We start from the raw sequence: 54,097 nt of genomic DNA on the forward strand, positions 1-54,097 counted from the left end.
ACAGACTACGGAAAGGCCGCCCTATGGGCGGCCTTTTTGCTTGTGATTTGGAAACGATTGTTCCGAAATCCGCCACATTCCCTTTTTCCGCCATGTTTTGCCCGCATTTGCCCGTCAGATTGGCGCCATGCCGGGGGGCAATCATGCGCAGACTGCGAAAGGAAGCATGGAAATGGGTTGGGTTTACGAGGTTTGGGCCGCACTTAAGTTTATGTTTTGGGGCTGGGAATCGCGTTTGGCGGTGTTTTTTCTCTGCACCACAATTGTGATGGTGTTTGGTATTTGGCTTTATCGTGGACGCCCTACCAGTTTTGCGACGTTTTTGTTTCCGCGTGAGGTGTACACCCACAAATCCAACATCATCGACATCCAGATTTTTGCCATCAACCTGCTGCTTGGCGTGGCCGGTATCTTTGGCGCGGTGCTGTTCACACCCATTGTGGCAAAAGTGATGTTGTCCAACTTCATTGGATGGCAAGGCACGCCGTTCCAGCCATTGGACGTGACCTGGGGCCGCAGCGCGCTGGCGACGTTGATCATGATCCTGGCGATGGATTTCTGCAAATACTGGGCGCATTACATCCATCACGAAAGCAAGATTCTGTGGCCGTTCCACGCGCTGCATCATTCCGCCGAGGTGATGACGCCACTGACCGCCAACCGCAACCACCCTGTGTTCCTCCTCATTCGCAACCTGATCTACAGTGTGGTGCTGGGCACGGTGCAGGCGCTGGTGCTGTTCCTGTTGATTGGTCAGATTGATCTGGTCACCATTGGCGGTGCAAATGCGGGCTACTTCCTCTTCAACCTGCTGGGCGCCAACTTGCGCCACAGCCATGTGTGGCTGAGCTACGGGCCGGTTCTGGAGCATATCTTCATCTCCCCTGCGCAGCACCATGTGCACCACTCCAGCGCCAAGAAACACTTCAACAAGAACTACGGCGAAGTGTTTGCGATCTGGGATTGGATGTTTGGCACGCTCTATGTGCCCAAAGGCTACGAAAAGCTGCAGTTTGGCGTGGCCGATGGCAAAGGTGAGTTGATTGAACAGCCGCATGCCACTTTGAAAGACGCGCTGATCAAGCCTTTTGTGGAAAGCCTGGAAGAAGCCACCGGCATCGAGATGGTCAAGCGCAAGACCAAGGATGGCGTTGCGCCGGCTGAGGGACACTAAGATGACCAAAGGCGTCTCTATTTGGCTGGATGTCTTGCGGGTGGTGGCCACGATTGTCGTGGTCCTTTCCCATTTAGCCTACCCGCGGTTCACCGGCACAGAGTACGCATTCCTGCGTGATTGGAACGTGGGCAGCGATGCGGTGATTGTGTTTTTTGTCATGTCCGGCTGTGTAATTGCTTTCGCGGCTGATCGGGATGGCTCTGCCGGGCGGTTTGCCTTTAACCGGGTGACACGGTTGTTAACCGTGATGGTGCCTGCGCTGATCCTGACGCTGGTGTTTGATGCACTTGGCACACGGATTGACGCAAGCGCCTATCCCAACGGGTTTTATCAGGCGTTGCCAGTGGGAGAGTTCCTGCTGCGTGGCGTGACCTTTACCAGTGAATGGGCGGCGTTCGAGCGCGTGCGTTTGGGCACCAATGGGCCGTTGTGGTCGCTGAGTTATGAGGCGGCCTACTACGCGCTGTTTGGTGTGGCACTGTTTGCGAAAGGTGTGGCGCGGGTGCTGGGCCTTGTGGCACTGGCGTGGCTGGCGGGGCTGAGTGTGCTTTTGCTGATGCCGGCCTGGTTGCTGGGCGTGGCTTTGTGGCAGTGGCTTAAGGCGGAGCGGGCCGGCGGGTATACTTGGGCCATGGGCTGGGCCTTGGCGCTTGGCGGGCCGGCACTCTATTTGGCTGGGCAATTGGCTGGCATGCCGGAGGTCTTTGCAAGCCTAACCGCAGCGCAGCTTGGCGTGGCGGATGCGCGTATGGTGCTGGCGTTTTCTGACGAGTTTATCTGGAACTTTGTGATTGGTCTTTGCACGGTGATGCACGTGGTTGGCGTGGCGATCCTGAACCCGCAAAAGCTATGGGGCACGCGGGCCATCCGGTGGATGGCGGGGGCGACATTCTCGATCTACGTGACGCATTATCCAGCGCTGCATTTGTTGGATGCGCTGCTGCCGGAGATGGTGGGCCGGGATGCGCTGTTGTTGAGCGGATCCATTGCGGTGGGGTTGCTGTTTGCACGCTATTTCGAGCGGCCAGTGAAGACCTTCCGTGCATGGATATTGCCGGTGATGCAGCGGTTTGAACGCCGTGTGGTACCGGCGTCGTAAGCCGATTATCCAGCCAGGTTGGGGTTCTCGGAAGGCTTCCCTAGGGCGGCGTCGGCGACGTCGGTGATCTCGTCGAGCGACCGTTGCAAGCTGAGACGTAGGGCTTCGGTTTCCTCGTCGGTGGGTTTGCGTGGGACCTCGGCGGTCCACTCCTGACAGGTGATGATCCCGCGTGAGAACGGCAGGGGCAGCATTTGCTTGTCCCAGGTTGGCAGGCGCAGCACGCGTTTTTGGGCAAAGGCCAAGGTGAACACGCGGGCGCCAGTCGAGCGCGCCCAAACCAGCGGCACGGTGGAGGCCACGCGGGCAGGGCCGCGAGGGCCGTCAGGCACGACGCCCAGCGAGCAGCCTTCGCGATAACGTTTCAGCACCTCGCGTGAGAGAGTCACATGGCGTTGATGGCTCGACATCGGAATGGTTTCCCAGCCAAGACGCACAAGGATTTGGCCCGCCAGCCTTCCAGCACGGGCGGCGGACGTGAGTGAGACCACGCGGGTGCCTTTTGGCGCGTTGACCATATAGGGGCCGAGAATCAGCCGTTGGTGCCACACGGTGGTGATCACGGCTTCGCCGCGTGCCAAGCAGGCGTCGAGTTCTTCACAGCCGGTGCGCTCAAACCGGGAGGTCTTGAAGGCGAATCGCACATAGGCCGCAAACATGCCCTCCACCGCGCTGTTCACACGTGGGCTATCGGCGATTTTCTTGCGCAAACGGTTGAGCGATTGCTTCAGCGACATGGGGTCAAAACCTCTTGAGTGCGCACCTCTCATACAGGGGCAATTCAAAGCTGACCAGTCTGGCGATTTTTGCGCGTTTTACCTCTTGCCACCGGCGCGGCGGTGCCTTACGAAACACCCCACGTTAGGGGTATAGCTCAGTTGGTAGAGCGACGGTCTCCAAAACCGTAGGTCCCGGGTTCGAGCCCTGGTGCCCCTGCCATTTCACACAAGATTTGGACACGTCTCAAAGCCCCCTCGGGGGCTTTGTGTGTTGTGGGTCAGCGCGGTGGCATATTAGGCGTCTTTGCCCCAATCGACGTCCTGCATTTCACGCAGGCGGGAGGCGGTGCGTTCAAACTCAAAGATGCCTTCGCCCTCAAGGTAAAGCATTTCCGGCTCGGCGGCGGCGGAGCAGATCAGGCGGACCTTGGCTTCATAAAGCGCGTCGATCAGGGTCACAAAGCGTTTGGCTTCGTTGAAGTTGCTGCGGCTGAGGGTGGGGATGTCTTCAAGGATCAGCACCTTCACTGCATTGGCGATGGCGAGGTAGTCGCCGGGGCCAAGCATTTTCCCGCAGAGGTCAAAGAAGCTCGCGCGGCCAATGCCATTGCGGTAGGCGGGCAGGGTGACTTCGCGGCCCTTCACGGTGAGCACGAGGGGCTCGGCTGCGCCGCCGGTTAGGTCATCCCAGATGGCGCGGATTTGCGCGCGTGCTTCGGAGCCGGCTTGCACAAAATAGACCTGATTTCCGGCGAGGCGATTTTGGCGGTAATCCGTTGGGCTGACCAGCTCCCAACTGCGCATCTTTTCTTTGATCAGGGCAATAAAAGGCAGAAAAAGCTGGCGGTTGAGGCCGTTTTTGTAAAGATCATCCGGCACGCGGTTGGAGGTGGTGACAATCACCACACCGGCGTCAAACAGTTGCTCAAACAGGCGCCCGACAATCATCGCATCGGTGATGTCGGTGATCTGCATCTCGTCAAAGGCCAGCACGCGCACGCTGTCGGCTACAGCCTTGGCGACGGGTTGCACGGTGTCTTCAATGCCTTCCGCACGGGCCTTGTGCATGGCCTCATGGATTTCCTGCATGAAAGCGTGGAAGTGGACGCGACGCACGGGCACGGAGAGGCTGTCGACAAACAGGTCCATCAACATGGATTTGCCGCGACCAACACCGCCCCAAAGGTAGAGGCCACGCACTGGTTCTGGCGTGGCTTTGCGGAACCATTTTTTGGGGACGGGTTTGGACACCTCAGCGCGAATACGTTCCAGTTCCGGCAGCACCGCGACTTGAGCGTCATCGGCGTGCAGGGTTCCGTCAGCCACGCGGGCGGCGTAAATCTCGGGCAAGCTATCCATACATGTCCCTTAGCCAATTGAGAGCGTGAGGAAAAGGGCCGCGCCGGACCCTATGACAGACTGTTATGAGCGGGTGAACAAATGCTGAATTGACCCGCGGTCGTTCATTTGTTCAGAGTCTGCCCTGCGCAAACAGGAGCAAGATGATGAGTGCCAAGACCCCTTTGATGACCCCGGTTTTGATGGTGGGTTGTATCATCATCCTTGTGAGTTTTGCCATTCGGGCCAGCTTTGGTGTGTTTCAGATCCCAATTGCCGAAGAGTTTGGCTGGTTGCGCAGTGAGTTTTCGCTGGCGATTGCGATACAGAACTTGGCGTGGGGTATTGGGCAGCCGATTTTTGGCGCCATTGCTGAGAAGGTTGGCGACCGGAAAGCCATCATTATGGGGGCGTTGACCTATGCGGCGGGGCTGGTCTTGTCGTCCTTCGCAGTGACACCCGAAGCACATCAGATGCTTGAAATCCTTGTGGGATTCGGTGTCGCGGGCACCGGCTTTGGCGTAATCTTGGCCGTGGTTGGCCGAGCGAGTTCGGATGAGAACCGCTCCATGTCGCTGGCGATTGCCACAGCGGCTGGTTCGGCCGGTCAGGTGTTTGGGGCGCCGATGGCGGAATGGATGCTGTCGTTTATGTCTTGGCAGCAGACCTTTGTGGTGTTTGCAGTCGCGATATTGGCGGTTTTGCTGCTTTTGCCAGCGATGCGGGCACCGGCAGCGGCGAGCAAAGAAGAGCTGCAGGAGAGCATGGGGGAGATCCTGACGCGGGCCTTTAAAGATCCGTCTTACACGTTGATCTTCCTTGGGTTCTTCAGCTGTGGTTATCAGCTCGCCTTTGTCACGGCGCACTTCCCGGCGATGATCACCGAGATGTGTGGGCCAATTGCGGCGGGCTCCACTCTGGCAAATATGGGGATCACATCGACTTCCACGCTGGGTGCGGTGGCGATTTCTTTGATTGGTCTGGCCAATATTGGCGGCACCTTGCTGGCTGGTTGGGCAGGCAAGCACTTCCCGAAAAAGTACCTGCTGGCAGGGATTTACACGGGGCGCACATTGGCGGCGGCGATTTTTATACTGATGCCAATCACACCAATGAGCGTGGTTGTGTTCTCGATCGTGATGGGCTCGCTGTGGCTTGCGACCGTGCCGCTGACCTCCGGTCTGGTCGCGCATCTCTATGGGCTGCGCTATATGGGTACGCTTTATGGGATTGTGTTCTTCTCCCACCAGCTTGGCAGTTTCCTTGGCGTGTGGCTGGGTGGTCGGATGTATGACCTTTATGGCGATTATACGATGGTCTGGTGGATCGGTGTTGGAGTGGGCGCGTTCAGTGCAATTGTGCATCTGCTGATCCGGGAGAACCGGACGCCGGAGGCTTTGGCGGCGTAAGAAGCCGTGGGGCTTGAGTGGGGGTCAGCCCCCACACCCCCGGAGTATTTGTGGTCAGAAGAAGCGGGGGCGTTAACCCCCCCCAAACCCACGTCGGTTTTACGTCGGTATCGCGGCTGTTTTGCGGAGGTGGGGACATTTTGAGGCCGTTGCGGGTTAGCGCAGCGGCCTTTGCTTTAGGATCGGCTTAGGACTGGGCCGCCTGCCACTGATCCAGAATGTAACGGCTGGTCATCAGGTCGAGATGCGCGCCGCCGCCGTTTTTGAACAGGGTGATTTGATCGTCTGAGGTGCGGGTGAACCTGTCGAGGCTGTAGTAGTCCGCCAGCACGTCCTCGCGGGTGATCACGCCTTCGGCCAGCGGGATTTTCAACTCGCCAATGTGGTCCAGCGTGGTGTCGTAGCTGTCGACAAACAGGCTGGCGCGGGTGAGGGCGGTGTTGTCGATTTCGCGCATGTCGTGGCGGTAGGCACCGATCAGGTCGATGTGCTGGCCCGGTCGCAGCCAATCGCCGCGCAGGGTTGGCTCGGTGGACATGGTGGCGGAGGTCACGATGTCAGCCTCGCCAACGGCCTGTTCGAGATTAGTGGCGACTTTGAGGCCGTCAATTTCGGAGGCCATTTTTTCGGCGTTTGCCTGGGTGCGGTTCCAAACAGTGAACTCGGCGTCGGGGAAGACGGCGGAGTAGGCGGCGTGCAGGTTGCGGCCCACGGTGCCAGCACCGACGATCAAGATTTTGGAGCTGTCTGGACGGGCGAGGCGGCGGGCGGCCAAGAGGCTGTCGCCAGCTGTTTTCCATTTGGTGACAAGGTGGAAGTCGATCAGCGCAGAGAGGATGCCGTGGGCGTCGTCAAATAGCGTCACCGCGCCGTGGATCATCGGCACGTTCTGGGACGGGTTGTCCGGGAAGACGGTTGCAGATTTCACCGCGATGCCAAGCCCGTCGATCCAGGCCTGACGTTGCAGCAGGGTGTCTTTGCCGCGGTAGAGGAAGCTGTCGGAGATTTCTGCTTTGGGCAGACTGTGGCCTGCGGCGAGCGCGTCCGTCAGGCCGAGCCAGTTGATGTTTTTTTCGCCCTCGTCAAAGGAGATGATTGTGGTCATTTGGCTTCCTCCTCGGTGAGCAGGCCTTCGGATACCAGACGGTCGACCCAGCCTTGTGGGTGTTCAAACAGATGGGTTTGCCAGCCGCGCGCCTTGGCCGCTGCGATGTTTTCGGCGCGGTCGTCGGTGAACAGCAGGCGGTCCGGTGCAATGCCGCAGTCTTCCTCGACATGGGCGTAGATTGCCGGATCGGGTTTGATGAGCTTCAGGCGGCCGGAGACATATTCGCGGTCAAAGCGGTTGAGGAAAGGGTAGACCGCTTGTGACAGTGGGAAGTTGTCGTGGCCAAAGTTGGTCAGGGTGAAGACGGTCACACCTTTGTCGACCAGCGCATCGAGCAGGCGCACGGAATGGGGAATGGCCGGGGCGGCGAGGTCGTTCCAGTTGTCGTTCCACATGCGCAGCTCGGCCTCATATTCGGGATACTGCGGTATAAGGCTGTTGATCATGCCGGGCAGAGAGGCCCCGGCGTCGATCTGTTCATGGTGGTGGTGGATGTTGGTGTCGTCAAAGAAGGCTTTGCGGCGGGCTTCGCCGACGGTGCGGTCGTAGAAGTTTTCCGGCTGCCACTGGATCAGCACGTTGCCAATGTCAAAAATCACGGCGTCAATTTGCGACATAATTTGCCCCTGAAAGAATGGTTTGCGCTGACCTTAGTGGGCGCAGTGTGGGGCGCAAGTGGGGAATGCGTTGGGACGGGCTTAGCGGCGCACGCGGGGGCGGTCCGGCACCGGTGCGTCGCTCACTTTGGCTTCGCGCCAGAACACAAACAGGCCTGCGCCGATGATGAGGGTCATGCCGATCCAGGTCGTAGGTGCCGGCCATTCGCCAAAGATCACGATACCAAAGATCACCCCGACCGGCAGGGCGGCGTACTCCAGTGGGGCAATCAGGCTGGCCTCTGACACGCGGTAGGCTTGGGAGATGAAGAAGCCGCCAAAGGCGATGGAGCAGCCGAGCAGAAACAGGATGGGCCAGTCGGAGGTGGCGGGCCAATGCCAGGCGCGCAAAAGGAAGCTGATCATTTCGCCGCCCGCGTTTTCATAGGCTCCATGGCCCAGCAGCAGGCCGACACAGGCGGAGACCACAATGAAGACGATTTGGATGAACACGGCCATGGTGGCGGCGCTGTCGGTGGTGCCGATCTTGCGGGTCAGCACGTGCAGAAGCGCATAGGCTACGGCGGAGACCAAGGGCAGCAACAGCGCGATGTTGAAGTCCGCGGCGCCGGGGCGGATCATGATCAGCACGCCAATCATGCCGGCGGCGACGGCGGCCTTACGGCGCGGGCCGATGATCTCTCCCAACAAGACGGCGCCAAAGAGCGTGATCAGCAGGGGCGAGATAAAGAACACTGCCATGGCGTCCGCCAATGGGAGCACAGCGAGACCAAGGAAGAAAGTGGTGTTGGCAAAGACCACACAGAGGCCGCGCAGCCCGTGCATCCCGAGGCGTTTGGTGCGTAGGGCTGAGATCCCGCCCTGAAATGGCACAATTACAACCAGCAAAATTGCCAATCCAATCAGCGAGCGGGTCAGCACAATCTGGTGCAGCGCGTAGTCGCCGGAGAGGAATTTGATTGCCGCGTCGTTGATCGAGAAAAAGAAGGTCGCGATCAGGGCGGAGAGCGGGCCAACAGGCAGGGAAGTGCGGGGTTGAGACATGGGCGCAGAAGGGCGGGATTCGCTGGCGAGGTCTAGGTCAAAAACGACCCTCGCGGGAAAAGCTGTTGATTTGATTGCGTTTAAAGATGTTGACGGAGCGGCTTTAATATATAACCATTGAGTTATGAAACGAATTGGTTATGAAAATCCTGAGTTGAACGCTGTCTTTGCGGCTTTGGCTGACCCAACTCGCCGCGCGATTTTGGCGCGGTTGTGCGAGGGCGAAGCCAATGTACGCGACTTGGCAGAACCGTTTGAGATGAGCCAACCGGCGGTGTCCAAACATCTGAAGGTGTTGGAGGCCTCGGGGCTGATTGAACGCGGGCAGGTGGGACAAAGCCGACCGGCCTATTTGAAGGCCGCGCCAATGAAAGAGGCGGTGGATTGGATGGAGCAGTTTAGCCGCTTCTGGTCCGGTAGTTTTGATCAGTTGGACGCACTTCTTGAAACCATGAACTCCAGTGAAAAGGACGATTTGAAAGATGAGTGATTTGCCGACCTATATGTACAAGCGCACGTTTGAAGGCACTTTGGACCAGATCTGGCAGGCGTTTAGCGATCCAAAGCTGCTGTCGGTCTGGTATGGGCCGGGGGTGGAGACGGTGATCCACGAGTTTGACCTGCGTCCCGGCGGGCGATGGCTCAACGAGATGAAATGGGGCGAGAAGTCGGATTACAGCCGCATGGAATTTCAGGAGGTGGCTGAGGGCGACAAGATTGTCTGGCTGCATCACAGCACCGATGAAAACTGGCAGCAGGCGCCAAACCCAATGATGCCGGACTGGCCCCAGAAGCTTTTGACCACGGTGAGTTTCACCGAGGAAAATGGGCGAGGGCAGGTGAAATTGGAACAGGTGCCGGTGGATGCCAGTGACAAAGAGATCGCCTGTTTTGCGCAGATGATGGGCAATATGGACAGCGGCTGGGGCAAAGGCTTCGATATCCTGCAAACGCTTCTGTAACGCGCCAAAATGCTATTTTCTTTGCCAAAAACGCCTGCCTCAGCTTACGCTGGGGCAGGCGTTGCGGTGTTTTGAAGCTGACTTGCGCAAAGGGGATGACATGAGACACACGGTTTTAGCGGCCTGCGTTGCGGGTGTGGTTGGGGGTGTTGGTGGCGCGTTTGCCGAAGATGCCGGGGCGTTTTGGCAGCCTGCGCGCGAGACGTTCAACAAGATGTCCGACGATGCTTGCGACGGGGATAGCAGCGCGTTTCGCGAGTTGATGCAGGCCGCGATTATGGACGAGCATCCGGTGGCGCAGAATGATCTGGCCTGGGTGTTTGGTACGGAGCGGTGCCAGTACTACGCTGACGATATTGAGGCGGTGGCTGATCTGCAAAAAGGGTCCGCAGATGCGGGCTATCCGGTGGCGCAGAGCAATATTGGCGTGAAGTTCATGGAAGGTGATGGGGTGGATCGGAACGCTGATCTTGCCATCGACTATTTTGAGGCGGCGATGCGGGCCGGGTACGGCGAGGCGGCGGCCATGCTGGGTATTTATTTCGCTGAAGGTGAGTTTGTTACGCAAAACATCGCGCGGGCGGATCTGTTGCTGGAAGACGCATATGCACTGGGCGCGGATCAGGACATGATTGATCGGCTTGCGGCGGCGTTGGAGTCCGCTGCGCCAACGCCCAAATATGTCTCCTCGGATCGATGGGAGTATACCGACGGCGAAGCGGGCTATGATTTGGTGCAAGATGGCGAATTGTTGTCACGGGTGTTTCTGGGGCGGGATCAGGAGACCGGGGGCTATTACTATGGCATGTACCGCGTGTCTGAGGATCCGATGATCCATTTCATGGGGGTGTCGGTGAAACATGCCAATGGACGTGACACCGAGTTAGATATGAATGGCTGCGGTGGGCGCAATTGTTTGATCGATTACGGGGACAGCGCACAGGTGCGCATTCCAATTTCTACGCGCAATCAGGCGGCGATGCTGGAGGCGTTTAAGTCCGGTGATACGGTGAAATTCCGTTATCAGACCGAAGCCAGCTATGCGCAGAACAAGTTTAAGAACATGACGCTGGGCCTCAAAGGGTCCCGCAAGGCGATTGAGGCGGTGCAGAGGTATGCGCCTGCGCCCGAGGCCCCGCCGGTGGCCACCTCTGTTGTTAGAGCGCCGCAATCTGATAGCGCTGCTGCGCAAGCGGACCCGCAATACACCGCTGGCACAACTTACTATTATGAAGACACCAAAAACGGCGACAGGTTTTGCCAAGCCGAGGATCAAGCGGAGTTTCCCGCGCATTTCTTCTCCGAGCTGAACGAGTTGCAGATCAAAGGCTGGGTTGAGGAGCCAACTGGCCTGCTGAAACCTGCCAATCTGGACTATCTCAATACCGCAACGACACTGTGGCATGGGGGGCTGCATTCCAGCAGTTCGGGGAATCTGGTGTTCTACAAAAACGGCGCGGTGAAAGAGCTGCAACACACCGCACGGGATGGCGTCTTTGACGTCTATGAGGTGCTTTCTGGCAGTTGGCAGCGCGATCCAGCACGGGGTGTGGTGCTGCGGTTGAAGTCAAAGTGGAGCTACTGGCAGTCAGGCCATGACCACTACGAATGCACCGGCGGCACATTGGCGTCGAACACTTCCTTTGGCTTTCGGGATGGAGAAAATGCCAGTTGGCGCAGTTGTTCCATTGTCTTCAAATGTGAGCGTTGGAGTGACGAGCGGCCTGAGCGTAAGCCCATGCAATATTACGGATCCTTACGGGAATGGGCAGAAGGCGATGTGGCGCCAAAAGAACTGAAGTGGAGCCAGTTGCAGCTGAAAGGGCGAAACTAGCGCGCCCCTTTTCGGTTTCACAGTCTTCAAATATCCCCGCCGGAGGCTTCCGACGGTGCCGCCAGCGCAAAACCTAGCGTTTGGCCGCCCGCAGCTCGCGTTCGAGCGCATCCAGAAACCGGGAGCGGTCGGCTTTGGTGAAGCCTTTGCCGCCGCCTTGGCGGAACGGATCGGCGGCGCGCAGGTCGGCCATGAGGTCGCGGGTCGCCAGCACGTTGCCGATGTTGGCCGCCGTGAGGGCCTCGCCGTTGTGTTTGAGCACACGGGCGCCGCTTTCCACACATTTGGCGGCCAGAGGGATGTCACCGGTGATCACCACGTCGCCTGTTTTGGCGCGATCGGCAATCCACATGTCGGCCACATCGGGGCCTTCGGGCACAATCACGTTTTCCACCAGCGGGTTTTGCGACGGGCGCAATCCGCCGTTGGAGACGACGTAGATTTTCACTTTGTGCCGGGTGCCAACGCGTTCGACCTCGGCTTTCACCGGGCAGGCGTCGGCATCCACGTAGATGGCAGTCATAGGTATTGGTCTTTCTTAATCCGCATAAAGCGCTTCAGCGTGGAAGGCGATGTGCTCTTCCATGAAGGTGGAGACAAAGAAGTAGCTGTGATCATAGCCTTTTTGCAGCCGCAGGGTGGCTTCTTGGCGGCGGGCACTGGCCGCTTGAGCCAGGGCTTCGGGCTGGAGCAGGTCAATGAATTGATCGTTGGTACCGGTGTCGACCAGCACGGGGCCATCAAAGCCGTTTTCTTTCATCAGCAGGGTGGCGTCATGTGCGGCCCAGGTGGATTCGTCGGTGCCCAAATAAGCGGTGAGCTGTTTGCGGCCCCACTCCGACGCGGTTGGGTTGGTGATGGGGGCAAAGGCTGACACAGAGCGGAAGCGGCCGGGTAAGGACATGGCCATGGTCAGCGCGCCGTGGCCGCCCATGGAATGGCCCATGATGGATTGACGCGACAGATCGAGCGGGAACTTTTCCTGCAGTAGCGAGGGCAGGTCTTCGGTGATGTAGTCCCACATGTTGTAATGTGGCGTCCACGGCGCTTGGGTGGCGTTCACGTAGAAGCCTGCGCCTTTGCCAAGGTCATACGACGGGTCGTCAGCGATATTGTCGCCACGGGGCGAGGTGTCGGGGAAGACGAGGGCGATGCCTTGCTCCGCCGCCCATTGTTGGGCCCCGGCTTTGACCATGGCGTTTTCATGGGTGCAGGTCAGGCCGGAGAGATACCAGATCACGGGCACGGGGCCCATTTGGGCTTCTTCTGGCAGGAACAGGCCAAAGGTCATCTCACAACGGGTGCTGTGCGAATTGTGGCTGTACACGCCTTGGGTGCCGCCAAAGGCGCGATTTTCTGAGATGATTTCCATGGGAAGGCCTCCTGCCAAAAGGGTCGGCGTCCACGATGTCAGAGTTGGGAGACCCATGCAATCACAACACTGACCGTGGCGATGGAGATCACGGTGGAGAAGAGGATGGCGGCGGAGGCGCGGTGGGGCGCGACACCGTAATGTTGCGCCAGCATGTAGACGTTTCCGGCCACTGGGAGGGCGGCGGCGGCGATCACCACGGAGGCCGAATACGTGTCGATGGGCAGGAGCCACAACACGGCGATAGCGACACACAGCGGGTGCAGGATCAGCTTGGCAAAGGTGAGCCAGAGTGCGACTTCGACCCGTTCGGCAGATTTTCCTGCCAGTGAGGCTCCGATGGCGAAGAGCGCGCCGGGGGTGGCTGCGCCGCCCAGGATGGCGAGGAATTCGTTTAATGGGTCGGGGATTGGGATTTCCAACGCGGACCAGACAAAGCCGAGCGAGATGGCGACAATCATCGGGTTGCGCAGCAGGCCAAGCGACACGGTTTTGAGCACGCCGAGGTGCATGCGCCCGTCGCGGCTTCCGGTGATCAGAATCACGATCAGGCTGGAGAAGACAATCAGGTCCACTGCCAGCACCATCATGACGGGGCCAATGGCCTCAGCGCCCATCAAGAGCGTCAGCATGGGCACGCCAAGGAAGCCGACGTTGCCGATGGTGGCGCATTGGGCTTCGACGGCAGCAGTGGCGATGTCCTGTTTGCGCAACATGGCGACAAGCGTTGCGAGGCCGTAAACGGCGAGGCAGCCCATGAGGTAGCCGCCAATCAGACGCCAGTTGAGCACTTCGGCGAGGCTGAGATTGGCGGAAAAACGAAACAGCATGGCTGAGAGGGCAAAGTAGAAGACAAACTTAGTGAGATAAGCTGTGGCTTCCGCAGAAAAGAAGCGGGTGCGTCCGGCCCAGTAGCCCAGGCCGATGATTGCGAAAAACGGCAGTGTTTTCAGAAAGATTGCCAACATGCGCCAGCCTTAGCAGGTTTGTGGGGCTTGGCAAATCCTCCTTGTGAACAGGTTAACCACCGCCAATCAAAGCGCCTGCGGCAAAGACCAACGCGCCGCCGAGAACAACCTGGAAGGTGGCGCGGCCAAAGGGGGTTTTCATAAAGCGGTTCTGAATCCAGACGATCGCCCAGAGCTCAACAAACACCACAATGATCGCAATGATCGTGGCGGTCCAGAAATCGGTGATCAGATAGGGCAGCGCGTGGCCCAAGCCACCCAGCGTGGTCATGATGCCGGAGGCAAAGCCGCGTTTTACGGGGGAGCCGCGTCCAGAAAGCTCACCGTCGTCGCTGGCGGCCTCGGTAAAGCCCATGGAGATTCCTGCGCCCACTGAAGCGGCGAGACCCACGAGGAAGGTTGTGTGCGTGTCTTGGGTGGCAAAGGCTGTGGCAAAGATTGGCGCGAGGGTGGAGACAGAACCGTCCATGAGGCCAGCGAGGCCGGGCTGCACCCAGGTCAGGATGAACTGGCGGTTGGCTTTGTCGTTTTCCTCATCCCGTGCGGCGGGGTCGAGGTGCTTTTCCGCCATCTCAACAGCGGTGTTCTGATGGCCAGCCTCGGCAGCGGCCAGATCTCCCAACAGCTTGCGGGTGTCGGCGTTGCTGACCTGCTTCATGGCGTTGAGGTAAAAGCGTTCCGCGTCCTGCTCCATGCCGGCAGCCTGAGCGCGGATGGCCTCAAGCGACAGGTTGGCGGTCAGCCAAAGAGGCGCGCGGGTGTGAAATCCGGCGACGTGTTCGCGGCGGATCAAGGGGATGGTGTCACCAAAGCGGGTACGGTGTTGGCTGATCAAGGCTTGGCGGTGTGTGTCTTCCTCTGCAGCCATATCGTCAAACACGGCAGCGGAGGCCGGGTAATCAGCGCGCAGGTGTTGGGCAAAGCTGCGGTAGATGCGGGCGTCATCTTCTTCAGACGCGATGGCCAGCGCTAGAATGTCCTGTTCGCTGAGATCTTTGAGGCGTTTGCGAGAAGGCAGAAAGCGCATGATCAACTCCAGTTTAGAATAATTCTAAATATGCATACTGTTTTGTGAGGCGCAAGCGCTTGCCGCAACGGAAGTGGGCAGTGTATTGTACCCATCACACTCACCGGGAGGCCGGACAAGCCTATGAGAGATCTATGACGGACACTGTGGCGATCCTGAAAAAGGGGCGCAAGTTTGCACAGGTGGTGGACAGTGCGCGGGCATTGTTCATGTCGCATGGCTTTGAAAGCGTGAGCATGGATGTGATTGCACAGAAGGCCGGGGTCTCCAAGGCGACATTGTACAATTACTTTCCAGACAAACGGATGCTGTTTGCAGAAGTGGCGCGGCGGGAGTGTACGTTGCAGGCTGAGGGGCTTGAGGCGCAAGTGGATCTGGAGCGGCCGGTGCCTGAGGTTTTGGGCATTGTAGGGCGGGGGTTGATGGACATCATCCTGTCGGAATTTGGGCGCAATATGTTTCGGGTCTGTGTGTCCGAAGGTGAGCGATTTCCCGACATTGGGCGGCAGTTTTATGAGACCGGGCCGGGGATTTTGAAAACCCGCCTGATTGAGTTTTTTGTCATGGCCGAAGAACGCGGCGAGCTGGAGGTGGACGATTTTGCCCTGGCGGCGGATCAATTTGCCGAGCTGTGCAAGGCGGGGCTGTTCTTGCGGCAAGTGACCGGCGTGCAGACCGAGTTTGCGCAGGGCGAGATTGACTATGTGGTGGATGGCGCGGTGACGACGTTCATGGCGCGGTACGGGGTGCGCCACTAAGTCAGGTCACAGCGAACTGTCCCATCATGCCGCAATCCTCATGTTCGAGGATGTGGCAGTGGTACATGTATGGCGTGTCTTCCGGCGCCTCATAGTCAAATTTGACAAGCACTTCGGACGCGCCGTTTTCAACATGCACCATGTCTTTCCATCCCGCGGCATACGCAGGGGGCGGGGCGTCGTTTTGCGTTAGGATGCGGAACGAGCAGCCGTGGATGTGGAAGGGGTGCAGTTGGTCGTCCACCGTGATGCGCCAGATTTCTGTGTCGCCCTTGCGCACGGTTTCGTCGATGCGGTCCATGTTCATGGGCTGGCCGTTGATCGCCATCGCGCCGCCGCCACAGACATTGCCCCAGTTGGCGGCCAGTGCGGCGAGGTCGGCGCCGGTGTCCATTTCCAAGGAAAAATCACGAGTGACAGTGGCCTGGTTGCGATCAGGTGGCGACAGATTGGCGAGCTGGCTGGGCAAGGCGCCGTCAAACCCCTTGTCGGCTGTGCGTGTCAGGGTGAGGGCGGTTGCAGTTGAGTTACCGCCACCAAACAACCCGCCGAGGAAATTGAACAGGCCTTCTTCTGGCTCCATGCCAACCAAAAGGCTGTTGCTCTCCGCTGTGCGTAGGTCAACGAGCATCTCATAGCGTTCCCCGGGGGACATGAGGATGCTGTCGGTCTCAATAGTCCGCGCCAGAAATCCGCCGTCCGAGGCGATGACGCGCATGGGGCCGGTTTGCATGGAGAGTGTGAGGAATTGGGCGTTGCAGGCATTGAGAATGCGCAGGCGCACGAGGCCAGTGGGCACGGTTTGTGCAACCGGTGCGATGGAGCCGTTGACCACCAGCGTGTCGCCGATAAAACCGTCCTCAAAGACCGCGCCGCTAACGTCATAGGTGAGCGTGCCATCGGCGGCGAACATCTTGTCCTGTAGCACCAATGTGAAGTCATCCACGCCATAGGTTTTCGGCAGGTCCGCGGAGAGGCTGGCGTCATCTTCGACCAGCATCACACCTGCGAGGCCCTTGTAAGTCTGTTGCGCGGTCTTACCGTGGGTGTGGGAATGAAACCAGTTCATCGAGGCGTGTTGGACAATGGGCACATCCGGAGCCCAAGTGTCGCCCGGCGCGATTTCTTGATGCGGGCCGCCATCTACGTCGCCGGGAATATGCAGGCCGTGCCAGTGCAACGTGGTGACATCGTGCAGTCTGTTTTGCACGTCAAACGGTAGGGTTTGGCCCTGTTTCACGCGCAGGACAGGGCCGAGGTAGCTGTTGTTGATACCGTAGGTTGGGCTTGCCGCCGCGTTGCCAAAATCGTGGGTGGCCGCGGCCAGTGTCAGCGGCAGGCGGCCTTCTATGCCTGCGGTGAGGTCGGTCATGGGGATCAATGGCAGCTGACGCAGCGAGGATTGCGCGAAGCTTGTTCCAGCCCCGGCAAGCAAGGCGGTTGCTCCAGAGGTTTTGAGAAAGTCGCGGCGGTTCATTGAACTCTCCATCAATCATCAACTATGGTTGATAAATGAAAATGGAAAGATCGTTTGTCAATCATGATTGATAAAAAAGATGACCGCTTCCTTGCCGACAATATCAAGGGGCTGATGATGACCGTGCTGGGGCGGTGGAATGCGCAGATGGATCAGGCGCGTGAAACGACGGAGTTTGCCGCCATTCGCGAGTCCGACATGCGGGTGTTCGGGCAGTTGCGGGGGCGGACGTTGAAACTGTCAGCGCTGCATCGCGAGTTGGGCATGTCTCGACAGGCGGCGCAGCAGGCGGTGGCGCGGTTGGTGGAACACGGCGTGTTGCAGGTGACGCTTGCCAAGGACAGCAAGCGGGACAAGGTTGTGTCTGTGACCGAAACCGGTCAGGAACTGCGCAGCTTGGCGGCGCGGCAAATCCGGGACATCGAGGCACAAAGCGTAGAGGCCATCGGGGTGGAAAACACAGCGGTGTTGCGCGATTTGCTTAGGCAGCTTGGGCGGCAGGAAAACGGTAGGTAGGCTACTCTCCTCGTAGCGCTTGGGCGAGATCGGCGTTTTCCAGCACGTAGTTGCCAAAGCTCGGCCGCCAGACAAGGCCGCGATCGCGCAGCACGTCCAGTGCCTTTTGCACGCCGCCCTTGGAGTAGGCTTTTCGGTCCGGACCGGCGAGGGCTTGCCGGGTGGCGTCAGTATAAGGCGAAAACTGGATGCCTTCGGTGGCCATTTTGCGCAGCAATGCTTGTTGCAGCTTGGTGAGCGTGCTGATTTCTGCCAGCAGGGCCTCGCGCATCTGGTGTTTCTTGCGCAATGCGATGGTGCGCAAGGCCTCGTCGCCAGCGGTGGGCTCCAGGATCAAGTCGCGCAGGCAATCGGTGAGGATTTCCGGACGGCGGCCGAGGTCGTCAAACACCGCGTCCACGGTGGCGGCGGTGAGTTGCGCGTCTGGTGCGAGGCGAGTGTTGATGCGATGCGTGAGCGCGGTGCTGTAGCTGCTGCCCAATGTTGGGAAGTCGCGCACGCGGGCGCCAAAGAACGGAGCTTGCTGGTCGTGGATCAGCGCGGCGAGCTTGTCACGGTGGGAGCCGGTCATCACCAGATAGAGCCGGTTGGGCAGGCCGGATTGGTTCACCGCGTCGCGGGCGGCTTTGAGGGCAAACATGGCGTTTTTGCCCGCCTCGGCGGCGAGGCTTTGCTGGGCTTCGTCGATGATCAGGACCACGTCTTTTTGCGTGGCCTCACACAGCAAGAGCAGAGCATCGGGAATGGTGCCTTCCCACTGGCCAGCGGATTTTAGGTTCACGCTAAAGCCCAGCGCGCCGACGGAGGTGAAGGGCACGTTGCGGTGTAATTTGGCGATCAGGCTGTCGTTGTCCTTGAGCGCATTGGCGAGGCAGGCGGTGATCAGTTTGGCCGGATCAGAGCTGCGGTCGGCCCAGAGGTCCACGTAGAGCACGCATTTGCCTTGCTGCTCCAGAAGCGGGGCGAGGTCGCGGCGCAAGAAGGTGCTTTTGCCGGTGCGCCGTGGGGCGGCAAGGAACAGCCCAGCGCTTTCGCCCACCAAAGGATCGGGGTTTAGCAGGCTGGCGACTTGCTCCGCCTCAAACGGGCGCGGGATGTGGTGGTCGGTGGTCATGGGTGTCCTGCGGTAATTGACTTGGCGGTAGGGTAATCTGATGTGGAGTACTTTGGAATACCCTTTGTGTTGAGGGTGTCAATGACGGAAATGTGACCGCGCTAGAGGGAATAGAGTTTGGTTGCGTTGCAGCGTACGCTAGGGGGCCGGAGATTGGGGTTACTCATTCAGGCCATCAAAAGTCCGTGTTGGGCTAAGTCAGAAAAAATCGCCGCGCATAACCCACCCCTTGGGCGTTTGAAAAAGATAGAGTGATCCGGAATCTAAGTAGTTAAATTTTCCTTTGTCAGAAGAGTAGATTTGAAAAGCGAACGTGGCTTCGTCCGGCCAATCGGGGCTTTGTATCCAATCTGGCCACCCTCCGATCTTGATCGGAAGGGTTGTGCGTGCGTGTTCATAGGCAGGCGACAGGTGCGGACTTTTGCAGAACCAGTCGTCGTCCTTCGCGCAGGCAATGTCATAAGATACGTGGTCTACCATGTCCTCCCATGTTGGCTGCTCTGCCAAGGGTGATTGCCAGAAAACTGGAAAGGTTGGAAAGGGTGAAGCTGAACCCGAAGCGGCGGAAATTGGGCACAGACCTTCCAGCGAATTGTAGGTTCGCAGACAAAAGCCTGTTCCGTTTTTAGCGTCGAACAGGCCGTCCGCGTTAGGATCGATCCAAAGTGTGACCAACGCGGTGTCCTTTAGCGCCGTTGGCACGTGGGGTAAGCTGTTCGTCCTGATTTGCAGAAAGGGCACCATTTGGGTGCCGCTCTCGGCGCATACCGGCAGGGTTTCGTCGGGCAAGGACCAGAGATTTCCGCCCCACCAGTTGTCGGGAGCGTTATTTGGTGGCGGACGCTGGCCACCGAGTTGGCCAAAAACGGCAGGTCTGATTGCTTTGTCGAGTTGTTCTCTTGCGACCTGGAAATCTTTGGCTGTTGGTGTACGTTTTGCCGTCTGGTCCCCGGAACGGAACAGGCGTTTTGTAAGCTTTGAAAACATAAGGCAACGAAAGTAACTTTTGGCCAAGAGTTAGAAAAAAGGCGCGCCACGGAGGCGCGCCTTTTCTGATTTAAACACTGTGGTCGATCAAAATTCAACCACTGCGCGAATGGACTTGCCTTCGTGCATCAGATCAAAGCCGTGGTTGATCTCATCAAGGCTGAGCTTGTGGGTGATCATGGAATCGATCTCGATTTTGCCGTCCATGTACCAATCGACAAATTTGGGCACGTCGGTGCGGCCTTTGGCGCCGCCGAAGGCTGTGCCTTTCCAGACGCGGCCGGTCACAAGCTGGAACGGGCGGGTGGAGATTTCGGCACCGGCAGGCGCCACGCCGATGATCACAGACACGCCCCAACCGCGGTGGGAGCATTCCAGCGCGTCGCGCATGACGTTGACGTTGCCGGTGGCGTCAAAGGAGTAATCCACGCCGCCAAACTGGTCTTTCTCGGTTTTGGTGATCTCGACAATCGCATCCACAACGGATTGGTCGCCCAGTTTTGAGGGGTTCACAAAGTGGGTCATGCCAAATTTCTTGGCCATCTCAGCTTTGTCGTCATTGAGATCCACACCGATGATGGTGTCGGCACCGGCCATGCGCAGTCCTTGGATCACGTTGAGGCCAATGCCGCCGAGGCCAAAGACAGCGGCAGACGAACCGATCTCCACGCCAGCGGTGTTGATCACCGCGCCAATGCCGGTGGTGACGCCGCAGCCGATGTAGCAGATTTTGTCAAAGGGGGCGTCTTCGCGCACCTTCGCCAGCGCAATTTCCGGCATCACGGTGTGGTTGGCGAAGGTGGAGCAGCCCATGTAGTGGTAGATGGGCGTGCCATCGAGCATGGAGAAGCGCGTGGTGCCGTCTGGCAGCAGACCCTGACCTTGGGTGCCACGGATGGCGGTGCAGAGGTTGGTTTTGCCCGACAGGCAGGAATGACATTCGCGGCATTCCGGGGTGTAGAGCGGGATCACGTGATCGCCGGGCTTCAGCGTGGTGACGCCTTCGCCGCATTCCACCACCACACCGGCGCCTTCATGGCCCAAAATGGACGGGAACAGACCCTCCGGGTCGGCGCCGGAGCGGGTGAATTCATCGGTGTGACATAGGCCGGTGGCCTTGATTTCAATGAGAACTTCGCCTGCCTTGGGGCCTTCGAGGTTCACATCCATGATTTCCAGTGGCTTGCCGGCTTCCAAAGCGACGGCGGCTTTCGTGCGCATCATTTTGCCTATCCTCCCAGTTTGTTTTGGAGCGTGGTTGAAACGCTCTATCATTGCAACCTTATTGGGAACATAGCGAAAGCCCCTCGTGGTTGGCACGGCGGGGACGAAGCAAATTTGTATATTTGCGACAAGGAGTAAGATTATGCGGTTTGTGGTTTTGGCAGCGGCGGGCTTTGTAGGGCTGGCGGCTTTGACAGCGTGTAAAGGGGAAGATGTGGCGGAAGCAAAAGGCAGCACCACCTGTGATCCGGCGACGTTTGAGTTCCTCGTGGGGCAGGACAAAAGCGCGCTTGAGGGCGTGACTGTGCCGGAGATGGTGCGCGTGATGGCGGAAAATTCGCCAGCGACCATGGATTTCCACGAGAACCGTCTGAACGTGGTGCATGATGCGGACGGCAAGATTTTGCAGGTGACCTGCGGCTGATACTGCGAACTGATGGCCCTCCGATGAGGAGGGCCGTCATGCGCCTTAGTCTTTTTTCAGGCGGTAGTTTTTGTGGCAGGCTTTGCAAGCGCCACCAACCCCGCCCAGTGTGCTGGCCAATGCTGCGCGGTCTTTGAAATCCAGCGCTTTTGCAGCGGCGGTGAGTTTGTCGGATTTTGCGGAGAAGTCTGCCCAGTTCTCCCAAATGGCAGGCAGGGCCTCTGATTTTGGATCGGTGGCCGGATTCTCAAACAGCGCGTTGATTTTACCGGATTGCATCACAATGGTGTCTCGGGCCATGCGGGCTTTGGCTTGATGCAGGGGGATGTCCTGCTTTGCCATGCTGACCAGGGTTTTGAAGGCGGCGCCAATTTTCTCCATCGCCATCATGCGGGCCATGACCTCGGGGTCTTTCACACCGTTGTGGGCGTGGGCTGAAGTGGTGATCAACAAAGCGGCGGCGATCAGGATGGGACGGCGCATTTTGGCTCCTTTGGTTGGCTGCCCCTATGCAGCCCATGGCGTGGCTGGGAATCAAGTGAAAAATGTGAGAACATAAAGGGAACAAACATCACGATTCTGTTCCGTGTGCTGCTTATGCCAAACCGTCGCATTCTTTCCCTGTGGTTCCCGCGTTTGGGGGCCGAGCGCCTGATCCGTATGGAGCGGGGCACCTTTGATGCGCCTTTGGCGGTGCTGCGGGACACGGGGCAGATGCAGGTGATTTGCTCGCTGTCCGAGCAGGCGGAGCGGGAAGGGCTGGCGTTGGGGCAACCGCTCAGAGATGCGCAGGCGATGTGTCCACATCTGATCACCCGGCTGCGGAATGTGCATGCAGAACAGGGCTTTATGAAGGTGCTGACGCGCTGGGCGGGGAAGTATTCACCCTGGGTGGCGGCGACAGAAGAGGATGCGCTGGTGCTGGATGTGACCGGCAGTACACATTTGTTTGGCGGCGAAGAGGGCGTGCTGGACCGGGTGGCGGAGGACTGTGTCGATTTGCAGCTGACGGTGCGGGCCGGGCTGGCGGATACGCTGGGTGCGGCCTGGGCTTTGGCGCGGTTTGGGACGCAGCCGGGGCCGCAGTTTGACACTGTGGCGCATCGCAGCGGCGATGACATTGATCAGGAGGCCCCGGCGACGCGATCGCGGGCGGTGAAACGGCGGCATTGGACCCGGGGCGGGGCGGCCCCGCCAGCGGCAGGCGGTAAGGTGGACGTGGGGCGGATTGCGCCACCGGGACAGACGCGCGGGGCGCTGGCGGCGCTGCCGGTGGCGGCGTTGCGACTGGATGGGAGCACGCAGGCGGAGCTGGCGCGGTTGGGATTGCGGCGGATTGGCGATTTGACGGGACAGCCGCGGGCGGGGCTGGCGCGGCGGTTTGGCAAAGGGCTGGTGCTGCGTCTGGATCAGGCGCTGGGCGCGGTGCCGGAGCCGGTAAACCCGGCGCCGCCGGAGACGTTTTATGCGGTGCGCATGAGCCTGCCGGACCCGATTGGGCTGGAAGAGGATGTGGCGGCGGCGGTGGACAAGGTGCTGGGGCCGCTGTGTGAACGGCTGAAGAAAAAGTCTAAAGGCCTCCGCGTGGTGCGCTTGCAGGTGTTTCGCACCGATCAGACCATGCAAAGCGTGGAGGTGGGGCTGGCGCGGGCCACCAATGATCCGGAGCGGGTGCGGCCCTTGTTGCGTATGAAGCTGACCGACATCGATGCGGGGTTTGGCATTGATATGCTGCGGCTGGAGGCGGTGCGGGTGGAGACGCTGCATATGCGCCACACGGCGGGACACCTAGAGGCGCGGCAGGCGGCGGACAGGCGGCTCAATCAGGGCCAGGCGCTGGAGGATCTGATTGGCCGGATTGGCGCGCGGGTGGGGCTGGAACAGATCACCCGGCGGCATCCGGCGTCGAGCCATATTCCGGAGAAAACCGCGCAGGTGTTGCACGCCGCCTGGTCAGATCCCTGGGAGCAGGCCTGGCCGGAGAGCGTGTTGAAGCGGCCCTTGTTGTTGTGGCGGCCAGAGCCGGTGCATGCGCCGGAGGTGCCGCGCTTGCCTGAGGTGTTTCGCTGGCGCGGGCGGGATATGGCGGTGGCGGATGCGCGCGGGCCGGAGCGGATTGCGCCGGAGTGGTGGCTGGATGAGCCGGAGTGGCGCAGCGGGGTGCGCGATTACTGGCGGGTGACCTGCAAGAATGGCGAGCGGCTGTGGCTGTATTTTGCGCATGGCGGGCAGATGTCAGCGGGCTGGTTCTGTCAGGGCAGCTTTGCGTGAGTTCTATGTATCCCACAAAAGAAAACCGCCCCAGAAGGGGCGGCTCTAGCGGGTATTTTGAAAAGTGCCCCTCGGCGGCGCAGACTGGGTGGGGGCAATAGTGCCGCGCCGCCGAAGGTAGCGTTTCGTTTTCGCTATGAGGGTAAGATGCAGGCCAGATGCGGCGACAAAAGGAAGGCACCGCGACCTTTTGCAGAAAATTCTGTGACCAAAAAGGGGCATGGTTAACGGCAAGGCGGGATGTGTGGGGCTTGATTTTGACGTCAATTGGCGCGAGGCTGAGGCTATGAATGCCCAACCTCCCAGCAGATTGCACCCGCCCCAGAAGCCGCCTGAGCAGGTGGCGTTCCATCGCACCGAACTGTCGGTCATTTTGGGGCTTTATGGGCGCATGGTGGCGGCTGGAGAGTGGCGCGACTACGGGATTTCAGCTTTGCGCGAAGTGGCGGTGTTTTCGGTGTTCCGGCGGGCAGCGGAAAACCCGCTGTACCGGATCGAGAAGCGCCCCAAGCTGCGCAACAAGCAGGGGCTTTATGCGGTGATTGGCATGGACGGGCAGGTGCTTAAGCGCGGGCATGATTTAAAAACCGTGTTGCGGGTGCTGGAGCGTAAGTTGATCCGCGCGGTGGAGTGAGCGGGCAGGCATGTGCCAGAATACAGAATTTCGCACGGCGACGTTGGAGGAGATGTCCATCATTCTGAAGTGGGCTGCCGAGGAAGGCTGGAACCCTGGGCTAGAAGATGCGGCAGCGTTTTGGCAGGCGGACCCAGAGGGGTTCTTTGTGGCCGCTGTGGATGGGGAACTGGCGGCGGCGATTTCAGTTGTAAACCACACCGCGAATTTTGCCTTTCTTGGGTTGTATATCGCGCGTCCTGCGTTTCGCGGGCAGGGCATTGGCTTTGGGCTGTGGCACCATGCGCTTAGACATGCTGGTGCGCGGGTGGTCGGTTTGGACGGTGTGCCGGATCAGCAGGACAATTATGCGACTTCAGGGTTTGAGCTATTCAGCGCCACAACCCGGTTTACGGGCGAGGTGGCCGCGCGGAAGAGTGACCGCGTCCGAAAGGCGGCGCCGGAAGATGTCGCCGCATTGATTGACCTAGAAGCGGCGGCGTCGGGTGTGCGCAAGCCAGCGTATCTTGCTGAGTGGTTTGCACCAGTGGAGAGCCGTCAGTCTTGGGTCATGCAGCGCACGGATGGAATTGCAGGGTTTTGCACGGCGCGGCGCTGTCGTGAGGGTGTCAAGATTGGCCCGCTTTGGGCGCAGAGGGAAGAGGACGCACAGGCGTTGATGGCGCATGTGGCGGCGCAGGTGGGTGGTCCGGTGACATTGGATGTACCGGACACATCAGCGCCGTTGAAGGCGCTGTGTCAGGCGTTGGACCTGACGCCCGGGTTTGCCACAGCGCGGATGTATCGCGGCACGCCGGTGCCGGTTGGCGACGCGTCAGGCGGGTATTTTGCTGTTAGCACATTGGAGCTGGGCTGACGCCGCGCTTAGGAAGGGGCCAGCCCCTTCTTGGCATTGCCAATTCATCCCCGGGATATTTGGGGACTGAGAATGCGGTTTTAGGTAGCCGAGATGTGGTTGGCCATCACGCAGAGCAATTCAAACATCACCGAGACGCCAAGAAAGGCGGTGCCGCCGGAGCTGTCAAACGGCGGGGAGACCTCGACCACGTCGGCGCCGATGATGTTGAGTCCGTCCAGGTGGCGCACCACTTCCAGGGCTTGGAAGCTGTTGGGGCCGCCCACTTCGGGCGTGCCGGTGCCCGGCGCAAAGGTGGGGTCCACAAAGTCGATGTCATAGCTGACATAGGTTGGCGCAGTGCCGACGATTTCACGGGCCTCGGCCATGACGTCTTCAAGTCCTCTCGCGAAAAACTCTTCGATGCGGATCACGCGGATGCCGACGGATTTGGCAAAATCCGTGTCCTCGTCATCGTAGGTGCTGCCGCGGATGCCAATTTGAACGACACGTTTGGGGTCAAGCAGGCTTTCTTCGACCGCGCGGCGAAAGGGGGTGCCGTGGGTGTACATCGTGCCACCAAAATAGCTGTGGTAGAGGTCTGTGTGGCTGTCAAAATGAACCATGCCCACTGGGCTGTCTTTCGCGAGGGAGCGCAGGATCGGCAAAGATGTGAGATGGTCGCCGCCTGCAGTGAGGGGCGTGATGCCTTGGGCGCATACGTCGTCATAGAAGGCGGTGATGCGTTCCATGCTGTCGTGGATGTCAGCGGGGTTGGGGCCGACGTCGCCAAGGTCGGCGCAGTTGATCAGATCAAAGGGGCGCACGCCGGTGGCGCCGTTTTGGGCGCGGATCATGGTGGAGGCGTCGCGCAGCTGTCGCGGGCCGTGGCGCGGGCCGGGGCGGTTGGTGGTGCCGCTGTCCCAAGGCACGCCGATCAGGCCGACATCCACATCGGCGATGCGGTCATGGTCCAGATCCATAACAGGCAGGCGCATGAAAGAGGGCACGCCGGCAAAGCGGGGCAAGTCCATGCCAGAAACAGGTTGGAAGAAACCGCTGCTCATGTGGAGGCTCCTAAGATGGGGCGTTTGTGTGAGGTGACCGACCCGTCGCCTTGGGCCTGAATGCGGGCGATGGCTGCATCAATAGGCTCATACGCCACGGCCATGTGGTGGGCATTGGCGTGGATCATCGTATTGGCATCGGTGACCATGGCGACATGGCCTTTCCAAAACAGCAGGTCGCCGCGTTGATAAGGGCCGGTTGCCTCGGGAAAGGCGGCCTCCTGCAGGTCGCTGTCGCCGGGGCAGGGGGTGTTACAGGCGAGGAGGGCCGCTTGCACAAGGCCGGAGCAGTCGATGCCAAAGGAGGAGTTGCCGCCCCAGAGGTAAGGCGATCCGATCAGGCGTTCGGCCACTGTGGCGGCGTCGCTTTCTGTGTGATCGATGGGCGCGAGATGCTGGCTGGGCACATAGAGATCGCGGGTGATCTGGCCGCCGTCCCAGGCGATGCGGGCCCAGTTGTCCTCTTCCGAGAGCACCACAAGGCGGGTGCCAAAGGAGAGCGGGGTCACATGGCCTATGGTTTTCAGGCCCGGTGTGGTTTTGGCGTAGCTGCGGGCGGCGGCAATGCTGTGGGTGGGCGTCTGTTTCGGGTGGCTGAGCAGGTCGCCAATGTCGACCCAGCCGACGTAGCCGTCTTTCTCTGTATATCCAAAGGCCATGCCGTTTTCTGTGTGCACCACGTTCACAACTTCGCCGCGCAGGAGCTGCCGTTCGCGACTGCCTTGCGGGCCGGACAGCAGGTCAGTGACCACCATGGCAACGCGGTAGGGTGTGGGCTCAACAAAACGATCAGCGGTGACCTGGCCGCGTAGGAAGGCGGCGGCGACTTTGCCGGTGCTGGGGGTCAGGCGCTTATCCATCAGAGTGAAAGCACCTCCGGCAGGGCGGCGAGGATGGCGCGGGCGCCCATGCCAACGCCGCCTTTAGGGCGGGCGGGCGAGGGGGTTGGGTTCCAGCCGTAGATGTCAAAATGGGCGTAGCGTTGGTCTTTGGCAAAGCGGCGCAGGAAAAGCGCGGCGGTGATGGAGCCTGCAAAGCCGCCGGATGGGGCGTTGTCCAGATCGGCAATGCCGGGTTCGATCATCTTCTCATAGGGTTCCCAGAACGGCATGCGCCAGACCGGGTCAGCGACGGAAGTAGCGGCAGATTCGAGGGCGGAGACAAAGCCTGCATCATCGGTGTAGTAGGGCGACAGGTCGGGGCCGACGGCGACACGGGCGGCGCCGGTGAGGGTCGCCATGGAGAGGATCATGTCGGGGTTGTCTTCTGAGCCCAGGGCCAATGCGTCGGCGAGAACCAGGCGGCCCTCGGCGTCGGTGTTGTTGATTTCCACGGTGAGGCCATTGCGGGCGGTGAGGATGTCGCCGGGGCGGAAACTGTCACCAGACACGGCGTTTTCGACAGCCGGGATCAGGACACGCAGTTGCAGGGGCAGATTGAGCGCCATGATCATTTGGGCGAGGCCCAGCACAGTGGCGGAGCCGCCCATGTCTTTCTTCATCAGCGCCATGGAGCCGCCGGGTTTGAGGTTCAACCCGCCGGTGTCAAAGCAGACGCCTTTGCCAACCAGTGTCAGCGAGGGGCCTTCGCTGCCCCAACGCATGTCGATCAGGCGCGGCGCGCGGTGCTCTGCTGCGGCACGGCCCACCGCGTGGATCATCGGGAAGTTTTGTTCCAACAGCGCGGCGCCTTTGGTCACGGTGCAGATCGCGCCGTAGTTCAAGGCCAAGGCACGGGTGGCGTCTTCGAGCTCTTGCGGGCCCATGTCCGAAGCTGGCGTGTTGATCAGATCGCGGGTGAGCGCCTCACCTGCGGCAATGGCCTCGACTTTGGTGGCATCCACGCCGAGTGGGCAGATCAGTTGCGCGGTGGCACCAGAGGATTTGGCATAGCGGTCAAAGGTATATTGCGCGAGCAGCCAGCCGAGGGCCTCGGTTTCCAGATCACCCGCGGGCAGGGTGCCAACCAGCGCGTAGGTGCCTGCGGGGAGCGTCGCGGCGGCGGCGGCCAGAGCAAAGCGGCCACGGGCGCGGGTTTGCGGCGTGCCAAAGCCTGCGACAGCCATAACGGGCGTGCCGGAGGCATCCGGGATCAGGATGGATTTGCCAATTGCGGGCTTGAACCCAGTGGCGGTCAGGAAGGTGCGGGCGGATTGGTTTTGCGCGTCGCGCCAGGCCTCATAGCTGTCGCTGTCCACCACATGTAGAGGGATGGACGGGTCGCCTTCGGCGGAAGCAAATGTGAGGGACATGGCGCACCTTTCTGACCGGTCATAAGCTGTTTGACCTCCAGCCTAACGGTTGGTGCGCCCCCTGCAAGCGGATTGGCGCACCGATCAGATGTAGGTGCGCTTTAGATCCCAGATTTCACGTAGTGCGCCCTCGCCAACGCGGATCAGGCGGGCATGGGTGGCCGACAGGGCCACGCGATCCCCGCGATCGCAGCAGGACACCACATCGCCGGCAACCTGCGACAGCGCAGTCATGCAGAGGCGACCTGCGATCAGCTCAACCAGAGACATGGTGTCCGCCAGTTCCGCCAGATTGTCAGCGTTCAGATGATGCTCACCCATCGCCAGATGATCGGTCAGAGATTTGACCAATCCCAGAAAGGTCTCTTCGGCCTCATCCGGATTCATTCGTATAAAGACGCGGGCCAATTCGTCCTGATCGACGACGGCCTGTTCGCTCATTATTAGCTTTGCCACTTGTGACATGTCTCACCCTAAGTTTTGTCCGTTTCACCCAAACGGTTGTTCACATCATTGGCGGGCAAACCTTCTCAAATGGTTTCCGGGGCGGCCCAAAATCCTTAGAATTACAGCTAAATAGCGTTCAATTGCGGATGGTTAAAGTGGTCCGGGGCACGCGAGGTCCAAAGTGTTCCAAGTGACGGTTGTGCCAAGCAGGCGTTGTTTTGAAGGGGTTTTGTCGGAAGTCGCGCCCGAGCGCGCGTGCCTTGAAAGCAAAAACGCCGCAGCGGTGAGAACGCTGCGACGCATTGGTTTGCAGTTTAAGAAATTCCGGTGGTTTCTTAATTTGTTAGCGCAGGATCATTTCTGAAGGCCATTGGATTTTGTGCGACAACTCAACCTCAAAGCGCTTACCTGCTGGCAGGGTGTGTTCCCACATCAGAATGCCACGCTGGTCCTCAAAGTTGGTTTCTGTGGGCGATGGAGAAGCCTGGTGGGAGATCACCAAGTCTTCCTGTTCGCTATATGGCACGCGGCCCAGCAGGCGCAGGTCCCAAGCTTTGTTGGTCAGGTTCTCGGCGGTCAAGACGCGGGTTTCGCTTTGCTCGTTGCGGCTGGTGAGCACACCTTTGTCACCGGTGATTTTGTTGGTGATTGTGTCGGTGAGACGCAGACCGTTGATCGGACCAAAGGAGAAGTCGATGTCGTCGCCTTCGGCAATCAAGGGCATCTCCTGTTGGCCAATGTAGGTGCCGTTGAGGTAGAAGTTGGCCTGCGGGCTGGGCAAGATCAACTCGCCAGCATCGTTGGTGGCCTTGGCCATCAGGAAGGCGGTTTCATCGCGCATGGGGTTGGCAAAGGCGTAAGTGTCCGGTGACAAGTCGAGTGTGCCCAGCGCGAGGTGCAGAGCGTCAGACGCGGAGGAAACCGAAACCGGTGTTGGATAGACATAGGTGGCGTTGATGCCGTCGCCAAAGCTGTAGGCCGCTGCATCTTCGACAACGGCGAGCTCCATTTGCGGGGCTGCCGCGCTCATGTCCAATTCGGCAAAACGCCCGGACGCGGGCTTTTGCATCAGCTGTTGTTTTTCCTCGATGTGGCGGCGCCACGGGTACAGTCCGCTTGGATCAGATTGCGCATCAGGGCGGCTGGTGGACAGTGTGAGGGCAACATCGGTCCAATCCTCATCAGTGAACTGGCTCACAAACGCCCCACGTTCAATGCTCAGTTGCGGCGTGTCGCTGGTGTTGAGGTGCACATCATAGGCCGGAACCCAGCGGGCGAACTGTGTGAGATGGGTGAGCGTGAGGGTGCCTTCGGTGGCGGCGTCTGCGGAAATTGAGATCGCCAGCATGGCGTTGTCGCTTTCTGTCGGGGTCAGCGCCTCGACCAATTGGCGGGCGTCCTCCAGCGGTTGGCGAAGCTCTTCGAGTTGCTTTTCATACTGGCGCGCGTCACGCTCCGCCGTGGCAATGTCGCGATGCGCAGCGAGGGTCTCGCGCCCAACCAGAGCCATGGTTTCTTTGAGCACATCAGGAGGGGCAGCGGTTTCTGTGGGACCTTGCAAGGTGGACAGATAGGCGAGGCGGGCGCGGGCGACCTCTGCGGTCATCATCACGTCGGCGTGGCTGTCGCTGGCCGCTTGCCAGTCGTTTTCGACGAGTTCGAGTTCGGATTTTGCCGCGGCAAGTTCGGGGCTGTCGTCCTGTTGATGCGGGTACACCCGCTCGTGGCGCACAGTCACGGCGCCAAGTTTGGCGCCGTCCAAAGCCACGCGGACCGACATCGGGTCGAGGCTTTCCGGCAGGTTGGTGATCAGCAGATCGTGGCGGCCTGCCGAGGCGGAAAATGGCACGGCGCGGGTGAGGGTGGCGCCTTCGGAATAGAGCGTGGCCGCGGTGACCGGGGCGTTGAGGCGGATGTCATCGGCCCAAAGCGGTGTGGCCAATGGAAAAAGAGCTGTGGCAAAAATCGCGTGTTTCATCAATCACCTGTGTGTTGTTTGTGGCGAGACGATCACGGACGGGCGAAGGTGGCAAGTCAGCTTTGCGTTTGCCGGTCTGATCGGCGGGAGCGCACCTATGGGACGGGTTTAAGCCAGGGGATCAATTAGCACCAGGTCATCAGCTGTGAATGCGACATCGCTTCGAATGGTCATGGTGGCGGAGGCTGGCAACGATGTGTCCGTTTCCGAAAGCTGGAAAGTCAGAGTGGTGACAAAGGTGCCGTCAATCTCTTCCTGCTCAAAGGACATATCGATGGATTGACCCTCCGGCGCTGCGGATCTGTCCAGTTCGATGGCCAGAGTGTCTTCCGCTGGGTCAAAGTCCCGCACCGTCAAGAGACCCGTTTCCAGGACATCGGCTCCGAAAGCGGAGCCGGGGGTGCCCTCCGCATGCAGCGTGATGTGGAAGCAGTCTGCCCCTTCGCCGCCAAAAAGCGAGGCACTGCCAAACGCGGGATAGCTATGGCCAATCACGGCGTTCGCTACGATGGTGTCGTTGCCTTCGCCGCCGTCATAGACCGCCGTGTCACTGCCCCAATAGGCAGAACGATCGGAGACATAGTCAGCTGTGATGTGGTCGTCGCCTACTTCGCCGTAGAGGTAGAAAGAATCGTCGCCATAAAGCGTGTCGTTGCCTTCGCCGCCCAGAACCGTTGTGAACCCGTCCCAGTCCGCATAGGCGATGTCGTCGCCACCGCGCAAATCGATCAACATGGGGCTTTCTTCGGCGGGTTGACCTGCGGGCAGGGTGTCGTCGCCCTCGGTGCCGAGCAGAGTGCCGGTTCCGTTAAAGAGCAGCTCTGCGCCGGGGGCACAGCGCGCAGAGGGCTCCGTCACGGTGGCGGTTTCAGGCTCGGCATCGGGTAGCGGATCACCCGCTGGTGCAGGGGCGGGCGCAGGGTCTGCAACGGACGTGGGTTCGGTCCCCGACGTCGGATTCGTTTCAGGCGTGGAAACGGTGTCCGCAGTCGGGTCCACTTCAGGCGCGGATGTGTCTTCTTCGGTGGGAGCAGGGGGGGCTGGCGCGGTGTCCGTGGTGGTGTCGGGATCAGAAGCGAGATCGGCGCCAAGGGTTTGGTCCGCTTCCGGGGGCAGATCCGCCTCCGGGGTCGGTGTGGTGTCAGCTGTGTCATCGCCATCCACAACTGACATTACGGCGGCGCCTCCCAAAGCGCCCAACAAAAGCAAAGCCAACATCGATACATCCCAATACAATTAATAGAAAATAGTGGGGAAAGGGTAACGGTTGTGCGTATTGGCGTCTAGTCCGCATAGGTTGTGTTGAGCTGTCATTGTTCGACCGCACAAAAGAAAAGCGCTCCGAAAAATTCGGAGCGCTTTGAGTATTTCAATCTCGGGAGGGCTTAGCCCTTCTTGAGCACTTCGCGGCCCAGGGTCTCGGCAATCTGTACTGCGTTCAGCGCCGCGCCTTTGCGCAGGTTGTCAGACACGCACCAGAGGTTCAGACCGTTGTCCAATGTGCTGTCTTGACGGATGCGCGAGATAAAGGTGGCGAAGTCGCCCACGCATTCTTTTGGTGTCACGTAGCCGCCGTCTTCGCGCTTGTCGATCACCATGATGCCAGGGCTTTCGCGCAGGATGTCACGGGCTTCGTCTTCGTCGAGGAACTCTTCGAATTCGATGTTGATCGACTCGGAGTGGCCCACAAACACAGGCACGCGCACGCAGGTGGCGGTGACTTTGATTTTGGCGTCGATGATCTTTTTGGTTTCCGCGACCATCTTCCACTCTTCTTTGGTGGAGCCGTCTTCCATGAACACGTCGATGTGCGGGATCACGTTGAAGGCGATCTCTTTGGTGTAGACTTTTGGTGGCACATCAGAGGTTGGGTTGTAGACCGCTTTGGTCTGATCCCAGAGCTCATCCATGGCGTCTTTGCCGGAACCGGACACGGACTGGTAGGTCGACACAACAACGCGCTTGATTGTGGCGCGGTCATGCAGCGGCTTCAGCGCCACAACCATCTGCGCCGTAGAGCAGTTTGGGTTGGCGATGATGTTTTTCTTGGAATAGCCATGGATCGCGTCGGCGTTGCACTCTGGCACGATCAGCGGCACATCCGGATCGTAGCGGTAGAGCGAGCTGTTGTCGATTACGACACAGTTGGCTGCTGCTGCGATAGGGGCATATTTCTTTGTCGCGTCAGAGCCGATGGCAAACAGCGCCATGTCCCAGCCTGCAAAGTCAAACTGATCAATGTCCTGAATCTTCAGGGTTTTGTCGGCGAAGGTGACCTCGGTGCCCTGGCTGCGGCGGCTTGCCAATACAGCAATCTCATCCACTGGGAACTGACGTTCCTCCAGAATGTTCAGCATTTCGCGGCCCACGTTGCCCGTGGCGCCAGCGACGACGATGCGATAACCCATCTGAGGTCTCCATTTCTAACGACGCGCTCTCTTAGCCTTGTTTCCTTCAAGAAAAAAGGGGTGGCTGGCCGGAAATTGCTTAAGTGGGTCATTCCGGTTTGCGATGAATGCGCGGTGTGCACGGATTTTGATCAATCCATGCGGTCTTGGGAGAAGCAGTAGATCAACGCTCCGAGGAACACACAGGCCGCCATCACGCCAAACAATGTTTGGTACGCCAACAGCGGGCTGGTTGGGGCAATGGCGTTGTGCAATTTGCCGGAACTAAACTGCATGACACCGACACCGCCAATGCCAAACAAGTTCATCAGCGTCACGCCACGCCCCGTCAGATGTTCCGGAAAGAAGCTGCGGGCGTGGGCGATGAGCACCGGGAAAGCGGCGCCGCAGAAGCCAACCACCGACATAAAGAGGACCGAGCGGATGGCGCTCACGTCGGTGAAAATCGCAAGGGCGGTGAGGGCTGTGGCGCCAGTGACGCTGCCCGCGATGATGACCCATTTGCGGGTGCCAAAGATGCGATCGGCAGGGCCATAACAAAAGGTGCCACAGATCATGGCAAGGCCCATGACAAGGGTGGCTTGGCCAATCTCGCTGGTTGTCAGCGTGAAGACATCGGATAAATAGGGGCCAATCCAGAGACCGCGAATGCCTGCGGCGGGCATGTAGTTCACAAACATCAGTGGGAAGAGCAGCCAAAGTGCTGGGATTTTGAGCAGGTCCAGCACCGAGCCTTTTTCGGTGCCGTTGGCTTTGGGTGGGTCTTGTACCAAAGCCCAGAGGCCAATCGCGATGCTGGAGCTTATTGCGGCGAGTACCCACAGCGTGGCGCGCCAGCCGATGGTCTCGGCGGCCCAAGCCGTGGGGTAGGCGGCGATCAGGTTGCCGACCGATCCGACACCCAGCATGAGCGCGGCTAGTGTGGCAAAGCGGGCCGGTGGGTACATACGGGCAAAGATGAAGTAGCTCGCCATCAGCACAGGCGCACAGCCGACGCCAATCATCCCCATGGCAATGGCGACATGCAGCGGTGTGGTGGCCATGGCAAAGAGCGCTGCGCCGCCTCCGCCACCTATCAAAAGCAGGGTTGCTGCTGTGCGGCGTGGGCCAATGCTGTCCAAGGCGGCCCCAACCGGGATTTGCATCGCGGCAAACACAATGAACCAGAGGCCGGAGGCAAAGGCGAGATCTGCGGGTGAGGCGCCGATGTCGGTTTCCAGCACCTGTGTGAGAACAGCAAGGAAGGCACGGAAGAACTGGCTCAGCACATAGGCCAGGCACAACAGAATCAAATCAATGCGCATGTTAACTATCTTCCCATTTCCAAACGTGACAGGACAGTATGTCATCAGCGAAGGCAAGAGGTGATTTTTGCGGGCAATTGAACACCGTTCCCCACAACTCTGTGAGGTGCATGAAACATCCTGATCTTTTGGGATTGGCGCACGTATATCAGTTATTCCGCCACCGGTTTTGGACCGTTTAGCCATGAGCCTTCATTATTTGCCCAATGTCATTCCTTCCCACACAGACCTGATGTCTGGTCCCGCGTTCTACGAGAACATAGCGCGCATCACCGAGTTTGATCGCTTGGCGGAACCTATGCGCTATGTGCGTTTGCCGGATGAGTGGATTGTTGGGGTGGCCGATATCGTTGGTTCCACTGAGCAGATCGCAAGGGGGCGCTACAAGGCCGTAAACTTGGTGGGGGCAGCGGTGATCTCGGCGCAGCTTAATGCGGCGCAGATGCAGGCGTTGCCTTATGTGTTTGGCGGAGACGGGGCGCAGTTTGCCGTTTGGCCAGAACAGCGCGCAGCTGCTGAGCCCGCGCTGGATGCAGTGCGGCGCTGGGCGCAGGCGGAGTATGGTTTGCAGCTGCGCGTGGCGACAGCAACGGTGGCCGAAGTGCGTGCGGCGGGGCACGATGTGCGCGTGGCCCGGTATGCGCCTTCAGATGGCGTCGATTACGCCAGTTTCTCCGGTGGTGGGATGGCTTGGCTTGAGGCGCGTATGAAGGCGGGTGAGGCGTCCTTGCCTGTCAGCACAGAGGCTGAGGCGCCGGATTTGACTGGGTTAAGCTGCCGCTGGGCCAATATTGAGGCTGCACAAGGGGCGATCTTGTCATTGGTGATGGTGCCAAACGCGGACACGAGTGACGCAGCGTTTGCAGAGGTGGCGCGGGACGTGATTGTCGTGGTGGACCAAGCCAAACGCCAAGGGCATCCGGTGCCGCCTTTGGGACCCACGGCGCTGTTTCCACCGCCAGGCCTGGATTTGGAGGCGCGGATTGAGCCCAAAGGAGCCATGTGGTGGCGCAAAGCCAAGCTGCTTTTGGGCAGTGCATTTGCCTGGTTGTTGTTGCGCTCAGAAATCCGGCTGGGGCGGTTTGATCCGGTGGACTACAAGGTTGATGTGGCGCGCAACACGGACTACCAGAAATTCGATGACGGCTTAAAAATGACGCTGGATTGTGGGGCGGATACGCAGGTGCAGATCGAGGCGATCTTGCAGAAAGCCCATGCGCGCGGTGTGATCCGTTATGGGGTGCATGTGCAGGATGCCGCGATGATGACTTGCATCGTGCCCTCGCCCGTAGAGCGGTCACATATGCATTTTGTCGATGGGGCGTCTGGTGGGTATGCGTTGGCGGCCCGCAACTTACGCGCACAGGCCGCCTGATGGGTTACTTCCCGCGCAGGCGGCCGACGATGCCAGTTGGGAAGAAGTAGACCGACAGGATGAAGAGCACACCGAGCCAAAGCAGCCAGCGGTCTGCGTTTAGCAGGTCCGGCAGGAGCGGTAGGCTGGAGACGCGTTCTCCGGCGAGGCTGAGCACGTTTTGCAGGTAGTTTTGCGCCAGAACAAACAGGGTTGCGCCTATGACGGCCCCGTACATGGTGCCCATGCCGCCGATCACCACCATCAAGAGAATGTCGATCATGATCTCCATAGAGAGCGTGGTGTCCGGGCCGACGTAGCGCAGCCAGACCGCATAGAGTGCGCCTGCGAGGGCGGCAATGGCAGCGGAGAGGCAGGTGGCCGCCACGCGGTAGTGCACGACGCGGTAGCCAATAGCCTCAGCGCGGAAGTCGTTTTCGCGGATGGCTTGCAGGACACGGCCAAAGGGAGAGTTCACCACACGCAGCATCAGCAGGAAGAGCACGAAGCAGGAGATGAAGACGAGGTAGTATTTCAGCAGTTTACCGTTGGCCTTCACGCCGAAGAGTTCGCCGTCCATGAACTTGAACGCAGGTCCAAGCGCGCGGGGGATTTTGAAGGACAAGCCGTCTTCTCCGCCGGTTAGAGTGGAGAGTTGGCTGACCAATACGGCCACGGCAGAGGCCACAGCAAGCGTGATCATCGCAAAGAAGATGGCGCGGACACGTAGGGAAAACAGCCCGATCACCAGCGCAAGGAGCGCAGCCAATCCGGCGCCTGCGACAGAGCCAACCAGCAGCGCGTCAAAACCGCGACCCATGTGGGTGGAGGCAAGTGCGACGCCGTAAGCGCCGAGGCCAAAAAACATGGTGTGGGCGAAGCTGACGATGCCGCCGTAGCCCAGCAGCAGGTCATAGGATGCCACCAGCACAATGAAGATGCAGATGCGGGCAGCTGTGTCGACCGAGCGCACACCGGGGAACAGGAAGGGCGCAAAGGCGAGGCAGATCAGGATCACAATCAGGATCGCGAGAAGGATGGGCGAGCGTGGGGTGTCGCCGGAAACAAGGGTTTTCAGCATGTCTATTTCGCCTTTACCACAGGGATCATGCCCATCGGGCGCCACATCAGGATCGCCACCATCAGGGCGATGTTGGAAATCAGGGCCGCTTTTGGTTCCAGGAAAGCTACGTAGTTTTGCAACAGGCCCACCATAAGCGCGCCGATGAAGCAGCCTTCGACAGAGCCAAGGCCGCCGATGATCACCACGATAAACACAAGGATCATGGTTTGGTTGCCCATGTGAGCGGTGATGACTTCCTGATAGAGCCCCCAGAGCACGCCGCCGAGACCCGCGAGGGCGGAGCCTGCGACAAAGACGCCAATGAAGACCATGCGGAGGTTGTAGCCCAAAGCCTGCACCATCTCGCCGTTTTCGACACCCGCGCGCACGATTAAGCCAATTTTGGTGCGGCGCAAAGTGTAACGCATGGCGAGGAAGACTACGAGGCCAATGCCCACTGCGACGAGGCGATATTTTTCAAGCGCGGCACCGGCGAAGGTGATCGCGCCTTTCAGGGCTTCGGGGCGGGTGATGTAAATCTCTTCCGGCCCCCAAAGCACGATGATCAACTGCTCGACCACAATCAGGCCGCCCATGGTGACCAGGATTTGTTTGAGGTGGTGGCCGTAGACCGGCTTCACGATGACCCGCTCAAAGGCGTAGCCCATGAGGCCGGTGGCGGCCATGGCGCCGACAATCGCCACCATGAGCGCGGTGAGGTTCCACAGCAGGTTCGGTGCGCCGGTCATGTGTTCCAGCAGGAGCAGGAAAGAGACGCCAACAAAGGCCCCGACTGAAACAAAGGCGCCGTGGCCAAAGTTGATCACATCCATGAGGCCAAAGACCAGTGTCAGGCCTGAGGCCATGATGAAGATCATCATGCCCATAGCGAGGCCGGACACGGTCAAGGTGAGCCAACTTGAGGTGGCTGGGATGGCGACAAAACCAGCAATCACAAGGCCAATGACCAAAAGGACTGGCGCATAAGGCGCAAGCCGCTCGGCCAGCGACATTTGCGCCATGGTCGGGGCATGTTTGGGGGCGGCGCTCATGGGCGAACCTCCAGTTTAAGTGTGTTCATTAGCATCAGTGAGCCTCCATGCTGAGGCCCATCAGCCGCTCTTGCAGCTCGGCATCTTGGGTCAACTCAGACATCTGGCCGGACCAGGCCATGCGGCCGTCGTCCATCACATTGGCGCTGTCCCCCAGGGCTTTGGCTACGGCGAAGTTTTGCTCTACCAAGAGGATGGATGCGCCTTGGTCTTTCAGTTCCTTGATGGCGCGGGCCATGGTGGTGATGATGGCGGGCGCAAGGCCTTTGGTCGGCTCGTCGATGAGATACAGCGCGCGCTCCTCGATCATGGCGCGGGCGATTGACAGCATTTGTTTTTGTCCGCCGGACAATGTGCCTGCGTCTTTTTTCCAGAAGGTCTCCAGTGCGGGAAACACGGTGAAGAGCCATTGCAGGCGGGCCTCATCAATTGCGCCGGAGACAGCGGCGAGGATCATGTTTTCCTCCACCGTCAGGTCGGCAAAGATGCCCATGTCTTCGGGCACAAAGCCGATGCCCGCACGGGCAATGGCTGGTGTGGGCAGCTTGGTGATGTCCTGACCGTCAAAGGTTACGCTGCCCTGATGGGCGCGCCAATGGCCGATGATGGTGCGCAGCGTGGTGGTTTTGCCCACGCCGTTGCGGCCCAATAGCATGGTGACTTCGCCGCGAGGTACGGTCAGCTCTACACCTTGCAGAATGTGATACTGCGCGATGTTGGTGAACACGCCCTCAAGTTTCAGGATGGGATCAGACATTGGCGAGCGCCTCCTCTAGATCGCGGCCCATGTAGGCTTCTTGCACCACGTCGGACGCCATGACCTCGCCAGGGTCGCCGTCTGCAGCCAGCGCACCATTGTGCAGCACGATGATGCGGTCCGCCAATGTTCGAATCACGTCCATCTTGTGCTCCACCAGCAGAATGGCGCGGTCTTTGCGGGTTTTGAGTTCGGCAATCAGATCCAGCACCACAGGCGCTTCGTCGACGCTCATGCCGGCGGTGGGTTCGTCAAACATATAGACCAGCGGGTCGAGCGCGATCAGTAGCGCGACCTCGAGTTTGCGTTGGTCGCCATGAGAGAGTTCAGACACAACCTGATCCGCTTGATCGGTCATGCGGATGCGCTCGAGAATTTCGTAAGCTGGACCGGTGAGTTCCGCGTGGCTGTCCGCCATCGACAGGATGTTGAAGCCGCGGCCAGCCTTGGACTGCACCACAAGACGCACGTTTTCCAGCACCGAGAGGTTCGGGAACAGGTTGGTGAGCTGAAAGGCGCGGCCGATGCCGCGATGGGTGCGCTGGGCAACGGACATGCGGGTGATGTCCGTGCCATTGAGTTTCACGCGGCCTTCGGAGACGGGAATCTGACCGGAGATCAGATTGAAATACGTGGTTTTTCCTGCGCCGTTAGGGCCAACAATGGCGGTCAGTTCGCCGGGATTGAAATTGCAGGTGATGTGGTCGACCGCCACGTGACCGCCAAAGCGCACGGTCAGGTCGGTGGTTTCCAGAATGGGGTGGGGCATTTTTTGCGGTCCCTGAGAGGGAAAGGAGGTTGGCCCCGGCACAAGATCCGGAACCAGCCATGGAGGTAAAGGGGCGGTCTTAGTTGCGGACCGGGATGGGCAGGTCTTCGAGCTTCAGCTCACGCACCAGTTCAGGAATGGCCCATTCGACGTTGTCATCCACTTTGATCTTGAAGTGGTACATGGTCTGCATCGCCTGGTGATCGTCTGCGCGGAATTTCATGGTGCCTTTGGGGGTCTCCCACTCCATGCCTTCCATCGCGGTGATCAGCTCTTCGGTGTCGGTGCTGCCGGCCTTTTTGATGGCTTCCACCACGGCGATGCCTGCGGACATGCCGCCTGCGGTGAAGAAATCAGGTGGGGTGCCAAAACGGTCCTGGTGGGTTTTCACCAGCCAGTCGTTCACGTCGTTCTTCGGGATTTCGTAGTAGTAGTAGGTGGCGCCTTCGAGGCCCGGGAAATCCTTATAGGCTTTCATCGCCGCCAGGATGTTGCCGCCTGTGGCAATTTCAACGCCAAAGCGGGAGGGGTCCATGGCCTGAATTTTGCCCATTGGGTTGCCGCCACCGGCCCAGATGATGAAGAGCTTTTTGTCACCTTCGAGGTCTTTCATCGCGGTGAAGATGCGCTCTGCCGCTGCGGTGAAATCGGTGGTGTCGGTTGGCACGTATTCCTCATGCGCGATGCCTTGGCCCTGGCCTTCGAGTGCTTCGCGGAAAGCGGCGATGCCGTCACGGCCAAAGGCGTAGTCTTGTGCCAGCGTGGCAATGTGCACGTCTTCGCCGGCCAGCGCGATGGCGTTGGCCACGGCGTCTTGCGAGCTGTTGCGGCCGGTGCGGAAGATGTAGCGGTTGTAGTTGGCGCCGGTGATGCTGTCGGCTACCGCGGGTTCAACGATCAGCAGCTTTTCGTATTCTTCGGCCACTGGCAGCATGGCAAGTGCGACGCCGGAGCTAACGGGGCCAACGGCGAGGTCGACTTCGTCATCGCCATAGGCTTCTTCCAGCAGGGCTTTGCCGTTGTCTGGCTTCAGCTGGGTGTCTTTTTCGATCACAACGATTTTCTCGCCGTTGATCTCCATGGTGCCGCCGGTGGCATACTCCAGACCGAGCATCAGGCCGTCGTGGGATTGCTTGGCGTAGGCCTCAAAAGGGCCGGTTTTGCCGTAAACGTGGGCGATCTTGATGTCTGCGGATGCGGCGCTGGTCAGTGCCAAAGCAGAAATCGCGCTCGAGATGAGCCATTTCTTCATGAGTTGTCCTCCCTGAACTCAACCGCAAATGGGATTGCGGCGATTGTGGTCATGGTAGGTGGCGGGGGCAAAAAGGGTCAATTCGGGGAAATTACGTAGGTGAGCCGGTGGGGAAAAGTCAGACCAATCCGGCGGTTCATGTCAGAGGCGGAGGACCGCCGCTTTGCACTGTAACGTAGGGTTTGGTGCGGCAAACAAATTGCCTTTTGAAACATTCCGGTGCATGTATGTATCATGACAGGCAAGACCAATATTCCCGATACATCTCAATCGCTTCCCATCGCGCTGCTGCGCGCCAGAGAGAAGGTAATGAAACCGGCGCGATTATTGCTTGCCAATGCGGGGGTGACCGAACAGCAGTGGCGCGTGGTGCGTGTGTTGGTCGAAGAAGGCCCGATGGATCCAACCACCATTGCGGATCGTGCGGTGTTGCTGCTGCCCAGTTTGACGCGGATTTTGCAGAAGCTTGAGGAAAAAGGCTACATCACGCGGGCGCGGGATGAGCAGGACGGGCGTCGGCAAGTGATCAAAGCCACCTCTGAGGGCTGTCGGTTGATTGCGGACAATATCCCTGCCGCCAAAAGCTATGCTGAAAAGCTGCGCGATCACCTTGGCACGGACCGCTATGAGCAGCTTTTGGAACTGCTCAACGATTTGAACGAGATTGATCTCTAAAACCTAACCTGGACGGACCTGATCCGGATGCGCAGCAGCAAAGGCTGGGTGTGTGGCACAGGCTGTTTCGATCGCTTGAAGGCGGGGCAAGTCGGAGAGGTCGACCTCCCACCGGTGCGCATTGTAGAGCTGCGGCATCAGGCAAAGATCGGCGATCGACGGCCTGTCTCCGCAGCAATAAGGGGCCTGTTCGAACCCTTCCAGAAGCGTGTCAAAGGCCATCAGTCCGGGGCGGATGAAATGCTGCATCCAGGCGCGGGTGGCAATGGGTTTGTCCTCGGCATCAGCGGTGACGTGGCGCACGACGGAGAGGTTGCACACAGGATGTACGTCCACAGCAATACTCTGCGCCAAGGCGCGGATTTTTGCGCGTTGAATCGGATCTTCCGGCAAAAGGTCAAGCGCGCGGGTGTCGTTGAGGTATTCCAGAATGGCCAGTGATTGAGTGAGCTGCGTACCGTCAATGACTAAGACGGGCACCAGCCCCTGCGGGTTGCGCGCCAGATGTTCCGGCGCGCGGTGTGTGCCTGCAAGCAGATCCACAGGAACACTGTCAAATGGTTCACCTGCGAGGTGCAGGGCAATCCGGACGCGGTAGCTGGCAGAGGAGCGCCAGTAGTCGTAAAGCACAGTGTTCATGAGGGGGTTCTCACCTCTGGTGGCCGCTGTTTTGCGCCGCTTTCAAGGCTTGGTCCAACACTTCGTTGTCGCCAATGTGGTTGGCCAGCAGGAAGATAAGACGGGCGTTGAGCGCGTCGCTACTGGATTTCTCAAGGCCGTCGTGGGCGCGGGCGAGGGCGTCAAAGAAACCATCAGCGGTGTCCAGATTGGGGCTCAGGATCAATTTGTCAGACATCAGATCACTCCTTGCCAGTGGCGCGGCGTAGGGCGGCGCGGAAATGCGGCTCATCAAAGGCTTCACGGCGGGCGGCGACATGTTGGTCCGGGCGGATCAGGTAGACACCAGAGGGGGCATCGCCGAGGTATTGCCGCTTAAGCGTGAGCGTGGGGTCATCCCGGACGGAGAGCGCAAGCCGGGTGACGGTGACCCCGTCTTCCTCAAAGCTGTCAGGCGCATCGGCGTCGATGGTCAGCAGGATGAACTTGTTGCCCAGTTTGCCCAACAGATGGTCGTCGCCTAGGGGCGCATCGGGGCAGGGGCTGCCGGGGCGGGTGAAATCCGGCGCAGCCAATGCATCAGCTGAATTTAGCATGCTGCCATCATAAGTGCAGGGCACCGATAAACGGCCCGAGTTCACCAATGGTTGCGCAAATGCGTGATGGGCGGAGAGGTCTAGCACCGCGTCGCGCAGGATGCGGCTCATCTCGGATTTTGGCGTGATAAACTCGGTGGAGCGGGTGGAGTTGAGGATGTTTTCGTCCGCACCATAGGCCCGCTCAGTGTTGTAGCTGTCCATCAGGGTTTCGGGGGCTTTGCCATCAAGCACCAGTTTGAGCTTCCAAGCGATGTTGTCGGCGTCTTGCAGGCCGGAGTTGGCACCGCGGGCACCAAACGGGGAGACCTGATGCGCGGAATCGCCAGCAAACAGGGTGCGACCGTGGCGGAAACGCTCCATGCGGCAGCATTGGAACGTGTAGATGGAGACCCATTCGAGGTCGAATTCTGCGTCGTCGCCCAGCATGGCTTTGAGGCGTGGCACCACGTTTTCCGGGCGCTTTTCACGCTCTTTGTCGATGTCGCGGCCCAGCTGCAGGTCGATGCGCCACACGTTGTCCGGTTGTTTGTGCAGCAAAGCGGATTGGCCACGGTTGAACGGTGGATCAAACCAGAACCAGCGCTCTGACGGGAAATCGGCTTTCATCACCACGTCGGCGATCAGGAAGTTGTCCTCAAACACCTGCCCGTCAAAATCCAACCCCAGCATACGGCGGGTGGGAGAGTTGGCGCCGTCACAGGCCACCAGCCAGTCTGCCTCAATTGTGTAGCTGCCTTCGGGGGTCTCCACTTCGAGTTTGACGTGATCGTCGTGTTGACCAATGGCCTCGACTTTGTTGCGGCCACGAATTTCGATGGGGGCACCCTCGGCCTGCATTTCGCGGATACGTTCCACCAAGACTTGCTCAAAGGTGTATTGCTGTAGGTTGATGAAGGCGGGATTTTTGTGGCCTTCTTCTTCGGTCAGGCTGAACTCATAGACCTGGCGGGTGTCAAAGAAGACCTTGCCGGTGTCCCATTGCACACCGCGTTCGACCAAGCGTTCACCACAGCCAAGACGATCCATGATCTCCAGCGGACGTTTGGCAAAACAGATGGCGCGGGAGCCAAAGGACACGCGGTCATTGTCATCCAGAATGACGGTTTTGATGCCTTGCTGTGCCAGATCAATCGCGGTGGCGAGGCCAACAGGGCCGGCGCCGATGATCACCACCGGATGGCGGACAGGCATGCCTTCGTCCTGATCCGGACTGCGCGTGTAGGCGTAGAGCGGGACGTCAAAAATCTTGCTCATAGGGCTCCTCCTCCCAAAGACAGGCGCGTTTGTTGGGGGCAGCGTGGCGCGCCAAGGGGCAGCGCGCCACGACATAGATCAAGGACGTGGGGTTTTGTGTTATGAGGGGACTGTCGGGTTTGTTCATCTCGATGGCTTCTCAGGACCGTTGTGTTCGGACGATGGGCCGAAAATCTGAGAGGGCCGGTCCGTTGATTTCGCGATTGCGAAATCAACACCCACTGTGACTGCGATGCAGATCAAGCAAATGGTAAACGTTGCGGTGAACCGGTTGGTCCACCGACCTGTTCGGGAATTGTTTTCCAGTTCCGTCATATTGGCCAGCAAATCGTTGGACTGCTTGAGGCTCTCAGCACTGTAGGGTTTGACGAAGGGGGTGAAGCTTTCCGTTTTGTCCGACGCATTGAGCATCAGCAGGGCGATGCCGAAGAACATCAAAACCCCGCTGCAAAACATGCCCGTGAAGAAGACAACAAAGAGCAACTCCAAGATCTGCATTACCCCTGCAATGCCTCCCACATTTCCAGATCGCGCTGGGCGGTCCAGATGCGGGGTGTGTCGATGCCGCGGGCTTCGTCGTAGGCGCGGGCGACGTTGAAGGGCAGGCAGTGCTCGTAAATCGCGTAATCGGCGAACTTCGGATCACATTCTGCGCGCACCGCGTCCCAGGCCTCTTTCAGGGTGCCGCCGCGGGCCGCAACCTTGGCGGCAGGACGGTAGGTGCTTTCGACAAAGTCGCGGGTGTTTTCGATGGCAGCGTGGACCATATCTTTGCCCACCAGCGCGTCGCCGCGGCCCGGGGCAATGGCGTCCACGTCGAAGGACGCGATGTTGTCGAGCGTGTCGCCCCAGTCGGAGAAATGTCCGTCGCCGCAGTAGCAGGCGGAGTGGTATTCGACGATGTCGCCGGTGAACATGACGTTCTGGTCGGGCACATGGATGACGATGTCGCCGGCGGTGTGGGCGCGGCCGAGGTGCATGAGGTCAATGCGGCGGTTGCCGAGGTAGACGGTCATGTCGTCACTGAATGTAGTGGTGGGGTAGGTCAGGCCGGGAATGCTTTCGTGGCCCTCAAACAAGCGGGGGAAGCGTTGGAATTCGCTGTCCCAGTCTTCTTGTCCGCGTTCCACAACCATTGCGCGGGCGGCGTCGCCCATGATGATCTGATCCGCGCCATAGGCAGACGCGCCCAGCACGCGCACGGCGTGGTAGTGGGTCAGTACCACGTGGGAGATCGGCTTGTCAGTCACCGAGCGCACGCATTCGATGACCTTGTTGGCCAAACGGGGCGTGGCTTGGGCTTCGACAATCATCACGCTGTCATCGCCGATGATCACGCCGGAGTTCGGGTCGCCTTCGGCGGTGAAGGCATAAAGGCCCTCCCCAACTTCAGTGAAAGAGATGTTTTTCTCGGTCATATCCCCTTGGGAAGCGAAGGCTTTGGCCATGGTCAGCGGTCCTTTTTCAGAAGTTGGTCAACCGCCCAGTCAAGACGGATGGGCGTGTAATTGTGGGCTTCTACGCCGACATTGCCGCGGCGCGGGGCGCTGTGGAATGCGGCGTTGTGGGTGTGGCAATGGAAGTGCAGAGTGCCGCGCCACCAGCCGTTCCATTCCTCAATCGGGTAGTGAAACAGCACAATTTCGCGGTCGTTGCGTTTGAGCGTGATCAGGTCACGGCCCCAATCGGCTTCGTCGCGGTTGCCATTGAGGCAGATGATTTTGCCATTGAGCTGCGCGAGATACGGTTCCCGGGGGCGGTCTCTTGGCCAGGCGAAGTCTCCCAGGTGATAGACGGTGTCGTCTTTGCCAACCACAGCGTTCCAGTTGGCGATCAGCGTTGCGTCCATCTCTTCGACGGAGGCAAACGGCCGGTTGGCTTTCTTCAGGATTTGCCCATGTCCGAAATGGGTGCAGCCGGTGAGGAATTCCGCCATGGATCAATACTCGGAGCTCATAATTTCAAGCAGTTGCGGCGTGATGCGGCCCTGCATCTCTTGCATATCCGGCGCGAGCGCGCCCATGACTTGCTGCATCATCGGACCCATTTTGCCCATAATGGCGGCGCCGTGTTCGGAGCTGTAGAAGGTTATCAGCGCGTCGATTTCTTCGATGGTGAAGATCTCGGCGGTGGTGGCTTCCATCAACTCTTCGAGTTTTGGCCGCAGGGTTGCCATTTCACCGGACATCAATTCGCCAATGGCGGCCTGTTGTGCCTCTGACAGGGTAACGCCCGGGGGCATGGAGGCCACAACCTGTGCCGCCATGCTTTGAGGAGAGAACATATCCGTCATCATCTGCTGCACTTCGGACATATTGACGTAGGTCTTGGCCAGTTCCGCGGCGGTTTGGGCCTGCGCAGAGGATAGGCTGAGAGAGATCAGAGCGGCATGGGCGATGCGTTTCAAAAGGGTCTGTCCTGTTGGTTTAATTGAATAAGACCTGCTTAGGCGGCAGCCGCCCTTGTGCCAAGTGGGGTTTAAGTGGCCTCAGCTGGTGAGCCTGCGATGTCGTAGTCCAGTTGCAGGATGCCGCCGGGTTTTTGGCTCGACTTTTTGAGGGTCAGGTTTTGCTGCGCGCCTTTGGCAAAACAGGGCAGGCCGTCGCCTAGGATCGTGGGCATGACAAAGATCGAAATCTCGTCAAACATGCCCACATCCAGCGCGGCGCGTTGGGTTTCACCGCCGCCCATAATCCAGACCTTTTGGTGGCCATTGGCCTCAATTGCCGCGCGTAGGCCGTCGATGGGGCCAGCGGCGGTGATGTGATCGCCTTTGTAGTCGTGGCGGTGGGTCAGCACATAGCCGGCACGGTCGCCATAGGGCCAGCCCCAGCCCATCACCTGCCGATAGGTGGCACGGCCCATCAGAACCGCGTCCACTTCTTCGATAAAGGCATTGTAGCCGCCTGTGTCTTCGCAGCTGCATTCCGCGAGCGCCGCATTGAAGGGATCGAGCCAACCCACCCCGCCATCCGGCGTGGCGATATAGCCGTCCAGACTTTGTGCGATATATCCGACATAACGAGGGTGAGCGGGCATTGGGGTTACCTTTCGAAAGGGTCCGAAAGCGCAGGCAAAAGTGTGCCGGTACAGTCACCAAATCCGATTGTGTACCCGTCTCCTTTGGCGGCGCCATGGAGGGTGAGCGTGTCTCCATCTTCAATGAAGGTACGGGTCTCACCACTATCAAGGGTCAGTGGCTCTTTTCCGCCCCAGCTGAGCTCCAAAAGACTGCCACGTTCCGGTTTTGTCGGGCCTGAGATGGTGCCAGAGCCCAGCAGGTCACCTGCGTTCATTGGGCAGCCAGAGGTGCTGTGATGGGCCAGTTGCTGCGCGGCCGAATAGTACATCTGATTGTAGTTGGTGCGGGCGATCTCGGTGGCGTCTTTGCCTTCAGGCGCCAGAGTCACCGACAGGTCGATGTCATAAAGCATCGGGCCGACGTCTTTGAGGTGATCGAGCAGCTCAAATTCACGCGTGGGTGTATTGGTGCGGAACGGTTCCAGCGCTGGTTTGGTCACGATCCACGGGGAAATCGAGGTGGCGGTGGCTTTGGCCTGGAACGGGCCAAGCGGTTGGTATTCCCAAGCCTGAATGTCACGCGCAGACCAGTCATTGAGCAACACGTAGCCAAAGATCATGTCGTCCGCTTCTTGCACGGTCACAGGGTGGTCGGAGAACTGGCCCACAATCGCGCCCATCTCCAGCTCGATGTCAAATCGGCGGCAGGGCAGGAAGGCTGGTGTGTCGTGATCTGGGGATTTCAGCTGTCCCCAAGGGCGGCGGACATCGGTGCCAGACACCACCACAGAAGACGCGCGGCCGTTGTAGCCAATGGGGATGTGCAGCCAGTTGGGTGGCAGCGCGTTTTCTGCGCCGCGGAACATGGTGCCCACATTGGTGGCGTGGTGGCGACCGGCGTAAAAATCGGTGTATTCGCTGACAGCCATCGGCATGTGCAGTGTGGCGTCGGCCAAGGGGAGTGAGAAATAAGTCAGGGCTTCTTGGACATCTTCAGGGGCGTCCGCGGAGAGCATCTTCTGAAGCTTGGCACGGTAAGCGGACCAAGCTTCTGGACCCAACTCCATGAAGTCGTTCCAATAAGGTGCGTCCAGAACATCCGCATCCGGGTCCGCGCGCAGTGTGCTGATCTCTTCCAGGCCCGTAAGGTCGATGATGCGGTCGCCAATGGCGGTGCCACAGCGCATCTCGCCATCGCCCACAGAAAAGACGCCGTAAGGCAGGTTGTTGAGCGGGAAGGGGCAAGCTGCGTTATTAGAGCTTGTGACCCAGGATTTTAACAAAGACATGCGCGTTTCCTTTTTGAATGCGGTCAATCGAGCGGGAGGGACATCCCGTCGGTACCGATGAAGAGAGGGCCGGACCAGGTGCGGGAGGTTTCTTCCTGCCAATGGGTCTCGGTGAAGTTTGGATCGTCACAGGGGACGAGGTGGTTGAGGGCAAGCTGTTTGACACCGGCTTCGGTGGCGATGCGGCCTGCTTCAGCGGCGGGGGTGTGGCTGCGCTCCAGATGGATGCGCAGACGGTCGTCGCCGTTGCCCACACGGGCGCAGAGCGCGTCGATGCCGGCCGACAACATCGCCTCATGCACCAAAAGGTCAGCCCCTTTGGTAAGCTCGACCATTTCGGCAATTGGTGCGGTGTCGCCGGAGAGCACGACGCTGTGTTTTGCGCCATCAAAGCGCAGGGCATAGCTGTCGGTGATGGGCGGGTGTGCGTTGCGGATGGAGGTGACGTTCAGGGGGCCGAGGTCCATTTGGCCGGGTTCCAATACGTGGATCTGCGCCAGTGGTTCCAGCGCAGGACGGCCTTCGTCGCGCAGGCGCAGTTCCACGTCAAAAGACATGGCGTTGAGGAACCCCGCCCAGTAGTGATCCAGCCCTTCGGGACCGTAGATCGGGATGGGTTTGTTCAAGCCTGCGGTCCAGGCGGTGTGCAGCAAGGGGCCAAGCTCTAGATAGTGGTCGGAGTGCAGATGAGTGATCAGGATCGCGTCCAGATCGGTCAGGGCGACCCCAGCATCACAAAGCCCGCGACTGACGCCAAGGCCCGCGTCCACAAGGATGGTCAGCCCATCCATTTCCACCAGAATTGAGGTGGGCATGCGGGTGCCGGGCCGGATGGCCGGGCCGCCTTTGGTGCCCAGAAGAGTGACTTTGTTCGCGCGCATTGGTCTTCCTGATTTTCGTGTGACGCCCCTAAGCTTTTCACAGTCTCAAAATATCCTGGGGGAGTCACAGTGTGCTGTGACGGGGGCAAAGCCCCCATTCACGTAAGCTTACTTCTTGCCCGGGGTGCCGTCGAATTTCTTTTCGATGTCGGTCCAACAATCGATGTAATCGTCCTGCACCGGTGCTTCGTTGGCTGCAAATTTGGTGATGTGCTGCGGGAAACGGGTCTCAAACATAAAAGACATCGTGTTGTCGAGCTTGTCCGGGCCGAGATTGGCGTTGGAGGCGCCCTCAAAGGCGTTTTTGTCTGGGCCGTGGGGCATCATCATATTGTGCAGGCTCATGCCGCCGGGGACAAAACCCTCCGGTTTGGCGTCATACTGGCCGTAGATGTTGCCCATCAGCTCGGACATGATGTTCTTGTGGTACCACGGCGGGCGGAAGGTGTTCTCGGCCACCATCCAGCGCTCGCGGAACAGGACAAAGTCGATGTTGGCCGTGCCCGGCACGCCAGACGGCGCGGTCAGCACGGTGAAGATTGAGGGGTCCGGGTGATCAAACAGGATCGCGCCAACCGGGCAATAGGTGCGCAGGTCGTATTTCACCGGCGCGTAGTTGCCGTGCCATGCCACCACATCGAGTGGCGATTGATCGATGTTGGCACGGTGGAATTGGCCACACCACTTTACGGTTACAGTGGAGGGCACTTCGCGTTCTTCATAGGCCGCCACGGGCGCTTTGAAGTCACGTGGATTGGCCATGCAGTTGGCGCCAATCGGGCCGCGACCGGGCAGTTCAAACTTTTGGCCATAGTTTTCACAAACAAAACCGCGCGCCGGGCCTTCGAGCACTTCCACACGATACACTAGCCCGCGGGGCAGAATGGCTATCTCTTTGGGTTCCACGTCGATGATGCCGAGCTCGGTGGAAAAGCGCAGCACACCTTCTTGTGGCACCACCAGCAGTTCGGAATCTGCAGAGAAGAAATAGTCATCTTCCATCGAGGTGTTGACCAGGTAGATGTGTGTGGCCATGCCAACCTGTGTGTTCACGTCTCCGGCGGATGTCATGGTGCGCATGCCGGTGATCCAGGTCAGTGCCTCTTCGGTGTGGGGCACGGGGTTCCAGCGGTACTGGCCCAAGCTGCCCAGATCGGGATCGACATTGGGGGCGGATTGCCAATAGGGCACGTCGATTTTTTCATAGCGGTTATTGTGTTTCACCGAGGGGCGGATGCGGTAACACCATGTGCGTTCGACATTTTCGGCGGTGAAGGCGGTGCCCGAAAGTTGCTCGCCATAGAGCCCGTAGTTGCACTTTTGCGGGCTGTTCATGCCTTGCGGCAGAGCATCTGGCAGGGCCTCGGTTTCATAGTCGTTGCCAAAACCGGGCATGTAGCCCTCATGCGGGCCCGCCATCGAAGGGGCCTTCTGCATGCGTGTCGGAACAGTGTGCTTGGTCATCGGGTCGCTCCTGAGTTCGAATTTGGTTGCGGTGGTAATAGTTGTTTTTGTAACTAACAAGCGGGAGGACGCGCAGACTATGACAAAACCTGATGACTTCGATTTACAGGCGTTTTTGCCTTACTTGCTGAACCAAGCCGCTGAGGAAGCCAGTTTGGGGTTTCAGAAGGTTTATAAGGACCGCTATGGGCTGCTGCGCAGCGAGTGGCGGGTGCTGTTCCATCTGGGGATATTTGGACGGCTGACAGCAACGGAAATTGGGGCCAAAGGCAAGGTGCATAAGACCAAGGTCAGCCGTGCGGTGCAGCGGTTGGCAGATCGACGGTTGGTCAAGCGCGCCCGCAGCGAGAAAGACCGGCGGGTGGAGTGGTTGGAGCTCACGCCTGCAGGGGAGAAAGTGTACCGCGACCTACGCGACGTGGCGCAGCAGTACGAAGGCAGCTTGCAGGCGCGGTTGAGTGCGGATGAGGTGCGGGCTCTAAAGGCCATGCTGTCCAAACTGGCGGGGCGCCGGTGAAGCTGCGAATCGCGCTCTGATGATTCGTATGTTTGGCAAGTGCGGCGACAGTTTTTGAGCTTGCGCGTCATTGTTTTGAGGCTGTGAACAATGGCGCTATGATTTGACGAAATACCGTGCAATTGCAGCAAATTGCTTGAGTTGGATCCTGCGGCTGTGGCACCTTGACCCAACACCTATGGATAGGTCCGGGAGTATTCTTATGGGTCTTAAGAACAAAATGAATGCCGCAATTCTCGCGGCGACCACACTATCCCTGAGCGCGCCCGCGGCGTTTGCACAGGATGCCGGCGGCTGGCGCGGCTGGTGGTGGCGTCGCTGGGGTGGCGGAAACACGGGCGGTGGCAACACCGGTGGCGGATCCAATGCGGTTCCGGAAATTGATGCGGGTGCGGGCCTTTTGGCCATGGCAGCCGTGCTTGCTACATTGGCGCTGGTCTGGGAACTGCGTCGCCGTCGTCAAAAACAAAGCTAAGCCAGTCTCAACAGGCTGAGAAGAAGCAAATGGGCGCTCAGATGAGCGCCCATTTTGCTGTCAGCAGGGCGGCAAGCGCGATACTGGCGTTGGCCACGATGTGCGCAACAATGGCGTCCGATGTCTCCGACCGGCGCAGATAAAGCAGGCCAAAGGCCACACCTGCGAGCGTGCCTGCCAGTACGCGATCGTGCATCAGTCCAAAGAGCAGGCTGGACACAGCCACGGCGACAAGGCTCCAGAGCAGCGTGTTCTGGTGCAGGCGGCGTAAAAGGTAGCCTCGGAAAAACAGCTCTTCGATGACGGGCACCAGGAGGATGGTGCCGACCAAACGGGTGGCGATCCAAAACAGGCTGGGGGTGTTTGTTGCTGGCAGATCCTGAGATGGGGCGGTGACAATCCAGAGCCCACCAATGATGAGGCCCACGGCAACGGCCTCCAGCGATGGTGTGCGCCAGAGGGCGTGCAGCGCCGGCAAGAAGAACAGCAATGGAAGTGCCATTAAGGCAGCACGCACCGGATAGCCCATTTCCGGATCTGGCCAGAAGGCAGACACAAACACACCAGACAGCATCATCACGATGAAGGGGACAATCTTGGCCGCGAGCGCGTCGTGACGGATGGCAGCGGTTGGGTGTTTGGGCAGCGGAGTGCGGTGCAACCATTGGGCGCGATGTGCGACCAGCACAATCAACAAGGCCAAGGCTGTGAACATCAGCCACCCTGCGTAGGAATGAAAGCCGTTGAGCGCGTGTTCTGGTGAGACCCGCGCGCCAATCACAATCAGAATGGCAATACGCAGGATGTTGAAAAGCCAACTGGCCAGGACCGCCAGTGGGAACAGGATCAGCCAGAAGCGTTTCTGGCGCAGGTCCGGGCGCATCAGGGCGGCGTAGAACCCCATGAAGATTGTGATGAGCGCAATGCCCTCGACACCGGAACATTGGCTGGCGATTTGCACCCAAAACCCTTCGACGCCGATCTCATAAGTGGGCGGGTGCACGCCCACGTCAAAGCCGGAGAGCGACAAGACCACAAACACCAGAAAGAAGGTCAGGCTGCTGAGCGTGCTCCATTCCCACAAGGGGCGCATGAGGTCGGCGAGGTCGGGAACAAGGAATCCGATCAGCAAGGCAAGAGGCAGCAAGTAGCTGTCATTGCGCATCCAGTCGCGCCAGGCCGACAGGGGAGTGACCCAGAAGACGGCGCCGAAAGCAGTGAGAAGCCCGCCCAATGATAGCAAAATAAGGGTCGGTGCGAAGGCGCGAGAGATCTCTGCAGCGCCAAAAAGCGGCAGCGGCAGGAAGATGAACGTTAGGCCAATCAAATGCGCAAACATCCACGAACGATGGCCTGGTTGTGCAGTGGTGCGGTCCGCCAAGGCGCGGTAAGCCGCAGATCGCAGCCAGAAATACAGCGCCATCACAGTGATGACAGCCAACCCCCGTGCGGTCATCGACCGCAAGGCGCGACAGGCGGCTTCGATTTCGGTTTGGCGGCACTCGATGGAGGCCATGACCTGATAGGTGAGGATCACCAAGAGCAGTTCTGCCACCACCAGGGCGGCCATGGTCATCAGACGCGTCGGGCGCGCGGGAGGGTGGGCTGATTGGCCGGGCGCGCGCATGATCTTAGAAGTCGGCCGACACCCCGGGCAGGTTCAGCGCTTTAATCAGCTCACGCAATTCCTGACGGGCGGCCACGTTGGAGATGTTGAGTTGTTTGACGCCGGTGTCGCGCAGGTCCAGCAGCGTGAGGCCGCGTGGAAACAGCTCACGGAACACAACCCGCTCGTTGAAACCGGGGGCGACGCGGAAGCCGATGCGTTTGGCCAATCGGTCGAGCGCTTTGCCCATTTTCTCTTTGTTGACCATCTGTTGCGCGCCCATCCGGTTGCGCATGACAATCCAGTCAATCGGTTTGAGGCCAGCCTGCGCCCGCAGTTGGCGGGCGTTCCATACCATTTCGGAATAGACCGACGGGCCAATGATCTTTTCGCCGTCTGCATCGATTTTTGCGAGCAGGTCGAAATCGACAAAACTGTCGTTGAGCGGCGTGACCAGCGTGTCCGCCAAGGAGTGCGCCACCTGGCTCAAACGGGTGTGGGAGCCGGGGCAGTCGATCAGGATAAAGTCGTTGTTTGGCTCCAGCATCGAGACTGCAGCGGACAGGCGATGGTCGTAGACATTTTCGCCGGGTTGCAGCGCGGCTTGGTCGACTTCTGGCAAGTCGTGATAGTCCGGGCTGGGTAGGTCGAGGCCGGCTTTTTGTAGGAATTTCCGACGGTTGGCGACATAGCTGCCGAAGCTTTTCTGCCGCAGGTCGAGGTCAATGCCGCCCACTTTGTGGCCCATGCGCGCAAGCGCTGTTGCGATGTGCATCGACAGGGTGGATTTGCCTGCGCCGCCCTTCTCGTTTCCGACCACAATGATATGTGCCATGCCCGTTGTCCCTGCTCGTGTTTCAGTCCCGCGGCACTTACGGCGCGGGTTTGTTGCTGTCTACTATATGTTGTGATTATCCACAGGAAAAGTGATTGATGCGCTAGGCGTCCCGCCAAGTGCCACTTTCCAATCCGTCCAAGCGCCAGTCACCAATCTGCGCCCGAATAAGTCGCAAGGTGGGGTGGCCAACGGCGGCGGTCATGCGGCGCACCTGTCGGTTGCGGCCTTCACGGATCGTGAGAGA

At 59.4% G+C, this 54,097-nt stretch carries 57 protein-coding genes and 1 tRNA gene (1 of these 58 cut by a window edge); 17 read left to right on the top strand and 41 right to left on the bottom strand.

The annotated features are described in order from the left end of the window. Positions 1–172 precede the first annotated feature (172 nt). Entirely contained in the window at positions 173–1,174 is a 1,002-nt protein-coding gene (locus JXR15_RS16465; protein ID WP_422054296.1) for a sterol desaturase family protein, read from the top strand. 1 nt (position 1,175) lies between these two features. Then, positions 1,176–2,276 (top strand): acyltransferase family protein, encoded by a 1,101-nt coding sequence (locus tag JXR15_RS16470; RefSeq protein WP_422054297.1) that lies wholly within the window; start codon positions 1,176–1,178, stop codon positions 2,274–2,276. Between the two features lie 5 nt (positions 2,277–2,281). Here the strand turns inward: JXR15_RS16470 and JXR15_RS16475 are convergent, their stop codons facing one another. Beyond that, the gene (locus tag JXR15_RS16475; protein ID WP_422054298.1) at positions 2,282–3,013 is read right to left on the bottom strand and encodes a lysophospholipid acyltransferase family protein; all 732 of its coding nucleotides are present in this window, start codon (positions 3,011–3,013) and stop codon (positions 2,282–2,284) included. A gap of 126 nt (positions 3,014–3,139) precedes the next feature. Between JXR15_RS16475 and JXR15_RS16480 the strand changes: the two genes are divergently transcribed. Further along, positions 3,140–3,215, top strand: a tRNA-Trp gene (locus tag JXR15_RS16480). Positions 3,216–3,289: 74 nt separating this feature from the next. Here the strand turns inward: JXR15_RS16480 and zapE are convergent. Then, positions 3,290–4,354, bottom strand: coding sequence for a cell division protein ZapE (zapE, locus tag JXR15_RS16485; protein WP_422054299.1), 1,065 nt, complete (start codon positions 4,352–4,354; stop codon positions 3,290–3,292). 146 nt (positions 4,355–4,500) lie between these two features. Here zapE and JXR15_RS16490 point away from each other — a divergent pair, with 146 nt between their 5' ends. Continuing rightward, on the top strand, positions 4,501–5,742 hold the full coding sequence (locus tag JXR15_RS16490) for an MFS transporter (RefSeq protein WP_422054300.1): 1,242 nt from the start codon (positions 4,501–4,503) through the stop codon (positions 5,740–5,742). A 187-nt stretch (positions 5,743–5,929) separates the two neighbouring features. Here the strand turns inward: JXR15_RS16490 and JXR15_RS16495 are convergent, their stop codons facing one another. From JXR15_RS16495 to JXR15_RS16505, 3 genes are all read right to left on the bottom strand, one after another. Continuing rightward, complete coding sequence (locus JXR15_RS16495; RefSeq protein ID WP_422054301.1) at positions 5,930–6,847, bottom strand: ornithine cyclodeaminase family protein; 918 nt, start codon at positions 6,845–6,847, stop codon at positions 5,930–5,932. Continuing rightward, complete coding sequence (locus tag JXR15_RS16500) at positions 6,844–7,467, bottom strand: HAD family hydrolase (protein ID WP_422054302.1); 624 nt, start codon at positions 7,465–7,467, stop codon at positions 6,844–6,846. Before JXR15_RS16500 ends, JXR15_RS16495 begins: the two co-directional genes overlap by 4 nt. Before the next feature lie 81 nt (positions 7,468–7,548). Further along, positions 7,549–8,511 (bottom strand): DMT family transporter, encoded by a 963-nt coding sequence (locus JXR15_RS16505; protein WP_422054303.1) that lies wholly within the window; start codon positions 8,509–8,511, stop codon positions 7,549–7,551. Positions 8,512–8,635: 124 nt separating this feature from the next. Here JXR15_RS16505 and JXR15_RS16510 point away from each other — a divergent pair, with 124 nt between their 5' ends. From JXR15_RS16510 to JXR15_RS16520, 3 genes are all read left to right on the top strand, one after another. After that, complete coding sequence (locus tag JXR15_RS16510) at positions 8,636–9,001, top strand: ArsR/SmtB family transcription factor (protein WP_422054304.1); 366 nt, start codon at positions 8,636–8,638, stop codon at positions 8,999–9,001. Then, positions 8,994–9,473 carry an SRPBCC family protein gene (locus JXR15_RS16515; RefSeq protein WP_422054305.1) on the top strand — a complete coding sequence of 160 codons (480 nt, stop codon included), beginning with the start codon at positions 8,994–8,996 and terminating at the stop codon, positions 9,471–9,473. The genes JXR15_RS16510 and JXR15_RS16515 overlap by 8 nt, the downstream gene beginning before the upstream one ends. 100 nt (positions 9,474–9,573) lie before the next feature. After that, positions 9,574–11,307, top strand: coding sequence for a tetratricopeptide repeat protein (locus tag JXR15_RS16520; RefSeq protein ID WP_422054306.1), 1,734 nt, complete (start codon positions 9,574–9,576; stop codon positions 11,305–11,307). A 73-nt stretch (positions 11,308–11,380) separates the two neighbouring features. Here the strand turns inward: JXR15_RS16520 and JXR15_RS16525 are convergent, their stop codons facing one another. Genes JXR15_RS16525 through mbfA form a run of 4 tightly spaced genes read right to left on the bottom strand, consistent with a single transcriptional unit; the run spans position 11,381 to position 14,674 of the window. Continuing rightward, the gene (locus JXR15_RS16525) at positions 11,381–11,830 is read right to left on the bottom strand and encodes a YaiI/YqxD family protein (RefSeq protein ID WP_294112692.1); all 450 of its coding nucleotides are present in this window, start codon (positions 11,828–11,830) and stop codon (positions 11,381–11,383) included. Positions 11,831–11,845: 15 nt separating this feature from the next. Further along, positions 11,846–12,679: an S-formylglutathione hydrolase gene (gene fghA, locus JXR15_RS16530; RefSeq protein ID WP_422054307.1), complete on the bottom strand. Its 834-nt coding sequence runs from the start codon at positions 12,677–12,679 to the stop codon at positions 11,846–11,848. A gap of 38 nt (positions 12,680–12,717) precedes the next feature. Beyond that, positions 12,718–13,647 (bottom strand): AEC family transporter, encoded by a 930-nt coding sequence (locus tag JXR15_RS16535; protein ID WP_422054308.1) that lies wholly within the window; start codon positions 13,645–13,647, stop codon positions 12,718–12,720. A gap of 52 nt (positions 13,648–13,699) precedes the next feature. Next, complete coding sequence (mbfA, locus tag JXR15_RS16540; RefSeq protein WP_422054309.1) at positions 13,700–14,674, bottom strand: iron exporter MbfA; 975 nt, start codon at positions 14,672–14,674, stop codon at positions 13,700–13,702. Positions 14,675–14,808: 134 nt separating this feature from the next. Here mbfA and JXR15_RS16545 point away from each other — a divergent pair, with 134 nt between their 5' ends. Continuing rightward, positions 14,809–15,432, top strand: coding sequence for a TetR/AcrR family transcriptional regulator (locus JXR15_RS16545; RefSeq protein ID WP_422054310.1), 624 nt, complete (start codon positions 14,809–14,811; stop codon positions 15,430–15,432). Between the two features lies 1 nt (position 15,433). Here JXR15_RS16545 and JXR15_RS16550 read toward each other — a convergent pair whose 3' ends face one another. Continuing rightward, on the bottom strand, positions 15,434–16,909 hold the full coding sequence (locus JXR15_RS16550; protein WP_422054311.1) for a multicopper oxidase domain-containing protein: 1,476 nt from the start codon (positions 16,907–16,909) through the stop codon (positions 15,434–15,436). A gap of 63 nt (positions 16,910–16,972) precedes the next feature. Between JXR15_RS16550 and JXR15_RS16555 the strand changes: the two genes are divergently transcribed. Continuing rightward, on the top strand, positions 16,973–17,425 hold the full coding sequence (locus JXR15_RS16555) for a hypothetical protein (RefSeq protein ID WP_422054312.1): 453 nt from the start codon (positions 16,973–16,975) through the stop codon (positions 17,423–17,425). A gap of 1 nt (position 17,426) precedes the next feature. On the opposite strand, the gene JXR15_RS16560 is transcribed toward JXR15_RS16555, so the two are convergent. The 3 genes from JXR15_RS16560 to JXR15_RS16570 all read right to left on the bottom strand — a co-directional run bounded on the left by JXR15_RS16560 (position 17,427) and on the right by JXR15_RS16570 (position 20,747). Beyond that, a complete protein-coding gene (locus JXR15_RS16560) occupies positions 17,427–18,539 on the bottom strand; it encodes a hypothetical protein (RefSeq protein WP_422054313.1) in 1,113 nt (370 codons plus the stop codon). A 198-nt stretch (positions 18,540–18,737) separates the two neighbouring features. After that, positions 18,738–19,526, bottom strand: coding sequence for a hypothetical protein (locus JXR15_RS16565; RefSeq protein ID WP_422054314.1), 789 nt, complete (start codon positions 19,524–19,526; stop codon positions 18,738–18,740). A gap of 87 nt (positions 19,527–19,613) precedes the next feature. Beyond that, positions 19,614–20,747, bottom strand: coding sequence for an S-(hydroxymethyl)glutathione dehydrogenase/class III alcohol dehydrogenase (locus JXR15_RS16570; RefSeq protein ID WP_422054713.1), 1,134 nt, complete (start codon positions 20,745–20,747; stop codon positions 19,614–19,616). A 145-nt stretch (positions 20,748–20,892) separates the two neighbouring features. Here JXR15_RS16570 and JXR15_RS16575 point away from each other — a divergent pair, with 145 nt between their 5' ends. Next, positions 20,893–21,174 carry an I78 family peptidase inhibitor gene (locus JXR15_RS16575; protein WP_422054315.1) on the top strand — a complete coding sequence of 94 codons (282 nt, stop codon included), beginning with the start codon at positions 20,893–20,895 and terminating at the stop codon, positions 21,172–21,174. Positions 21,175–21,219: 45 nt separating this feature from the next. Here the strand turns inward: JXR15_RS16575 and JXR15_RS16580 are convergent, their stop codons facing one another. Next, positions 21,220–21,657, bottom strand: coding sequence for a c-type cytochrome (locus JXR15_RS16580; RefSeq protein ID WP_422054316.1), 438 nt, complete (start codon positions 21,655–21,657; stop codon positions 21,220–21,222). 114 nt (positions 21,658–21,771) lie between these two features. On the opposite strand from JXR15_RS16580, the gene JXR15_RS16585 reads away from it, so the two are divergent. The 3 genes from JXR15_RS16585 to JXR15_RS16595 all read left to right on the top strand — a co-directional run bounded on the left by JXR15_RS16585 (position 21,772) and on the right by JXR15_RS16595 (position 24,935). After that, entirely contained in the window at positions 21,772–23,445 is a 1,674-nt protein-coding gene (locus tag JXR15_RS16585; protein ID WP_422054317.1) for a DUF6504 family protein, read from the top strand. A gap of 286 nt (positions 23,446–23,731) precedes the next feature. Continuing rightward, positions 23,732–24,079: a DUF2794 domain-containing protein gene (locus JXR15_RS16590; RefSeq protein WP_422054714.1), complete on the top strand. Its 348-nt coding sequence runs from the start codon at positions 23,732–23,734 to the stop codon at positions 24,077–24,079. 10 nt (positions 24,080–24,089) lie between these two features. After that, positions 24,090–24,935 (top strand): GNAT family N-acetyltransferase, encoded by an 846-nt coding sequence (locus tag JXR15_RS16595; RefSeq protein WP_422054318.1) that lies wholly within the window; start codon positions 24,090–24,092, stop codon positions 24,933–24,935. An 80-nt stretch (positions 24,936–25,015) separates the two neighbouring features. Here JXR15_RS16595 and speB read toward each other — a convergent pair whose 3' ends face one another. From speB to JXR15_RS16635, 8 genes are all read right to left on the bottom strand, one after another. After that, positions 25,016–25,981 carry an agmatinase gene (speB, locus tag JXR15_RS16600; protein ID WP_422054319.1) on the bottom strand — a complete coding sequence of 322 codons (966 nt, stop codon included), beginning with the start codon at positions 25,979–25,981 and terminating at the stop codon, positions 25,016–25,018. After that, complete coding sequence (locus tag JXR15_RS16605; RefSeq protein WP_422054320.1) at positions 25,978–26,841, bottom strand: NlpC/P60 family protein; 864 nt, start codon at positions 26,839–26,841, stop codon at positions 25,978–25,980. Before JXR15_RS16605 ends, speB begins: the two co-directional genes overlap by 4 nt. Next, complete coding sequence (locus JXR15_RS16610) at positions 26,841–28,232, bottom strand: leucyl aminopeptidase family protein (RefSeq protein WP_422054321.1); 1,392 nt, start codon at positions 28,230–28,232, stop codon at positions 26,841–26,843. The genes JXR15_RS16605 and JXR15_RS16610 overlap by 1 nt, the downstream gene beginning before the upstream one ends. Positions 28,233–28,316: 84 nt before the next feature. Beyond that, on the bottom strand, positions 28,317–28,697 hold the full coding sequence (locus JXR15_RS16615) for a hypothetical protein (RefSeq protein ID WP_422054322.1): 381 nt from the start codon (positions 28,695–28,697) through the stop codon (positions 28,317–28,319). A gap of 325 nt (positions 28,698–29,022) precedes the next feature. Continuing rightward, positions 29,023–30,657 carry a DUF4139 domain-containing protein gene (locus JXR15_RS16620; RefSeq protein WP_422054323.1) on the bottom strand — a complete coding sequence of 545 codons (1,635 nt, stop codon included), beginning with the start codon at positions 30,655–30,657 and terminating at the stop codon, positions 29,023–29,025. 108 nt (positions 30,658–30,765) lie between these two features. After that, complete coding sequence (locus tag JXR15_RS16625; protein ID WP_422054324.1) at positions 30,766–31,875, bottom strand: hypothetical protein; 1,110 nt, start codon at positions 31,873–31,875, stop codon at positions 30,766–30,768. 167 nt (positions 31,876–32,042) lie between these two features. Further along, on the bottom strand, positions 32,043–33,065 hold the full coding sequence (locus tag JXR15_RS16630) for an aspartate-semialdehyde dehydrogenase (RefSeq protein ID WP_422054325.1): 1,023 nt from the start codon (positions 33,063–33,065) through the stop codon (positions 32,043–32,045). Between the two features lie 131 nt (positions 33,066–33,196). Then, complete coding sequence (locus JXR15_RS16635) at positions 33,197–34,369, bottom strand: MFS transporter (RefSeq protein ID WP_422054326.1); 1,173 nt, start codon at positions 34,367–34,369, stop codon at positions 33,197–33,199. 184 nt (positions 34,370–34,553) lie between these two features. Between JXR15_RS16635 and JXR15_RS16640 the strand changes: the two genes are divergently transcribed. Continuing rightward, positions 34,554–35,744: a DUF3095 domain-containing protein gene (locus tag JXR15_RS16640; RefSeq protein ID WP_422054327.1), complete on the top strand. Its 1,191-nt coding sequence runs from the start codon at positions 34,554–34,556 to the stop codon at positions 35,742–35,744. Positions 35,745–35,748: 4 nt separating this feature from the next. Here the strand turns inward: JXR15_RS16640 and JXR15_RS16645 are convergent, their stop codons facing one another. The 5 genes from JXR15_RS16645 to JXR15_RS16665 all read right to left on the bottom strand — a co-directional run bounded on the left by JXR15_RS16645 (position 35,749) and on the right by JXR15_RS16665 (position 40,616). Continuing rightward, positions 35,749–36,804, bottom strand: a complete 1,056-nt coding sequence (locus JXR15_RS16645) for a branched-chain amino acid ABC transporter permease (protein WP_422054328.1) — start codon at positions 36,802–36,804, stop codon at positions 35,749–35,751. Positions 36,805–36,806: 2 nt separating this feature from the next. Next, a complete protein-coding gene (locus JXR15_RS16650) occupies positions 36,807–37,838 on the bottom strand; it encodes a branched-chain amino acid ABC transporter permease (RefSeq protein ID WP_422054329.1) in 1,032 nt (343 codons plus the stop codon). 34 nt (positions 37,839–37,872) lie between these two features. After that, positions 37,873–38,595 (bottom strand): ABC transporter ATP-binding protein, encoded by a 723-nt coding sequence (locus tag JXR15_RS16655; protein ID WP_294222592.1) that lies wholly within the window; start codon positions 38,593–38,595, stop codon positions 37,873–37,875. Beyond that, positions 38,588–39,364, bottom strand: coding sequence for an ABC transporter ATP-binding protein (locus JXR15_RS16660; RefSeq protein WP_422054330.1), 777 nt, complete (start codon positions 39,362–39,364; stop codon positions 38,588–38,590). The genes JXR15_RS16655 and JXR15_RS16660 overlap by 8 nt, the downstream gene beginning before the upstream one ends. A 79-nt stretch (positions 39,365–39,443) precedes the next feature. Further along, positions 39,444–40,616, bottom strand: coding sequence for a substrate-binding domain-containing protein (locus JXR15_RS16665; RefSeq protein ID WP_422054331.1), 1,173 nt, complete (start codon positions 40,614–40,616; stop codon positions 39,444–39,446). A 234-nt stretch (positions 40,617–40,850) separates the two neighbouring features. Here JXR15_RS16665 and hpaR point away from each other — a divergent pair, with 234 nt between their 5' ends. Next, on the top strand, positions 40,851–41,291 hold the full coding sequence (gene hpaR, locus JXR15_RS16670; protein WP_422054332.1) for a homoprotocatechuate degradation operon regulator HpaR: 441 nt from the start codon (positions 40,851–40,853) through the stop codon (positions 41,289–41,291). A 3-nt stretch (positions 41,292–41,294) separates the two neighbouring features. Here hpaR and maiA read toward each other — a convergent pair whose 3' ends face one another. The 11 genes from maiA to hmgA all read right to left on the bottom strand — a co-directional run bounded on the left by maiA (position 41,295) and on the right by hmgA (position 50,417). After that, entirely contained in the window at positions 41,295–41,930 is a 636-nt protein-coding gene (maiA, locus tag JXR15_RS16675) for a maleylacetoacetate isomerase (protein ID WP_422054333.1), read from the bottom strand. A gap of 10 nt (positions 41,931–41,940) precedes the next feature. Continuing rightward, positions 41,941–42,147: a DUF2783 domain-containing protein gene (locus JXR15_RS16680; RefSeq protein WP_422054334.1), complete on the bottom strand. Its 207-nt coding sequence runs from the start codon at positions 42,145–42,147 to the stop codon at positions 41,941–41,943. Positions 42,148–42,151: 4 nt separating this feature from the next. Then, positions 42,152–43,762 carry an FAD-dependent oxidoreductase gene (locus JXR15_RS16685; protein ID WP_422054335.1) on the bottom strand — a complete coding sequence of 537 codons (1,611 nt, stop codon included), beginning with the start codon at positions 43,760–43,762 and terminating at the stop codon, positions 42,152–42,154. Positions 43,763–43,885: 123 nt separating this feature from the next. Beyond that, a complete protein-coding gene (locus JXR15_RS16690) occupies positions 43,886–44,260 on the bottom strand; it encodes a hypothetical protein (RefSeq protein WP_422054336.1) in 375 nt (124 codons plus the stop codon). Continuing rightward, positions 44,260–45,210: an MBL fold metallo-hydrolase gene (locus JXR15_RS16695; protein ID WP_422054337.1), complete on the bottom strand. Its 951-nt coding sequence runs from the start codon at positions 45,208–45,210 to the stop codon at positions 44,260–44,262. The genes JXR15_RS16690 and JXR15_RS16695 overlap by 1 nt, the downstream gene beginning before the upstream one ends. A 2-nt stretch (positions 45,211–45,212) precedes the next feature. Continuing rightward, the gene (locus tag JXR15_RS16700) at positions 45,213–45,698 is read right to left on the bottom strand and encodes a hypothetical protein (protein WP_422054338.1); all 486 of its coding nucleotides are present in this window, start codon (positions 45,696–45,698) and stop codon (positions 45,213–45,215) included. Between the two features lie 3 nt (positions 45,699–45,701). Then, positions 45,702–46,169, bottom strand: coding sequence for a DUF2059 domain-containing protein (locus tag JXR15_RS16705; RefSeq protein WP_422054339.1), 468 nt, complete (start codon positions 46,167–46,169; stop codon positions 45,702–45,704). A gap of 71 nt (positions 46,170–46,240) precedes the next feature. Further along, entirely contained in the window at positions 46,241–46,801 is a 561-nt protein-coding gene (locus tag JXR15_RS16710; RefSeq protein WP_422054340.1) for a dihydrofolate reductase family protein, read from the bottom strand. 5 nt (positions 46,802–46,806) lie between these two features. Further along, on the bottom strand, positions 46,807–48,072 hold the full coding sequence (fahA, locus tag JXR15_RS16715) for a fumarylacetoacetase (RefSeq protein WP_422054341.1): 1,266 nt from the start codon (positions 48,070–48,072) through the stop codon (positions 46,807–46,809). Between the two features lie 23 nt (positions 48,073–48,095). Then, a complete protein-coding gene (locus JXR15_RS16720; RefSeq protein ID WP_422054342.1) occupies positions 48,096–48,953 on the bottom strand; it encodes an MBL fold metallo-hydrolase in 858 nt (285 codons plus the stop codon). 108 nt (positions 48,954–49,061) lie between these two features. Further along, entirely contained in the window at positions 49,062–50,417 is a 1,356-nt protein-coding gene (gene hmgA / locus JXR15_RS16725) for a homogentisate 1,2-dioxygenase (RefSeq protein WP_422054343.1), read from the bottom strand. Between the two features lie 79 nt (positions 50,418–50,496). Between hmgA and JXR15_RS16730 the strand changes: the two genes are divergently transcribed. Further along, positions 50,497–50,934, top strand: a complete 438-nt coding sequence (locus JXR15_RS16730; RefSeq protein ID WP_422054344.1) for a MarR family winged helix-turn-helix transcriptional regulator — start codon at positions 50,497–50,499, stop codon at positions 50,932–50,934. 202 nt (positions 50,935–51,136) lie between these two features. After that, positions 51,137–51,409, top strand: coding sequence for a VPEID-CTERM sorting domain-containing protein (locus tag JXR15_RS16735; protein WP_422054345.1), 273 nt, complete (start codon positions 51,137–51,139; stop codon positions 51,407–51,409). Between the two features lie 37 nt (positions 51,410–51,446). Here JXR15_RS16735 and xrtE read toward each other — a convergent pair whose 3' ends face one another. From xrtE to JXR15_RS16750, 3 genes are all read right to left on the bottom strand, one after another. Then, positions 51,447–52,985 carry an exosortase E/protease, VPEID-CTERM system gene (gene xrtE / locus JXR15_RS16740; protein WP_422054346.1) on the bottom strand — a complete coding sequence of 513 codons (1,539 nt, stop codon included), beginning with the start codon at positions 52,983–52,985 and terminating at the stop codon, positions 51,447–51,449. 55 nt (positions 52,986–53,040) lie between these two features. Continuing rightward, positions 53,041–53,850 (bottom strand): division plane positioning ATPase MipZ, encoded by an 810-nt coding sequence (locus JXR15_RS16745; protein ID WP_422054347.1) that lies wholly within the window; start codon positions 53,848–53,850, stop codon positions 53,041–53,043. 103 nt (positions 53,851–53,953) lie between these two features. Next, a protein-coding gene (locus tag JXR15_RS16750) for an rRNA large subunit pseudouridine synthase E (RefSeq protein WP_422054348.1) crosses the window boundary here: on the bottom strand, positions 53,954–54,097 show its final stretch. Its footprint extends 405 nt past the window's final position; the window shows 144 of its 549 coding nt (coding positions 406–549); the start codon falls outside the window, past its right edge; it ends in the stop codon at positions 53,954–53,956.

This window comes from Shimia sp., assembly GCF_049116215.1.
GTDB lineage: Bacteria > Pseudomonadota > Alphaproteobacteria > Rhodobacterales > Rhodobacteraceae > Shimia.

What these genes read in the sequence shown, in the direction of transcription:
- JXR15_RS16465 (WP_422054296.1), top strand. Translation starts at nt 173, where the DNA reads ATGGGTTGGGTTTACGAGGTTTGGGCCGCACTTAAGTTTATGTTTTGG.
- JXR15_RS16470 (WP_422054297.1), top strand. Translation starts at nt 1,176, where the DNA reads ATGACCAAAGGCGTCTCTATTTGGCTGGATGTCTTGCGGGTGGTGGCC.
- JXR15_RS16475 (WP_422054298.1), bottom strand. Translation starts at nt 3,013, where the DNA reads ATGTCGCTGAAGCAATCGCTCAACCGTTTGCGCAAGAAAATCGCCGAT.
- zapE (WP_422054299.1), bottom strand. Translation starts at nt 4,354, where the DNA reads ATGGATAGCTTGCCCGAGATTTACGCCGCCCGCGTGGCTGACGGAACC.
- JXR15_RS16490 (WP_422054300.1), top strand. Translation starts at nt 4,501, where the DNA reads ATGAGTGCCAAGACCCCTTTGATGACCCCGGTTTTGATGGTGGGTTGT.
- JXR15_RS16495 (WP_422054301.1), bottom strand. Translation starts at nt 6,847, where the DNA reads ATGACCACAATCATCTCCTTTGACGAGGGCGAAAAAAACATCAACTGG.
- JXR15_RS16500 (WP_422054302.1), bottom strand. Translation starts at nt 7,467, where the DNA reads ATGTCGCAAATTGACGCCGTGATTTTTGACATTGGCAACGTGCTGATC.
- JXR15_RS16505 (WP_422054303.1), bottom strand. Translation starts at nt 8,511, where the DNA reads ATGTCTCAACCCCGCACTTCCCTGCCTGTTGGCCCGCTCTCCGCCCTG.
- JXR15_RS16510 (WP_422054304.1), top strand. Translation starts at nt 8,636, where the DNA reads ATGAAACGAATTGGTTATGAAAATCCTGAGTTGAACGCTGTCTTTGCG.
- JXR15_RS16515 (WP_422054305.1), top strand. Translation starts at nt 8,994, where the DNA reads ATGAGTGATTTGCCGACCTATATGTACAAGCGCACGTTTGAAGGCACT.
- JXR15_RS16520 (WP_422054306.1), top strand. Translation starts at nt 9,574, where the DNA reads ATGAGACACACGGTTTTAGCGGCCTGCGTTGCGGGTGTGGTTGGGGGT.
- JXR15_RS16525 (WP_294112692.1), bottom strand. Translation starts at nt 11,830, where the DNA reads ATGACTGCCATCTACGTGGATGCCGACGCCTGCCCGGTGAAAGCCGAG.
- fghA (WP_422054307.1), bottom strand. Translation starts at nt 12,679, where the DNA reads ATGGAAATCATCTCAGAAAATCGCGCCTTTGGCGGCACCCAAGGCGTG.
- JXR15_RS16535 (WP_422054308.1), bottom strand. Translation starts at nt 13,647, where the DNA reads ATGTTGGCAATCTTTCTGAAAACACTGCCGTTTTTCGCAATCATCGGC.
- mbfA (WP_422054309.1), bottom strand. Translation starts at nt 14,674, where the DNA reads ATGCGCTTTCTGCCTTCTCGCAAACGCCTCAAAGATCTCAGCGAACAG.
- JXR15_RS16545 (WP_422054310.1), top strand. Translation starts at nt 14,809, where the DNA reads ATGACGGACACTGTGGCGATCCTGAAAAAGGGGCGCAAGTTTGCACAG.
- JXR15_RS16550 (WP_422054311.1), bottom strand. Translation starts at nt 16,909, where the DNA reads ATGAACCGCCGCGACTTTCTCAAAACCTCTGGAGCAACCGCCTTGCTT.
- JXR15_RS16555 (WP_422054312.1), top strand. Translation starts at nt 16,973, where the DNA reads ATGATTGATAAAAAAGATGACCGCTTCCTTGCCGACAATATCAAGGGG.
- JXR15_RS16560 (WP_422054313.1), bottom strand. Translation starts at nt 18,539, where the DNA reads ATGACCACCGACCACCACATCCCGCGCCCGTTTGAGGCGGAGCAAGTC.
- JXR15_RS16565 (WP_422054314.1), bottom strand. Translation starts at nt 19,526, where the DNA reads ATGTTTTCAAAGCTTACAAAACGCCTGTTCCGTTCCGGGGACCAGACG.
- JXR15_RS16570 (WP_422054713.1), bottom strand. Translation starts at nt 20,747, where the DNA reads ATGCGCACGAAAGCCGCCGTCGCTTTGGAAGCCGGCAAGCCACTGGAA.
- JXR15_RS16575 (WP_422054315.1), top strand. Translation starts at nt 20,893, where the DNA reads ATGCGGTTTGTGGTTTTGGCAGCGGCGGGCTTTGTAGGGCTGGCGGCT.
- JXR15_RS16580 (WP_422054316.1), bottom strand. Translation starts at nt 21,657, where the DNA reads ATGCGCCGTCCCATCCTGATCGCCGCCGCTTTGTTGATCACCACTTCA.
- JXR15_RS16585 (WP_422054317.1), top strand. Translation starts at nt 21,772, where the DNA reads ATGCCAAACCGTCGCATTCTTTCCCTGTGGTTCCCGCGTTTGGGGGCC.
- JXR15_RS16590 (WP_422054714.1), top strand. Translation starts at nt 23,732, where the DNA reads ATGAATGCCCAACCTCCCAGCAGATTGCACCCGCCCCAGAAGCCGCCT.
- JXR15_RS16595 (WP_422054318.1), top strand. Translation starts at nt 24,090, where the DNA reads ATGTGCCAGAATACAGAATTTCGCACGGCGACGTTGGAGGAGATGTCC.
- speB (WP_422054319.1), bottom strand. Translation starts at nt 25,981, where the DNA reads ATGAGCAGCGGTTTCTTCCAACCTGTTTCTGGCATGGACTTGCCCCGC.
- JXR15_RS16605 (WP_422054320.1), bottom strand. Translation starts at nt 26,841, where the DNA reads ATGGATAAGCGCCTGACCCCCAGCACCGGCAAAGTCGCCGCCGCCTTC.
- JXR15_RS16610 (WP_422054321.1), bottom strand. Translation starts at nt 28,232, where the DNA reads ATGTCCCTCACATTTGCTTCCGCCGAAGGCGACCCGTCCATCCCTCTA.
- JXR15_RS16615 (WP_422054322.1), bottom strand. Translation starts at nt 28,697, where the DNA reads ATGTCACAAGTGGCAAAGCTAATAATGAGCGAACAGGCCGTCGTCGAT.
- JXR15_RS16620 (WP_422054323.1), bottom strand. Translation starts at nt 30,657, where the DNA reads ATGAAACACGCGATTTTTGCCACAGCTCTTTTTCCATTGGCCACACCG.
- JXR15_RS16625 (WP_422054324.1), bottom strand. Translation starts at nt 31,875, where the DNA reads ATGTTGGCTTTGCTTTTGTTGGGCGCTTTGGGAGGCGCCGCCGTAATG.
- JXR15_RS16630 (WP_422054325.1), bottom strand. Translation starts at nt 33,065, where the DNA reads ATGGGTTATCGCATCGTCGTCGCTGGCGCCACGGGCAACGTGGGCCGC.
- JXR15_RS16635 (WP_422054326.1), bottom strand. Translation starts at nt 34,369, where the DNA reads ATGCGCATTGATTTGATTCTGTTGTGCCTGGCCTATGTGCTGAGCCAG.
- JXR15_RS16640 (WP_422054327.1), top strand. Translation starts at nt 34,554, where the DNA reads ATGAGCCTTCATTATTTGCCCAATGTCATTCCTTCCCACACAGACCTG.
- JXR15_RS16645 (WP_422054328.1), bottom strand. Translation starts at nt 36,804, where the DNA reads ATGCTGAAAACCCTTGTTTCCGGCGACACCCCACGCTCGCCCATCCTT.
- JXR15_RS16650 (WP_422054329.1), bottom strand. Translation starts at nt 37,838, where the DNA reads ATGAGCGCCGCCCCCAAACATGCCCCGACCATGGCGCAAATGTCGCTG.
- JXR15_RS16655 (WP_294222592.1), bottom strand. Translation starts at nt 38,595, where the DNA reads ATGTCTGATCCCATCCTGAAACTTGAGGGCGTGTTCACCAACATCGCG.
- JXR15_RS16660 (WP_422054330.1), bottom strand. Translation starts at nt 39,364, where the DNA reads ATGCCCCACCCCATTCTGGAAACCACCGACCTGACCGTGCGCTTTGGC.
- JXR15_RS16665 (WP_422054331.1), bottom strand. Translation starts at nt 40,616, where the DNA reads ATGAAGAAATGGCTCATCTCGAGCGCGATTTCTGCTTTGGCACTGACC.
- hpaR (WP_422054332.1), top strand. Translation starts at nt 40,851, where the DNA reads ATGACAGGCAAGACCAATATTCCCGATACATCTCAATCGCTTCCCATC.
- maiA (WP_422054333.1), bottom strand. Translation starts at nt 41,930, where the DNA reads ATGAACACTGTGCTTTACGACTACTGGCGCTCCTCTGCCAGCTACCGC.
- JXR15_RS16680 (WP_422054334.1), bottom strand. Translation starts at nt 42,147, where the DNA reads ATGTCTGACAAATTGATCCTGAGCCCCAATCTGGACACCGCTGATGGT.
- JXR15_RS16685 (WP_422054335.1), bottom strand. Translation starts at nt 43,762, where the DNA reads ATGAGCAAGATTTTTGACGTCCCGCTCTACGCCTACACGCGCAGTCCG.
- JXR15_RS16690 (WP_422054336.1), bottom strand. Translation starts at nt 44,260, where the DNA reads ATGCAGATCTTGGAGTTGCTCTTTGTTGTCTTCTTCACGGGCATGTTT.
- JXR15_RS16695 (WP_422054337.1), bottom strand. Translation starts at nt 45,210, where the DNA reads ATGGCCAAAGCCTTCGCTTCCCAAGGGGATATGACCGAGAAAAACATC.
- JXR15_RS16700 (WP_422054338.1), bottom strand. Translation starts at nt 45,698, where the DNA reads ATGGCGGAATTCCTCACCGGCTGCACCCATTTCGGACATGGGCAAATC.
- JXR15_RS16710 (WP_422054340.1), bottom strand. Translation starts at nt 46,801, where the DNA reads ATGCCCGCTCACCCTCGTTATGTCGGATATATCGCACAAAGTCTGGAC.
- fahA (WP_422054341.1), bottom strand. Translation starts at nt 48,072, where the DNA reads ATGTCTTTGTTAAAATCCTGGGTCACAAGCTCTAATAACGCAGCTTGC.
- JXR15_RS16720 (WP_422054342.1), bottom strand. Translation starts at nt 48,953, where the DNA reads ATGCGCGCGAACAAAGTCACTCTTCTGGGCACCAAAGGCGGCCCGGCC.
- hmgA (WP_422054343.1), bottom strand. Translation starts at nt 50,417, where the DNA reads ATGACCAAGCACACTGTTCCGACACGCATGCAGAAGGCCCCTTCGATG.
- JXR15_RS16730 (WP_422054344.1), top strand. Translation starts at nt 50,497, where the DNA reads ATGACAAAACCTGATGACTTCGATTTACAGGCGTTTTTGCCTTACTTG.
- JXR15_RS16735 (WP_422054345.1), top strand. Translation starts at nt 51,137, where the DNA reads ATGGGTCTTAAGAACAAAATGAATGCCGCAATTCTCGCGGCGACCACA.
- xrtE (WP_422054346.1), bottom strand. Translation starts at nt 52,985, where the DNA reads ATGACCATGGCCGCCCTGGTGGTGGCAGAACTGCTCTTGGTGATCCTC.
- JXR15_RS16745 (WP_422054347.1), bottom strand. Translation starts at nt 53,850, where the DNA reads ATGGCACATATCATTGTGGTCGGAAACGAGAAGGGCGGCGCAGGCAAA.